This is a genomic window from Methylobacterium sp. 092160098-2, from assembly GCF_028920805.1.
In the GTDB taxonomy this organism is placed as follows: domain Bacteria; phylum Pseudomonadota; class Alphaproteobacteria; order Rhizobiales; family Beijerinckiaceae; genus Methylobacterium; species Methylobacterium fujisawaense.
Map to the genome: position 1 here is coordinate 2,119,473 of NZ_JAQPZJ010000001.1, position 57,074 is coordinate 2,176,546.

At 70.8% G+C, this 57,074-nt stretch carries 47 protein-coding genes (2 of these 47 cut by a window edge); 19 read left to right on the forward strand and 28 right to left on the reverse strand.

Going from position 1 to position 57,074, the window contains the following annotated elements; translation table 11 throughout:
• From PQI07_RS10010 to PQI07_RS10030, 5 genes are all read right to left on the reverse strand, one after another.
• Window positions 1-1,816: the 5' portion of a penicillin-binding protein 1A gene (locus PQI07_RS10010; RefSeq protein ID WP_043350075.1), read on the reverse strand. 617 nt of this gene lie to the left of the window's left edge; 1,816 of the gene's 2,433 nt are visible here — the first part of the coding sequence; the start codon lies at window positions 1,814-1,816; its stop codon lies off the left edge, out of view.
• Window positions 1,817-1,986: 170 nt separating this feature from the next.
• Complete coding sequence (locus PQI07_RS10015) at window positions 1,987-3,246, reverse strand: N-acetylmuramoyl-L-alanine amidase (protein ID WP_043759637.1); 1,260 nt, start codon at window positions 3,244-3,246, stop codon at window positions 1,987-1,989.
• Between the two features lie 124 nt (window positions 3,247-3,370).
• Entirely contained in the window at window positions 3,371-3,958 is a 588-nt protein-coding gene (locus PQI07_RS10020; RefSeq protein ID WP_274926546.1) for a hypothetical protein, read from the reverse strand.
• 197 nt (window positions 3,959-4,155) lie between these two features.
• Window positions 4,156-4,512: a phasin gene (locus PQI07_RS10025; RefSeq protein WP_043357179.1), complete on the reverse strand. Its 357-nt coding sequence runs from the start codon at window positions 4,510-4,512 to the stop codon at window positions 4,156-4,158.
• 337 nt (window positions 4,513-4,849) lie between these two features.
• Window positions 4,850-6,115 (reverse strand): glycosyltransferase, encoded by a 1,266-nt coding sequence (locus PQI07_RS10030; protein WP_274926547.1) that lies wholly within the window; start codon window positions 6,113-6,115, stop codon window positions 4,850-4,852.
• 124 nt (window positions 6,116-6,239) lie between these two features.
• Here PQI07_RS10030 and PQI07_RS10035 point away from each other — a divergent pair, with 124 nt between their 5' ends.
• Window positions 6,240-7,505 (forward strand): glycosyltransferase family 4 protein, encoded by a 1,266-nt coding sequence (locus PQI07_RS10035; protein WP_274926548.1) that lies wholly within the window; start codon window positions 6,240-6,242, stop codon window positions 7,503-7,505.
• Window positions 7,506-7,766: 261 nt separating this feature from the next.
• Window positions 7,767-7,943 carry a hypothetical protein gene (locus tag PQI07_RS10040; RefSeq protein WP_274926549.1) on the forward strand — a complete coding sequence of 59 codons (177 nt, stop codon included), beginning with the start codon at window positions 7,767-7,769 and terminating at the stop codon, window positions 7,941-7,943.
• A gap of 29 nt (window positions 7,944-7,972) precedes the next feature.
• Here PQI07_RS10040 and PQI07_RS10045 read toward each other — a convergent pair whose 3' ends face one another.
• From PQI07_RS10045 to PQI07_RS10065, 5 genes are all read right to left on the reverse strand, one after another.
• Window positions 7,973-10,468: a putative bifunctional diguanylate cyclase/phosphodiesterase gene (locus PQI07_RS10045; protein ID WP_179697446.1), complete on the reverse strand. Its 2,496-nt coding sequence runs from the start codon at window positions 10,466-10,468 to the stop codon at window positions 7,973-7,975.
• Window positions 10,469-10,562: 94 nt separating this feature from the next.
• Window positions 10,563-12,245 (reverse strand): acyl-CoA dehydrogenase family protein, encoded by a 1,683-nt coding sequence (locus PQI07_RS10050; RefSeq protein WP_274926550.1) that lies wholly within the window; start codon window positions 12,243-12,245, stop codon window positions 10,563-10,565.
• A gap of 233 nt (window positions 12,246-12,478) precedes the next feature.
• On the reverse strand, window positions 12,479-12,685 hold the full coding sequence (locus tag PQI07_RS10055; RefSeq protein ID WP_043357188.1) for a hypothetical protein: 207 nt from the start codon (window positions 12,683-12,685) through the stop codon (window positions 12,479-12,481).
• Between the two features lie 128 nt (window positions 12,686-12,813).
• Window positions 12,814-14,379, reverse strand: a complete 1,566-nt coding sequence (locus PQI07_RS10060) for an FAD-dependent oxidoreductase (protein WP_274926551.1) — start codon at window positions 14,377-14,379, stop codon at window positions 12,814-12,816.
• Window positions 14,380-14,464: 85 nt separating this feature from the next.
• Window positions 14,465-15,373, reverse strand: a complete 909-nt coding sequence (locus PQI07_RS10065) for a DMT family transporter (protein ID WP_043384785.1) — start codon at window positions 15,371-15,373, stop codon at window positions 14,465-14,467.
• A gap of 230 nt (window positions 15,374-15,603) precedes the next feature.
• Here PQI07_RS10065 and PQI07_RS10070 point away from each other — a divergent pair, with 230 nt between their 5' ends.
• Entirely contained in the window at window positions 15,604-16,476 is an 873-nt protein-coding gene (locus PQI07_RS10070; protein ID WP_043384854.1) for a YihY/virulence factor BrkB family protein, read from the forward strand.
• Window positions 16,455-17,327, forward strand: a complete 873-nt coding sequence (locus PQI07_RS10075; protein WP_075381036.1) for an alpha/beta fold hydrolase — start codon at window positions 16,455-16,457, stop codon at window positions 17,325-17,327. Before PQI07_RS10070 ends, PQI07_RS10075 begins: the two co-directional genes overlap by 22 nt.
• A gap of 60 nt (window positions 17,328-17,387) precedes the next feature.
• On the opposite strand, the gene PQI07_RS10080 is transcribed toward PQI07_RS10075, so the two are convergent.
• Window positions 17,388-19,163, reverse strand: coding sequence for a glucan ABC transporter ATP-binding protein/ permease (locus PQI07_RS10080; RefSeq protein WP_053611311.1), 1,776 nt, complete (start codon window positions 19,161-19,163; stop codon window positions 17,388-17,390).
• Between the two features lie 283 nt (window positions 19,164-19,446).
• Between PQI07_RS10080 and PQI07_RS10085 the strand changes: the two genes are divergently transcribed.
• Complete coding sequence (locus tag PQI07_RS10085; protein ID WP_043384792.1) at window positions 19,447-20,220, forward strand: motility protein A; 774 nt, start codon at window positions 19,447-19,449, stop codon at window positions 20,218-20,220.
• 42 nt (window positions 20,221-20,262) lie between these two features.
• Window positions 20,263-21,096, forward strand: a complete 834-nt coding sequence (locus tag PQI07_RS10090; protein WP_182592647.1) for an OmpA/MotB family protein — start codon at window positions 20,263-20,265, stop codon at window positions 21,094-21,096.
• A 36-nt stretch (window positions 21,097-21,132) separates the two neighbouring features.
• Here the strand turns inward: PQI07_RS10090 and PQI07_RS10095 are convergent, their stop codons facing one another.
• Window positions 21,133-21,627, reverse strand: a complete 495-nt coding sequence (locus tag PQI07_RS10095; RefSeq protein WP_043384797.1) for a CAP domain-containing protein — start codon at window positions 21,625-21,627, stop codon at window positions 21,133-21,135.
• A gap of 204 nt (window positions 21,628-21,831) precedes the next feature.
• On the opposite strand from PQI07_RS10095, the gene PQI07_RS10100 reads away from it, so the two are divergent.
• Window positions 21,832-22,854, forward strand: coding sequence for a diguanylate cyclase domain-containing protein (locus PQI07_RS10100; protein ID WP_043759623.1), 1,023 nt, complete (start codon window positions 21,832-21,834; stop codon window positions 22,852-22,854).
• On the opposite strand, the gene PQI07_RS10105 is transcribed toward PQI07_RS10100, so the two are convergent.
• Complete coding sequence (locus PQI07_RS10105) at window positions 22,855-25,569, reverse strand: DUF3772 domain-containing protein (protein WP_274926552.1); 2,715 nt, start codon at window positions 25,567-25,569, stop codon at window positions 22,855-22,857.
• A 521-nt stretch (window positions 25,570-26,090) separates the two neighbouring features.
• Between PQI07_RS10105 and PQI07_RS10110 the strand changes: the two genes are divergently transcribed.
• Window positions 26,091-26,639, forward strand: coding sequence for an HNH endonuclease (locus PQI07_RS10110; protein ID WP_043346385.1), 549 nt, complete (start codon window positions 26,091-26,093; stop codon window positions 26,637-26,639).
• Window positions 26,640-26,655: 16 nt separating this feature from the next.
• On the opposite strand, the gene PQI07_RS10115 is transcribed toward PQI07_RS10110, so the two are convergent.
• The 3 genes from PQI07_RS10115 to PQI07_RS10125 form a co-directional block, all read right to left on the reverse strand.
• Complete coding sequence (locus PQI07_RS10115) at window positions 26,656-26,892, reverse strand: hypothetical protein (RefSeq protein WP_274926553.1); 237 nt, start codon at window positions 26,890-26,892, stop codon at window positions 26,656-26,658.
• A complete protein-coding gene (locus tag PQI07_RS10120; protein ID WP_043384804.1) occupies window positions 26,892-27,791 on the reverse strand; it encodes an outer membrane protein in 900 nt (299 codons plus the stop codon). The genes PQI07_RS10115 and PQI07_RS10120 overlap by 1 nt, the downstream gene beginning before the upstream one ends.
• A 252-nt stretch (window positions 27,792-28,043) precedes the next feature.
• Window positions 28,044-29,018, reverse strand: coding sequence for an outer membrane protein (locus PQI07_RS10125; RefSeq protein ID WP_043346381.1), 975 nt, complete (start codon window positions 29,016-29,018; stop codon window positions 28,044-28,046).
• A 277-nt stretch (window positions 29,019-29,295) separates the two neighbouring features.
• On the opposite strand from PQI07_RS10125, the gene PQI07_RS10130 reads away from it, so the two are divergent.
• Window positions 29,296-29,634 carry an MmcQ/YjbR family DNA-binding protein gene (locus PQI07_RS10130; protein WP_043384808.1) on the forward strand — a complete coding sequence of 113 codons (339 nt, stop codon included), beginning with the start codon at window positions 29,296-29,298 and terminating at the stop codon, window positions 29,632-29,634.
• Window positions 29,635-29,638: 4 nt separating this feature from the next.
• Here PQI07_RS10130 and glmM read toward each other — a convergent pair whose 3' ends face one another.
• From glmM to pal, 6 genes are all read right to left on the reverse strand, one after another.
• Window positions 29,639-30,979, reverse strand: a complete 1,341-nt coding sequence (glmM, locus tag PQI07_RS10135) for a phosphoglucosamine mutase (protein ID WP_274927703.1) — start codon at window positions 30,977-30,979, stop codon at window positions 29,639-29,641.
• 133 nt (window positions 30,980-31,112) lie between these two features.
• Window positions 31,113-31,859: a sulfite exporter TauE/SafE family protein gene (locus PQI07_RS10140; protein ID WP_043346365.1), complete on the reverse strand. Its 747-nt coding sequence runs from the start codon at window positions 31,857-31,859 to the stop codon at window positions 31,113-31,115.
• Between the two features lie 223 nt (window positions 31,860-32,082).
• Window positions 32,083-34,005 (reverse strand): ATP-dependent zinc metalloprotease FtsH, encoded by a 1,923-nt coding sequence (gene ftsH, locus PQI07_RS10145; protein ID WP_043346363.1) that lies wholly within the window; start codon window positions 34,003-34,005, stop codon window positions 32,083-32,085.
• 3 nt (window positions 34,006-34,008) lie between these two features.
• On the reverse strand, window positions 34,009-35,181 hold the full coding sequence (tilS, locus tag PQI07_RS10150) for a tRNA lysidine(34) synthetase TilS (protein ID WP_446720976.1): 1,173 nt from the start codon (window positions 35,179-35,181) through the stop codon (window positions 34,009-34,011).
• Entirely contained in the window at window positions 35,169-36,155 is a 987-nt protein-coding gene (gene ybgF, locus PQI07_RS10155; RefSeq protein ID WP_043346361.1) for a tol-pal system protein YbgF, read from the reverse strand. The genes tilS and ybgF overlap by 13 nt, the downstream gene beginning before the upstream one ends.
• 112 nt (window positions 36,156-36,267) lie before the next feature.
• Entirely contained in the window at window positions 36,268-36,762 is a 495-nt protein-coding gene (gene pal, locus PQI07_RS10160; RefSeq protein WP_043346359.1) for a peptidoglycan-associated lipoprotein Pal, read from the reverse strand.
• Between the two features lie 352 nt (window positions 36,763-37,114).
• On the opposite strand from pal, the gene PQI07_RS10165 reads away from it, so the two are divergent.
• Window positions 37,115-37,519: a response regulator gene (locus PQI07_RS10165; RefSeq protein ID WP_043759618.1), complete on the forward strand. Its 405-nt coding sequence runs from the start codon at window positions 37,115-37,117 to the stop codon at window positions 37,517-37,519.
• Between the two features lie 69 nt (window positions 37,520-37,588).
• Here PQI07_RS10165 and PQI07_RS10170 read toward each other — a convergent pair whose 3' ends face one another.
• Window positions 37,589-38,623 (reverse strand): WcbI family polysaccharide biosynthesis putative acetyltransferase, encoded by a 1,035-nt coding sequence (locus PQI07_RS10170; RefSeq protein ID WP_274926554.1) that lies wholly within the window; start codon window positions 38,621-38,623, stop codon window positions 37,589-37,591.
• Window positions 38,624-38,697: 74 nt separating this feature from the next.
• Here PQI07_RS10170 and PQI07_RS10175 point away from each other — a divergent pair, with 74 nt between their 5' ends.
• The 3 genes from PQI07_RS10175 (at window position 38,698) to PQI07_RS10185 (ending at window position 41,451) form a co-directional block, all read left to right on the forward strand.
• Window positions 38,698-39,765, forward strand: a complete 1,068-nt coding sequence (locus PQI07_RS10175) for a GSCFA domain-containing protein (protein ID WP_274926555.1) — start codon at window positions 38,698-38,700, stop codon at window positions 39,763-39,765.
• A 93-nt stretch (window positions 39,766-39,858) separates the two neighbouring features.
• Window positions 39,859-40,458: a nitroreductase family protein gene (locus PQI07_RS10180; RefSeq protein WP_043346351.1), complete on the forward strand. Its 600-nt coding sequence runs from the start codon at window positions 39,859-39,861 to the stop codon at window positions 40,456-40,458.
• A gap of 156 nt (window positions 40,459-40,614) precedes the next feature.
• Complete coding sequence (locus tag PQI07_RS10185; RefSeq protein WP_274926556.1) at window positions 40,615-41,451, forward strand: SHOCT domain-containing protein; 837 nt, start codon at window positions 40,615-40,617, stop codon at window positions 41,449-41,451.
• Window positions 41,452-41,557: 106 nt separating this feature from the next.
• Here the strand turns inward: PQI07_RS10185 and PQI07_RS10190 are convergent, their stop codons facing one another.
• Window positions 41,558-42,583, reverse strand: coding sequence for a KpsF/GutQ family sugar-phosphate isomerase (locus tag PQI07_RS10190; protein ID WP_043759616.1), 1,026 nt, complete (start codon window positions 42,581-42,583; stop codon window positions 41,558-41,560).
• Between the two features lie 228 nt (window positions 42,584-42,811).
• Here PQI07_RS10190 and PQI07_RS10195 point away from each other — a divergent pair, with 228 nt between their 5' ends.
• On the forward strand, window positions 42,812-44,245 hold the full coding sequence (locus PQI07_RS10195; RefSeq protein ID WP_053611317.1) for an FAD-linked oxidase C-terminal domain-containing protein: 1,434 nt from the start codon (window positions 42,812-42,814) through the stop codon (window positions 44,243-44,245).
• 142 nt (window positions 44,246-44,387) lie between these two features.
• On the opposite strand, the gene PQI07_RS10200 is transcribed toward PQI07_RS10195, so the two are convergent.
• From PQI07_RS10200 to PQI07_RS10215, 4 genes are all read right to left on the reverse strand, one after another.
• Window positions 44,388-44,927: a Ros/MucR family transcriptional regulator gene (locus PQI07_RS10200; protein WP_043346338.1), complete on the reverse strand. Its 540-nt coding sequence runs from the start codon at window positions 44,925-44,927 to the stop codon at window positions 44,388-44,390.
• Between the two features lie 393 nt (window positions 44,928-45,320).
• Window positions 45,321-46,535: an ABC transporter permease gene (locus PQI07_RS10205; protein ID WP_043346336.1), complete on the reverse strand. Its 1,215-nt coding sequence runs from the start codon at window positions 46,533-46,535 to the stop codon at window positions 45,321-45,323.
• A 118-nt stretch (window positions 46,536-46,653) separates the two neighbouring features.
• Window positions 46,654-47,142: a DUF4112 domain-containing protein gene (locus PQI07_RS10210; protein ID WP_043346332.1), complete on the reverse strand. Its 489-nt coding sequence runs from the start codon at window positions 47,140-47,142 to the stop codon at window positions 46,654-46,656.
• A gap of 81 nt (window positions 47,143-47,223) precedes the next feature.
• The gene (locus PQI07_RS10215) at window positions 47,224-48,393 is read right to left on the reverse strand and encodes an aminotransferase (protein ID WP_236962069.1); all 1,170 of its coding nucleotides are present in this window, start codon (window positions 48,391-48,393) and stop codon (window positions 47,224-47,226) included.
• 341 nt (window positions 48,394-48,734) lie between these two features.
• Between PQI07_RS10215 and PQI07_RS10220 the strand changes: the two genes are divergently transcribed.
• The 5 genes from PQI07_RS10220 to PQI07_RS10240 all read left to right on the forward strand — a co-directional run.
• The gene (locus PQI07_RS10220) at window positions 48,735-48,911 is read left to right on the forward strand and encodes a hypothetical protein (protein WP_236952745.1); all 177 of its coding nucleotides are present in this window, start codon (window positions 48,735-48,737) and stop codon (window positions 48,909-48,911) included.
• A 298-nt stretch (window positions 48,912-49,209) separates the two neighbouring features.
• Complete coding sequence (locus PQI07_RS10225) at window positions 49,210-50,604, forward strand: MdtA/MuxA family multidrug efflux RND transporter periplasmic adaptor subunit (protein ID WP_043384823.1); 1,395 nt, start codon at window positions 49,210-49,212, stop codon at window positions 50,602-50,604.
• Between the two features lie 274 nt (window positions 50,605-50,878).
• Complete coding sequence (locus tag PQI07_RS10230; RefSeq protein WP_274926557.1) at window positions 50,879-54,004, forward strand: MdtB/MuxB family multidrug efflux RND transporter permease subunit; 3,126 nt, start codon at window positions 50,879-50,881, stop codon at window positions 54,002-54,004.
• A gap of 101 nt (window positions 54,005-54,105) precedes the next feature.
• Window positions 54,106-54,861 carry an endonuclease domain-containing protein gene (locus tag PQI07_RS10235; protein WP_078947380.1) on the forward strand — a complete coding sequence of 252 codons (756 nt, stop codon included), beginning with the start codon at window positions 54,106-54,108 and terminating at the stop codon, window positions 54,859-54,861.
• Window positions 54,858-57,074: the 5' portion of an efflux RND transporter permease subunit gene (locus PQI07_RS10240; RefSeq protein WP_043346320.1), read on the forward strand. It continues 1,251 nt past the right edge of the window; 2,217 of the gene's 3,468 nt are visible here — the first part of the coding sequence; the start codon lies at window positions 54,858-54,860; its stop codon lies off the right edge, out of view. The genes PQI07_RS10235 and PQI07_RS10240 overlap by 4 nt, the downstream gene beginning before the upstream one ends.

Here is a 57,074-nt window from a genome sequence, read left to right on the forward strand (position 1 = left end):
CGCCGATACGGTCCTGGATCCGGTCGATCAGGGTCGGCCGGATGCGCCGGCCGCCATTGGCCAGCATCGAGTAGGCGGTGACCATGCGCATCACCGTGGTCTCACCCGCGCCCAGCGACATCGGCAGAACCGGCAGCATGTCGTCGTAGACGCCGAAGCGGCGGGCGTACTCGGCGATGAGCGGCATGCCGACATCCTTGGCGAGCCGCACCGTCATCAGGTTCTTCGAGTGCTCGATGCCGTAGCGCAGGGTGTGGGGGCCGCCGGACTTGCCGTCGTAGTTCGAGGGCGTCCAGGCCTCCTGGCCGGGGCCGGCCTCGATGGTGATCGGGGTGTCCTGAATGATCGAGGCGGGCGTGTAGCCGTTGTCCAGCGCCGCCGAGTAGACGATCGGCTTGAACGAGGAGCCGGGCTGGCGCATCGCCTGGGTGGCGCGGTTGAACTCGGATTCGTCGTACGAGAAGCCGCCGACCATCGCGTGCACCCGGCCCGTATTCGGGTCCATGGCCACGATGGCGCCGGAGACCTCGGGCTTCTGGCGCAGGCGGAACTGGCCGCGGCCGCCATCCATCGCCTCGACATAGACCATGTCGCCGGGCTGGAGATTGGCGCGGCCGGCCCAGCGCATGCCCTCGGGCGTGATCACGCCGGTCTCGCGGTCCTTGACCACCTGGCCGGAGGCCTCGCGCTTGGGCTGCAGGCCGATCTGCACGCCACCGCCGCCATTGCCCAGCACCACGGCGAGGCGCCACGGTGCCACGTCGCCCAGCGCCGGAACCTCGGCCGCCGCCATGCCCCAGTCGCGCCCGGTCAGGTCGACCTTGGTGACCGGCCCGCGCCAGCCATGGGCCTGATCGTAGCGCACGAGGCCGTCGACCAGCGCCTTGCGGGCCCAGCCCTGCATCTTCGGATCGAGGGTCGTGCGCACCGAGAGGCCGCCCTCGTAGAGCTTCTTCTCGCCGTAGCGCTCGGAGATCTCGCGGCGGACCTCCTCGGTGAAGTAGTTGGCGTTGGCGGCGTTCGGGAAGGCGACGCGCGGGTTGACGCCGAGCGGCATCTTCTTGGCGGAATCCGCCTCCTCCTTGGTGATGTAGCCGTTCTCCGCCATCAGGCGGATGATCTCGTTGCGGCGGTCCAGCGCCGCCTGGGTCTTGCGGTAGGGGTGGTAGTTGTTCGGCCCCTTCGGCAGGGCGGCGAGGTAGGCCGCCTCGTTGATGGTCAGCTCGTGGACCGATTTTCCGAAGTAATCCAACGCCGCTGCCGCCACGCCGTGGAGGTTGCGGCCCGGCACGATCGTGCCGAGGAAGATCTCGTTGAGGTACAGCTCGAGGATCTTGTCCTTCGAGTAGGCCGCCTCGATCCGGAGCGCCAGCAGCGCCTCCTTGATCTTGCGGTCGTAGGTCTGCTCGGAGGAGAGCAGGAAGTTCTTGGCGACCTGCTGGGTGATGGTCGAGGCGCCCTGCCGCTTGCCCGACTTGGCGTTGGTCAGGAAGGCGCGCACGATCCCCTCGGGGTCGATGCCGCCGTGCTTGTAGAAATTCTTGTCCTCGGCCGACAGGAAGGCCGCGACGACGATCTTGGGCATCGCCTGGATCGGCAGGTACAGCCGGCGCTCGCGGGCATATTCGGCGAGCAGCGAACCGTCCGCAGCGTGGACGCGGGTCATCACCGGCGGCTCGTAATTGGCGAGCGCCGCGTGGTCGGGCAGGTCCTGACTGTACTTCCAGTAGAAGTACCCGCCCACCGCCGCGCCGACCACGAACAGCACCGCGCCAGCGCTGAACAGGATCCCGAAGAAACGAAGGATCAGACGCATCCGGTGTTCCGCTCGTCGCTGGCCCGGCCGAATGCCGGAATCGGCTCATCCGGCGCGTGCGTCCGCTCTCGATGCGGTCAGCCCCCGGATGCTCCCGTCAGGCCCCTTCGGAATGCCGGTTTCGACGGCGGTGCGACGGGGCGTTCGGACGTCCCGTATCGACACGCATTCTATGGTGAAACTGGGGCGACAGCGGCCGAGCGGCGCATGACCGTCGGACGTCCCAGGGTGGCGCGGTTGGTGAAGAACAGATCGATCGCCTTGGCCATGGAGCCGGTGACGCCCGCCCGCCACTCCGGCGATTGCAGCATCTCCAGGTCGCGCTTGCTGGAGAGATAGCCCAGCTCCACCAGCACGCTCGGCACGTCGGGGGAGCGCAGCACCACGAAGCGCGCCTCGCGGTGGGGCTTGGCGCTCATCTCGATCACGGGGGCGAGCTGGCCCATCAGCGTGCGGGCGAAGCCCGACGAGAAGCCGCGGGTCTCGCGGAGGGTCAGCTCCTGCAGGATGTCGGCGATGTCCGGCGGCGCCTCGGCGGCGTCGGCGCCCGCGGCGGCGTCGGCCCGGTTCTCGCGCTCCGCGAGCTTGGCGGATTCGGCGTCCGTGGCCTTCTCGGCATTGGTGTAGATCGTCGCGCCCCGCACCTGGGGGGCCGCCGAGATCGAATCCGCGTGGATCGACACGAACAGGTCAGCCTTGGCCTCGCGGGCGAGGCGCACCCGGTCGGCGAGGGGCACGAACACGTCCCGGTCGCGGGTCATCCGGACCCGGTAGCGCCCGGCCGCCTCCAGCTTCTCCACCAGCGCCTGGGCGAAGCCGAACACGATATCCTTCTCGAACACGCCGCCCACCGCGATGGCGCCGGGATCGGTGCCGCCGTGGCCGGCATCGACCATGATCAGCGGGCGCTGGTCGGTCGGTTCCGGCGGGGCGCTGCGGGCCTGGGCGGGGGCGGGATCCGCGGCGGCCGCCGCCTTGCGGAAGGCGTCGCGGTCGGCGCGCTGGAGCGGGATCGTGAGCAGCACCGCGCCGTCGCGGGCTCGCGTCACCGACTCGATCCTGCCGACGGTGGCGGGGGCGGTGAGGTCGATCACGATGCGGGAGCGGCCTGGGGCGAACAGGCCGTAGCGGAAGGATTGGACGAGCCCGTCGCGGCGGCTGCCGGTCCCGGATTCGAGCTGGAAGTTGACCTCGGGCAGGTCGATCACCGCCCGGTCCGGCCGCTCCATCACGAAGCCGCGGGCCTCGACGGCCCGGGACAGAGTCAGGGTCAGGCGCGTGCCGCCGGCCTGGCTCGCGAGGTCGGCCCCGATGGCGACGGCGGGCTTCTCGCCGTTCTGCGCGGCAACCGGCGCTCCCGCCAGGGCCGGCAGAAGCGCCACGGCCAGGCGAAGCCATGCGGTACGGATCAGGCGCGCGCAGTTCGGCATCGGTCCGGTGTCGTTTCCCGTGCCCTCCGTTACGGCATGGGACCGACTTGGTTAACGGACGGTTGCCGCCGCCGGTTCGATCCGGGCGCCCGTGTTGCCGGGATGCGACAAGTCCCGCGCCGCTTCAGCGGTACGCGACCACGCGGCTCGTCTGACCGATGACCGTGACCCAGCAGGTCAGGGACGCGTCGGCGGCCCGCTGGACCTCGCCGACCTGCAGGCGAATCACCTCGGCCGGCGACCGGGCGCCCGAGAGCGCCCGCAGATGCGCCAGGGCCGCCTCGCCCTCGCCGCGCACGTAGCGGGCGATGGTCGAGCCGATCTCGACGACATCGAAGCGGTCGGGGGTGAAGACGATCCGGTCTGGGACGTCGACGGCGTCCGGCACCGGCGGGAGGGCGATATCCGCCGCGGCACCGGCTTCGGAGACCGGCTGCGCGGCCGTCTCGGTCGGCCCATCGGCCGGCACCTCGGTCTGCACCTCGGTCTGCACCTCAGAGGCGGTCTCGGGCAGAACCGGGGCGGTCGCCGCGGGCGCCGCGTGGGCCGGCTCGGCCTGCGGCTCGTGGGTCTCGACGGAAACGTCGCTCGCCGGCGCGGGTGCGTCCTCGGCGATCGGCGCAGGGCGAGTCTCGGCCGGGGCCGGCGCCTTCCGGAGCGGTTGGGGTGATCCGGCGGGGCGGCCTCCCCTCGGTCGACGCGGCTTTCCCATCGCGCGATCTCCTCCTGTCGGCGTCAGGCCGTCCTGACGGAGCGGCGGCCGGAGGGTCGTGCGCAGCCGGCTCGCCCGCGGTGTCGGCCTCGGACCCGTGACGCCCGGGTGTCAGAGCCTCGGATCCGGTCGGCGCCGCGCGCCCTCCGGATCCCGTATCGCGTCCCCGATCGAGGATCGGGGACGGCGCGCCGGCCTCAGCGGGCGGCGGCGTTCTGGGCGAGGGCGCCGTAATCCTTGGCCTGGGCCTGGAGCGCGGCGAACTGGCTGCGGACGAACTCGGACTGGAGCTCGAACGCCTCGCGGAGATCCTTCGTGCGCACCAGCTTCTGGGCGAAGTCGAAGGTCGCGTTGGCGTTGGCCTGCGCGTGATCAAACCCCTTCGCGACCGCGGCGGTCAGGGTCGACTGGAAGGTCTGACCCGAGGTCTGGACCTGCTCGGCGACCTTCACGGCGTTCGTCATCATGGTGCCGACAGCGGTCCGAGCCTGATCGACGCTCTTCTCGGCGAAGTCGCGCATCTCGGTCGGGATCTCGAAGTTCGGGGTCTGCATCGATGTCTCCAGCAACATTCATGGAGCAGGACGCCGGATGCGTCCGCGTTGACGCGCTTCTATATGTTGCACCGCAACAAGAAGTCAAGTGCATGCTTCGGGGGCCATGCAGGACCCGTAAGCCCGATAAAATGCAGATCTGATGATCTCGCACAGTCATCGCATCGCGGCTGCAGCCCCGATAGCAGATTGCGTGCAAGCTGCGCCATTTATCCGATCGGCCAAGATTGCCGATCCCGGCAAGAGGCCGCTTCGCAAAAAACGATCTGCCTGTCCAGAGGGGCACGAACGGATCGTGAATGCTTGTGGTATACCAGACGGGCCAGGCCGCCTCGGATCATCGCGGCTGGGCCAGCGAATCCGGATGCTGCATCGCACCAGCCGCGGCTCCGGACAGACGGGCGTAGAGCCCCCGGAGCGCCGCCGCATGGGCGTCCAGGCCCATCGGCGCGGTGCGGAAGAGCCTGCGGGCCTCCGCTCCGAGCGACGCCGCCAGGGCGTCGTCCCGCAGCGCCGTGAAGGCCTCGGCGAGGGGCCCGACCTCCGGTGCGAGCACGAATCCGGTCCGGCCGTGCCGGACCTTCTCGGCGGCGCCGGAGCGGTCGGAGGCCACGACCGGGATGCCGGCCGCCAGCGCCTCGTAGACGGTGAGCGGGCCGGTCTCGTACCAGCGCGACGGCGCCGCCAGCGCCCGGGCGCGGGTCCGGAGCGTAGCCCAGACCGCCTCGGGCCTCTGCCATCCGATCACCTCCACGCCGTCCCGGGCACGCAGCTCCGCCTCCAGGGGGCCGGCGCCGATGAACAGGGCCGGAAGTCCGGCCCTCCGCGCGGCGTCGGCCACGAGGTCGGCGCCCTTCTCGCGGGTCAGGCGCCCCACATAGGCGATCGCGTCGCCGCGGGCGGGCGCGGCCGCGGGCCCCTCCGGAAGCCGGACGGGGTTGTCGATCCGATGATGCGTGAGGGCGTAGCCGCCGAGCAGAGCGACCAGCCGCTGCCGGCTGGCGTCGCAGACATGGACGACGTGCAGCGGATGGCGACGGCTGGCCCGACCGACGACCTGCCGCAGCGCCGCGGCACGGGCGACCCGCACGAGCTTGTGCCCCCGGCTGCGGGGATCGCAGGGCGCCGCGAGGCAGGCGGCCGACAGGGGGGCGAGCCTGCAGGGCTCGGCCCGGTCGAAGCGGTAATAGACGCCGTTCGGGCAGGCCAGGGCGTAATCGTGCAGCGTGACGACCAGCGGCACCCCGGCCTTCGACAGGACCGGAACGATCGCCGGCGACAGGGTCCGGGTCCATTGGTGCAGGTGGATACAGTCCGGCGGCGCGGCGAGGCCCGCGAGAGCCGCGGCGAGGCGGCGGGCGGCGGCGGCGTGCCAGATCCCGGCGGCGGCCGCCCGCGCGGCACCGAGCGACCAGATGTCGGGCAGGCCGAGATCGATCCGCTGGATCCCGGCATGGTCGAGGAGCGGATCGACGGCCCCCGAGATCGCCTGGATGTAGGTGACGGCGAGACCGGCCTCGGCGAGCCCGCGGGCCGATTCCAGCGCCACCTTCTCGGCCCCGCCGCTGGCGGCCGCGAACTCGGCCAGGATCACGACATGCACGGTGTCCCTCCCGGGGATCGCGTCGGTCTCGGGAGCCGGGAGGATGAAGGAGAGCGGTTTACGGGGGATCAACCGCGGCCGGATACAGATCTCTGCCCCGGATCAGAGCGGCGGAATTCCTGACGTGCACGTCGTCCTCGTCGCAGACCACGCCGCGATCAACGGCGGCCAGGCCAAGGTCGCGATCGAATCCGCCCTGGGGCTCGCCGCCCGGGGGATCCGCGTCAGCCTGTTCGCCGCGGTCGGCCCGGTGGACCCCCGGCTGGAGCCCGCCGGCATCCGGGTGGTCTGCCTGGAGCAGGACGACGTCACCACGGCGCGCAGCAAACTGGCCTTCGCCGCCCAGGCGATCTGGAACGGCGCGGCGCGCCGCGCCCTCGCGCGGGAACTCGCCGCCTGCGACCCCCGGGACACCCTCGTCCACGTCCACGCCTTCGCCAAGGCGCTGTCGCCGTCGATCGGCCCGGCGATCCGGGCCTCCGGGCTGCCGTGCCTCTACACGATGCACGAGTTCTTCCTCGTCTGCCCCACCGGCGGCTTCTACGCCTATCCGGAGCAGCGGATCTGCCATCGGACCCCGATGTCGGCCGCCTGCATCGCGGCGCATTGCGACGCACGTAGCTACCCGCGCAAGGTGGCCCGGATGGTCCGCCATGCCGGCCTCGCCCACGTGGCCCGGCTGCCGGATCTGTTCGCCCATGTCGTCACGATCAGCGATCTGCAGGAAAGCGTCGTCCGGCCGCTGATGCCCCCCGGCACCGTGTTCCACCGGGTCGACAACCCGATCGCGGTGGTGCAGGCGCCCCTGCGGGAGGGCGCGCCGGGCGACTTCCTGTTCGTCGGGCGGATCTCCACCGAGAAGGGCGCGCCGATCTTCGCGGACGCGGCCAAGCGCGCGGGGGTGCGGGCGGTCTTCGTCGGCGACGGCCCCCAGCGGGCCGATCTCGCGGCGCGCCATCCCGAGGCCGTCATGCTCGGCTGGCGCGACGCCGCCGGCGTACAGGCGCTGATGCGCCAAGCCCGGGCGCTGGTTTTCCCGAGCGTCTGGTACGAGGGCCAGCCGCTCACCGTCTACGAGGCCCTGGCCTGCGGGGCGCCGGTGATCGTCAGCGATGCCTGCGCGGGGCGGGAGGCGGTGATCGATGGCGAGACCGGGTTCTGGTTCCGCTCCGGCGATCCGGAGGCGCTCGCCGCCCATCTGCGCCGCCTGACCGACGACGGCCTCGCCGCCCGGATGGGCCGGGCCGCCCACGACCGCTACTGGACGGCGCCCCTGAGCCTCGACGCCCATCTCGACCGCCTCGAGGGCGTCTACGAGACGGTGATGCGCGGGGCCACCGCCCGCAGGAGGGGCCTGAGCCCGCTCGATCGGCCGCTCGCGACCGCCTGACCCTGCCGCCGGTTCGGCCGTCCGTGCGCGGGACGCGGAGCCAGCCCGTCGGCGTCGCGCTGCCCGTCGCGCTGCCCGTCGCGCTGCCCGTCGCGCTGCCGCGGATCCCGACGCCGCGCGGGTGACGTCGGCGAGGCCATGGGCCGGACGCTTCGACCGGAAAGCCCATGCGGCCGCCGGAAAGATCGGAAACACCCGCCGTCCCTCGCGTTGATGCCCACCAGCACCCTTGCGTGCCTCCGTCACGGACGAGCGAGCGACATGGCCGAGACCCACAAGCCGAACGAAGCCAAGCCGGGCTTCCAGCAGGGCAGCGCCAAGCCGGGCGACGCCAAGAACCCCGACAACAAGCAGGAGAAGCTGAACGAGCGCCTGGACGAGGCCCTGGAGGAGACTTTCCCGTCGAGCGATCCGGTGTCGGTGAAGATCACCAAGTAGGCCCCGGGCCTGCACCGGCCGGGCGGCCGTCAGGCCGCCCGGTCGTCCGGGACCGGCTCCCGCCCCCGGTCGATCAGGCGGCGGGCCTCGGGCCCCGGGACCGCACGGCTGAACAGGAAGCCCTGGACCTCGTCGTAGCCCTCCGCACGGAGCATCGCGAGCTGCTCGACGGTCTCCACCCCTTCGGCGGTGGTGGCGATGCCGAGGCTGGCGCCCAGGCTCGCCACCGCCCGCACGATCGCCGTGCAATGGGTGTTCTCGCCGACCTGGCTCACGAAGGAGCGGTCGAGCTTGATCTTGTCGAAGGGGAAGCTGCGCAGGTAGCCGAGGCTCGAATAGCCGGTGCCGAAATCGTCCATCGCGATCCGGATGCCCAGGGCCCGCAGCTCATGCAGGGTCGCGAGGTTGGCGGCGCTGTCGGCGAGCAGGACCGATTCGGTGATCTCCAGCTCGAGGCGCCGCGGGTCGAGGCCCGAGGTCGCGAGGGCGCCACGCACGGTCTCGACCAGGCTGCGGTTGCGGAACTGGATCGGGGAGAGGTTCACGGCGAGGCGGATCGCCTCCGGCCAGGTCGCCGCCTCCGCGAAGGCGGTCTGCATCACCCAGGCGCCGATCGGGACGATCAGGCCGGTCTCCTCGGCCAGCGGCACGAACTCGGCCGGCGAAACCGGGCCGTGGTCCGGATGGGACCAGCGCAGCAGCGCCTCGAAGGCCAGGATCCGGTCGGAACGGGCATCCATCAGCGGCTGGTAGACCAGCGAGAACTGGCCGCGGGCGAAGGCCTCGCGCAGCTCGTTCTCACGACGCCGCCGTGCCTGCACCCAGGCATCCATCTCCGGCTCGAAGCACCGGAAGGTGCCGCCGCCCTCGGCCTTCGCCCGGTACAGGGCGAGGTCGGCGTTCTTCATCAGGGTTTCGGGATCGGTGCCGTCCCGCGGCAGGCAGGCGACCCCGATGCTGGTGCCGATATGGCAATCCTGGCCGTCCAGGCGGAAGGGCCGGCCGAGTTCGGCGATCACCCGGGCGATCAGCCCGTCGGCCAGGGCCGGGAGATCCATCCCCCCTACCAGGATGGCGAACTCGTCGCCGCCGAGCCGGGCCACGAGGTCGTCCTTGCGCAGGCAGCCGGCGATCCGCTCGGCCGCCTCGCGCAGGAGCGCGTCGCCGACCGGATGGCCCAGCGTGTCGTTGACGATCTTGAACTTGTCGAGGTCGAGGCAGAGCAGCACCGCCGCCTCCCCGTCCCGGGCGTGGCGGGAGATCGCCTCGGCGAGGCGGTCCCGGAACAGCACGCGGTTCGGCAGCCCGGTGAGCGCGTCGTGGTGCGCCATGTGGGCGATGCGGGCCTCGGCCCTCCGGCGTTCCGTCATGTCGATGGCGGCTTCGAGCACGGCCTGCCGCCCCTCGAACGGCATCGCCCGCTGGAACAGGGAGACCTCGATCGCCGAGCCGTCGGCGCGCCGGTGGAGGGCGCCGGTGGGCGGCAGGCCGAGCCCCGGCGCCGCGTCGGGGGGCATGGCGAGATCGGCCGGCGCCCGGCTCAGGAACTGCTCGCGGCTGTAGCCGTAATGGGCGACGGCCGCGTCGTTGACCGCCAGGAAGCGGTCGCGCGCGTCGGCCACGACCCACATCGGGACCGGGTTGTTCTCGAACAGGAGCCGGAACGAGGCCTCCCGGGCCTTGATGTCGCCGACATCCGTCATGGTGACCGAGAGGAGATCGCCGACGCAGCCCGCCTCGACCTTGAGGTAGAGCGTGCCGCCGTCGGACCGGGGGCGGCTCAGCTCGAAGGCGGAGCGCCCGCCCCGCTCGACCATGGCGGCGAGGGTCGCGATCGTCCGCGCGGTGATCGCCCCCGGGAAGAGCTGGCCGATGCGCTGCCATTGCAGGACCGCGGCGGGCCGCTCCAGGAGGCGCTCTGCGCCGCGGTTGAGGGCGACGATCTTGAAATCGACCGGGTGGCCCGCCGCGTCACGGATCGTGCTGAGGGCCAGGATCCCCTGGTCGGTGGCGGTGAACATCGCCTGGACGAGTTCGGTCCGGACGCTCGCCCCGTCGAACCCGATCAGCACGAACGGCTCGCCCCAGCGGTTGTCGAGGGGCACACCGACGAGGCGGGTCGAGGTCACGACGCCGGCATCCAGGCGATCGCACCGGCTGTAGGCGGGCTGGCCGGATCCGAGGGCGGCCGCGACCATCTCGCCGACGGGCTCGCGCAGCTCGATCGGGAGCGCGTCGACCGGGACGGTCTCGCTGGGACAGGGTTCCGCCGACGGGCCTTCCGACCCTTGCGCGAGCCAGGCGCCGAACTCCTGGCCCGCCCAGAGGATCCGGGCGGCCTGGCCGTTCCGGGTGGTCACCAGGGCGGCCCGGTCGGCGAGGCGGCCGAGGCTCCCGAGCACGACGGCCTCGTAGGACGGGATCGGTGCCCCCGGCGTCCGGCAATCCTGCCAGCGCCGAAGGATGTTGCGGCCCGTCTGTCCGTCGTCGTCGTGCGCGGTCACCGAGCCGCCCCAGTTGTTCACCGGGGGCCAGGAAGCTGGGACTTCGTTTAAGCCGGGTTCATGAGCCGACTTATAATCCCATGATACGTACTATTCCCCAGTTTGAGCTCGATTTTCAGGCCGCCTCGAGCAACCGGCGGGCGATCACCTGGGCCTGGATCTCCGCGGCGCCCTCGAAGATCGAGAGGATGCGGGCGTCGCACAGGATCCGGCTCACCGGGTATTCCAGCGCGAAGCCGTTGCCGCCGTGGATCTGCAGGGCGTTGTCGGCCGCCGCCCAGGCGACGCGGGCGCCCAGCAGCTTCGCCATGCCGGCTTCCAGGTCGCAGCGCTTGCCGGCATCCTTCTCGCGGGCCGAGAAATAGGTGAGTTGGCGGGCGATGTTGATCTCCACCGCCATCATGGCGAGCTTGTCGGCGACCCGCGGGAAGTTGACCAGCGCCTTGCCGAACTGGACCCGCTCCTCGGCGTAGCGCAGGCCGACGTCGAGGGCCGACTGGGCGACGCCGATGGCCCGGGCCGCGGTCTGGATGCGGGCCGATTCGAAGGTCTGCATCAGCTGGGCGAAGCCCTTGCCCTCGACCTCGCCCAGCAGGTTGCCGGCGGGCACCTCGAATCCCTCGAAGGCGAGCTCGTACTCCTTCATGCCCCGGTAGCCGAGCACCTCGATCTCGCCGCCCGACAGGCCCTGGACCGGGAACGGCTCCGCGTCGGTGCCCCGGGGCTTCTCGGCGATCAGCATGGAGAGGCCCTTGTGGCCCTTCTCCTCGGGCTTGGTGCGGACGAGCACCGTCATGATGTCGGCGCGGACCGGGTGGGTGATCCAGGTCTTGTTGCCGGTGATCTTCCAGCTGTCGCCGTCCTTCACCGCCCGCGTGCGGAGCGAGGCGAGGTCGGAGCCGGTATTCGGCTCGGTGAAGACGGCCGTGGGCAGGATGTCGCCGCTGGCGATCTTGGGCAGGAAGCGCTGCTTCTGCTCCTCGGTGCCGCCGCACAGGATCAGCTCAGCGGCGATCTCCGAGCGGGTGCCGAGCGAGCCGACGCCGATATAGGCGCGCGACAGCTCCTCCGAGACCACGCACATGGCGGTCTTCGGCAGGCCCATGCCGCCGTATTCCTCCGGGATCGTCAGGCCGAAGACGCCGAGCTCGGCCATCTTGGTGACGATCTCCATCGGGATGTAGGCGTTCTTCAGGTGCCACTCGTGCGCCTGATCGACCACTTCGGCCTTGCCGAAGCGGCGCATCTCGGAGCGGATCGCCTCCATGTCCTCGTCGAGGCCCGAGGCGCCGACCGTGGCCGAGCCGCTGCCGTCGCGCATCCGCGCCACCAGGGCGGCGCGGTTCTCGGGGGTGTTCCCCTCGGCGATCAGGGTCTCGACGGCGTCGGTGCGGTACTGCGCCACCTCCTTGGCGGAGAGGCCGAGCGAGCCGGTGAGGCGGACCATCTCGCCCTGGCTCATCGGGATGCCGGAGAACAGCTGGTCGAGATACTCGCCGGCGCCGATCCGGACGAGGAGCGACTCGGTCTCGCCGAACCGGCCCTCGGCCTGGAGGCGCTCGGCGTAGCCGCCGAGCTCGGCGACCGCCTCCGCGTAGGTCGCGAGCCATGCGAGCCCGTGGGCGGCGTGCTGCTCGCCCTCGAGCTTGGCCGCGTCGATCCGCCCGTCCGTTCCGAGGATCCGCGTGCGGACCCGGCGGGTCGCCTCCGCGACGAGGGCCTTGACGCTCTCGCCGGCGGCCCTGGCGAGGGTGGCGATATCCTGCGGCTCGGTCTGGATGGCGGGGGATGCGGACATGGTTTCCTGCTCGCGTGGCGTCTTCTTGGATCGGGTCTTTTAACCTGTCGCGGGCCGGAGCCGAAGCAGATTTCGTTTGGCTCGCCTTGAACTCAAGTTGAATGCCGGAGCTCACGGGCCGATGCGCAGCCCATGAAAGTCAAGGCCGGGCCGGTGCGGCGATACGCGTCGGTCCCGACACTGATGAACCGTCCGCCGCCCTGCCGAAAGCTGTTCGCCAGACCGTGCCCGGCTCAGCGCCTCTGCTCGCAGCGCGTCTTCACGTAGGCCCCGTCCTCGCCCTTGAAGCCTGTACTGGCTGCCAGCACCGGGCCCTGAACGAGGCATTCCTGGAGCGTGTGGGCCGGCCCGGTGACCACGTCGAGGGCGGTCTCGCGGGAGCAGTCCGGGGCCTGGACGGAGGCGGCGCAGATGAGCGCGACGACGATGATCTGGTTCATGGGGCCTCCCGTATGGGCCCGACTCTCGAGACGGCGGGCGGCGTCTACCGAAAGATGGGCCGCCGGAACTGGTTCCATCGGCCCGGACGCCCGTCCTCGCGAGCGGAGCATAGCGATGACGGAGCGGGTCACACCAGCGCGGTGAGATCCGCACCCGACTCGATTGCCTCCGGGCTGGGCACGCGTCCCTCGCCCAGCAGGTGCAGGAACGCCGTGAAGGCCGGGTTGCGGCCGATGCTGCAGGCGGCCACGGCCCGGTCGTGGTGAACATAATAGGCGATGAAGTCCAGCGCCGCCGGATCGCCCTGCAGGATGATCCGATCGAAATCCGGCGCGTAGCCGCCGTAATCCAGGCGCTTGTCGCCCTGGTTGCTCCAGAAGAACGGCGCGCCCGCGAAGGCGCCGCTGGCGCCCAGCATCGCCCGGGCGACGTGGGTGCCGTGCTGCTGCGCCAGACGCCAGTGCTCGATCCGGGCGGTGACGCCGCTGCCGCGCTCCGGGAAGGCCGCGATGTCGCCGGCGATCCAGACGTTGTCGGCGAGCTTCAGATCGGCGCCGACCGGGAGGCCGCCGGTCTCGTCCGGCTCCACCCCGGCGACGATCCCGGTCTCCGGCGCGGCGCCGGCGCCGATCAGCACGAGATCGGCCGGCAGCCGCGTGCCGTCCGCGGTCTCGACGGCCTCGACGGAGCCGGTGCCGGCGATCCGCGCGACCTTGCCGGTCACGAAGGTCACGCCGTTGCCGGCGTGGTAGCGCTTCAGCGCCGCGCCCACGGCCTCGCCGAAGCGCTTGGCGAAGGGGATCTCCTCCCGCGCCAGCACCGTCACCGACAGGCCGCGCTTGGTCAGGAAGGCCGCGGCCTCCAGGCCGATGAAACCCGCGCCGATCACCACCACGCGCTTGGCCTGCTCCGCCGCGGCGCTGAGCCGCACCGCATCGTCGAGGCTGCGGAGCGTCATCACGCCGTCGAGATCGCGGCCGTCGAAGTCCGGCACCACCGCACGGCTGCCGGTGGCGATCAGCAGCGCCTCGCCGGTGAGCACCCGGCCGTCCGCCAGGGTGACGCTGAGGCACGCCGGATCGATCCGGACCGCCTCGGCCTCGATCCGCTCGACTTGGTGGGCGGCGGAGAAATCCGGCTCCAGCAGGGTCTTCTCCGCCGGGGTGGGCTTGGCCAGGAACTGCTTGGACAGCTTGGTCCGGTCGTAGGGCGGGTGCCCCTCGCGGCCGACCATCGTGATCGCGCCCGCGAAACCCTCGCGCCGGAGCGTGGTGATGCAGGCGGCCGCCGCCGCCCCGGTGCCGACGATCAGGACCTGTCCGAGGGGCGTCCGGGCGTGCCGGGCCGGAGCGGGCTCGGGGGTCAGCGTCGCCACCGCCTCGCCGCCCTCGATCCGGACGGGATAGCGGGTCAGCGCGTCCAGCGCCGGCGGCTCCTCCAGGCTGCCGTCGGCGAGGGCGAAGGCCGCCTTGTGCCAGGGGCAGTAGAGCCGGCCGCCGCAGATCTCGCCCTTGGCGAGCGGCGCCCCGAGATGCGGGCACTTGGCCTGGAAGGCGCGCACGCCGTCGGCGTCGCGCACGAACAGCACCGCGTCGTCGCCCGCCTTGCCCTCGGCCTTGCCGCCGAGCGGGATCGCGTCGAGGGCGAGGCGGATCTCGCGGGGCTTGCCCGAATCCAGGTGTTCTTGGTCCATCCTCGCCTCGCCCGGTGCCGGCCCGTGCGCACCAAACCGCGAAGCCCCGAAGGGTTTCCGCGCCTTCCGTCGCAGGCCGGGCGCCTCAGCCCCGGCTCGCCACCGCCACGCCGAGGGCGGCGAGCGCCATGCCGGCGCCCTGCAGCGGGGTCAGCACCTCGCCGAACAGCAGGTAGCCGAGCACGGCCGCGACCGGGGGCACCAGGAAGAACAGGGCGGCGACGCCCGCCACCGCCCCCCGCCGGATCAGCACCAGCAGCAGCAGGATCCCCGCGACCGAGTTGACCAGGACCGCCCAGCCCAGGCCGAGCCACAGGGCGGGGGCGGGGTCGAACGCGGTGCTGCCGAAGGCCAGCGCCAGCGGGATGGCGCAGGCCATGCCGCCGACGAACTGGAGGGTCGCGCCGGCCAGCAGATCGACCCGGCCGCCGGTGCGCTTCTGCCAGAGCGTGCCGAGGGTCAGCGCCAGCACCGCCAGGAGGCTGACGGCGAGCGCCAGCGGCGGGATCCCGGACGGGTCCGTGGCCCCGAGCTTCGGGGCGAGCACGAGGCCCGTGCCGACGAAGCCCATCATTATGCCCAGGGCCCGCCGCCCGCTGACGCGCTCGCCCAGCAGCGGCTGCGCCAGGAGTGCGGTGAGCAGCGGCTGGAGGCTGCCGACGAGGGCGGCGATGCCGGCCGGCAGCCCGTGGCTCACCGCCCAGAAGACTCCCGACAGGTAGACCCCCTGCATCAGGAAGCCCGCGATGACGGGGTCGCGCCAGCCCGCCCGGTCCCCGGGCCAGCGCACCCGGGAGGCCGTGGCGATCAGCGCCAGCACCAGGGCGACGGCCGTGAAGCGGATTGCCGTGAAGGCCAGCGGATCCACGTGCGGCACCACCGCCCGGGCGGAGATGAAACCCGTGGCCCAGATCGGGATGAACAGCGCCGGAAGGGCGCCGGCCGCGAGCGGCGACGGGCGTGAGAGCGTAGGCATGTCCGCCGGACGGAGCATGCCGGCGCGCCGGGCGCAACGGTGATCGCGCCCGCCCGCCGGAGCGCGGCGGCCACCGGGGGCCGGCGTGGCGCGGACGCGTCACCGGGCGGCGATCGGGACCGGATCCGGCCGGCGGCGTTGACGCGCGGGTGCCGGCACCGTTCATCGGCGGGCCTCTCCCCGGGGAGGATCACGAGATCGAGGATCGTTGGACACCCGTGAAACCTCTCCGCAGCGGATTGCAGATCATGGGCGTCGCCGCGCAGCGCTTCGTCTCCCATGACGGCTGGGCGATCGCGAGCCACATCGCGCTCTCGAGCCTGACCTCGCTGTTCCCGTTCCTGATCCTGCTGGCGGCGCTGGCCGGCCTGTTCGGCACGCAGTCGCTTGCCGACGAGGCCGGGGTGCTGATCTTCGACGCCTGGCCCCGGGAGATCGCCAAGCCGATCGTCGGCGAGGTCCACCGGGTGCTCACCGAGCAGCGCAGCGGCGTGCTCACGCTCGGCGCGCTGTTCGCCCTGTACTTCTCCTCCTCGGGGGTCGAGAGCCTGCGGGTCGGGCTGAACCGGGCCTACGGGCTGCGCGAGAGTCGGCCCTGGTGGCTGACCCGCCTCGAATCGATCGGCTATGTGATCTGCGGGGCGTTCGCGATGCTGGCCTTCGCGCTGCTCGTGGTGCTGGGGCCGCTGATCTGGCGCAACGTCGTCCTGGTGGCGCCGGGGCTGGAGCCCCTGAGCCTCACCGTGGCGATCGGGCGGATCGCCGTGACGGCCCTGCTGCTGACCGTCGTCCTGGTCATCGCCCACAAGTTCGTGGCGGCCGGACGGCGCTCGATCCTGTCGGTGCTGCCGGGGATCGGGGTGACGCTGGTCCTGTGGTTCTTCGCCGGCCTCGGCTTCGGCTACTACCTCGACCGGTTCTCCAACGCCTACGCGTCGACCTATGGGGGTCTGGCCACCGCGATGGTGTTCCTGGTGTTCCTCTACTGGCTCGCCGCCATGTTCCTGTTCGGCGGCGAGATCAACGGCACGGTGATCGCCGCCCGCCGCAGCCGCCTGCAGGCGAAGATGCTGGCCCGCCGGGCCGAGAGGGAGGGACGATGGACCGGATCGAGCACCTGACGATCCGCGCGAACGGCGCCGATCTGCATGTGGCGCGCTGCGGCACGGGCACGCCGCTGCTGCTGCTCCACGGCTGGCCGGAATTCTGGCTGACCTGGGAGCCCGTGATGGCGCGCCTGGCCGCCCGCCACACCCTGATCGCCCCGGATCTGCGCGGCTTCGGCGACAGCGACAAGCCCGCGGGCGCCTTCGGCCCGCCGGAGCAGGCCGCCGACATGGTGGCGCTCCTCGACGCCCTCGGGATCGACCGCGCCGGCATCGTCGGCCACGATGTCGGCGGAGCGGTGATCCAGACCCTCGCCCGGTCTCACCCGGAGCGGTGCGCCGGCCTGTTCCTGTTCGACTTCGTCTATCCGGGGATCGGCCCCCGGCTCGGGGCGCCGGACCGCCTCACCGAGATCTGGTACCAGTCCTTCAACCAGATGGACCTGGCGGTGACGCTGGTGGGCGCCAGCCGGGAGAGCTGCGCCGCCTATATCGGCCACTTCCTGCGCCATTGGTCGCATCGGACGGACGCGTTCGACCCGGTGCTGGACGCCTTCGTGGACAATTTCCTGAAGCCCGGAAACCTCGCGGGCGGCTTCGCGCATTACCGGGCCGCCCATGCCGGGCGGATCGCGATGCTCAAGGGCGAGGCCCCGGCCCTGCCGCCGATCGGCGTGCCGACCTGCGTGCGCTGGGCCGAGCACGACCCGATCTTTCCCTTCGCCTGGACCGACCGCCTGGGCGAGACCTTCTCGGATCTCGATCTCGCGCTGTTCCCGGGGGTGGGGCACTTCCCCCACCGGGAGGATCCCGACCGGGCCGCCGCGGAGATCGCGGGGTTCTTCGCGCGGATCGGGTGGGCGTGAGGGCGTCCCCTCCCCGCGAGGGGAGGCGGACGGCGTGCGCGCAGCGGCGCCCGGGCAGCCTCACGCGGCCAGCGCCAGCCCCTCGTCGTCCTCCGCCTCCGCCGCCATGAACTGGGCCCGGGCGAGCTCGGCGAAGCGCCCATTCTGCCCCACCAGCTGGTCGAAGGTGCCGGCCTCGACGATCCGGCCCTCGTGGAACACCAGGATGCGGTCGGCGTCGCGGATTGTCGCGAGGCGGTGGGCGATCACGAAGGTGGTGCGGCCCTCCATCACGGTCTCCAGCGCGCCCTGGAGCTTGCGCTCGGTGGCCGCGTCCAGCGCCGAGGTCGCCTCGTCGAGGATCAGGATCGGCGGGTTCTTCAGGAGCGCCCGGGCGATCGAGAGCCGCTGGCGCTCGCCCCCCGAGAGCGACCGGCCGCGCTCGCCGATCACCGTGTCGAGCCCGGCGGGCTGGCGCGCCATGAAGGCGCTGGCCTGGGCGCGCTCCAGGGCATCGAGCATCTCGTCATCCGTGGCGTCGGGGCAGCCGACCTGCAGGTTCTCGCGGATCGAGCGGGCGAACAGCATCGGCTCTTGGAACACCACGCCGATGTTGTGGCGGAGGGACGACAGGCCGACGTCGCGGATGTCCATCCCGTCGATGCGGATCGCGCCGGCGGCCGGGTCGAAGCTGCGGTGCAGGAGGCCGAGCGTCGTCGACTTGCCCGATCCGGTGGTGCCCACCAGCGCGATCGTCTCGCCGGGCTTCGCCGAGAACGAGACGCCGTCGAGCGCCTGACGCCGGCCATCGTACGAGAAGGCGACGTCCTCGAAGGTGACCTCGCCGGCAAAGCGCGCCACCTGCCGGGCCTGCGGCCGGTCGGCCACCGCCGGGACGGTGTCGTAGATCTCGAAGAACTCGGCGATCTTGGGCGCCTGCTGGAACAGGCCGTTGACGAAGCCCACCACGTGGTCGAGGCGCGCCACGAAGGCGGTGGCGAGGCTCATGAAGGCCACGACCTCGCCCACCGTGGTGGTGCCGGCCTGATAGAGCCAGATGCCGGTGACGAAGATCGCCGTCATGGTGATGGTCGCCGAGGCGCGGGTCGCCACGTTGGCGAGCGCCCACCAGGACAGCACCGGGATCTGCGCGGCGAGCAGGTTGGTGATGATGCCGCGCATCGCGTCCTTCTCGGCCTTGGCGCGGGTGAAGGACTGGATCACCGCGACGTTGCCGAGCGCGTCCGAGGCGTGGGCGGCCAGACCCGAATTGAATTCCTCGACCTGCCCCTGGAGCGCCTCGGTCCGGCGCATCACGAAAGTGGTGAGCGCCGTGAAGGCCAGCACCAGCACCACCAGGATCGAGCCGAGCTGCCAGTTGATCAGGAGGGTCATCGGCAGGAGCACGCCGAGCGAGACCAGGGCGACGAGGTGGTCGCGGAAGAAGCCGAGCCACAGCCACGCCATGCCGTTGGTGCCCTCCAGCATCGCCTTGAGCACCCGGCCGGAATGGTTGGCCGAGTGGAAGGCGAGCGGCAGGTCGAGGACGTGCTCGAAGTAGCTCGCCATCGACGACAGCCGGTTGCGGTGGGCGAGCCGGTCGGCGTGGAGCGCGATGAACACGCCCGCCGCGATGGTGAAGAAGCCGAACGCCACCCAGGCGGCCAGCAGCGGCAGCATGGTGCCCATGGCGTCGCCGCCGCGCTTGAGATGGGTCAGCTGGTCGATGATCCGGCCCATCAGCAGGGGCTCGGCGAAGGCCGCGATCGCCAGGACGACGTTGGTTGCGGCCAAGCCTATGGCCAGCCGACGCTCCGCCTTCAGGAAACCCAGGACCCGCCCGTACAGACGAACCATCGTACCGCTCCGCCACCCCTGGCGCGGCCCGTGTGACCCGGGTCTCACGCCGTCTCTGACGGGTTCGCACGGCCGGCTTCAGCGCCGAATCCGGGTCAAACCCCTCTTGGGAAACGGGTATGCCAGCGCCCGCCTGAACGGGCGATGACGGACTGATACAGGTTCGAAACAGTCGCCTTTACGGTCCGTTCAGCCCGATGCCCTAGGCTCGGCGCGGGCCGCCTGCGTCGCGGATGCGAGCGCGGTGCAGCTCTGTCCGGAAAGCCCGTCGGGTCATCGTCCCATGGATCTCGCAACCGGTGTCGGACTGCTGGGCGGCGTCGGCGTGGTGTTCACGCTGATCATGATCGATGGCGGCAACTTCGCCGCCTATTTCGACAAGCATGCGGTCATCGTCATCTTCGGCGGATCGGTCATGGCGACGATCATCCGCTTCCCCTTCGCCACCATCGCCCACGGCCTGCCGATGGGCCTGCGCTACGCCTTCACCATGCGCGCGGTGAGGCCGCACGACCTCATCGAGGAGATCACCACGATCGCCGAGGTGGTCCGCAAGAGCGGGCCCATGGCCCTGGAGAACGTAGAGATCTCCGACCCCTTCCTGGCGCAGGGGGCCCGCTACGTCGCCGACGGCTACGACCGCGAGTTCATCCGCGACACGATGGAGCGCGACCGCGACAACTTCCTCATGCACCTCGACGAAGGCTCGAAGATCTACCGCGCCTTCGGCGACTGCGCCCCGGCCTGGGGCATGATCGGCACGATCCTCGGCATGGTGACGATGTTCGCCAACATGTCCGATCCCTCGAAGCTCGGCCCCGCCATGGCGACCGCGCTTCTGGCCACGCTCTACGGCGCGCTCATCGCCAACCTCGTGGCCCTGCCGATCGCCGACAAGCTGCACGTGAAGCTGGAAGAGGAGGACGTCTCCCGCTCGCTCATCATCGACGGCATCCTGATGATCCGCGACCAGAGGAGCCCGACCCTCGTCCGCGAGATGCTCGTCGCCTACCTGCCGCACCACCACCGCGGGTCGTTCGAGGAGGCGGCCGCGTGACCGCCCGGACCGCCCCGGCGGAGCGCCCGCGGATGGCATGACATGGCCAGGAAGAAGCGCGGCGGCGCGCATGGCGGCCACGGCTGGTTCGTCACCTTCGCCGACCTGATGGCGCTGCTGATGAGCTTCTTCGTGATGATCGCCGCGTATTCGACGCAGGACCAGAAGAAGATGCAGATGGTGGCGGGCTCCATGCGCGACGCCTTCGGCGTGAACACGGAGTCCAAGTTCGCCGGCATCATCGAGACCGACGGCCTGCCGGCCGCCGACCACGTGAAGCACCTGCGCGATATCCCTCCCGAGCAGGCCACCGACCGGACCACGCCGCCGCGGCTCGACAAGAGCAGCGAATTCGGCCTGACCGACACCGGCGAGCCGGAGAATTTCGGCCTCGCGGCCGCCTCCCTGCGGCAGGCCCTGCAGAGCCTGCCGGACTTCGCCGAAGTGTCGAAGAACGTCGTGATCGCCCGGACCGAGCAGGGGCTCGACGTGTCGATCGTCGACCAGGACGGGCGCTCGATGTTCCCGGAAGGCTCGACCCGGCCCAACGACCGCACCCGGCGCCTGCTGGAGAAGCTCGGCCCGGCCCTGCGCCAGATGCCGAACCGGATCGCCGTCACGGGCCACACCGCCACGGACCGCCCCGGCCGGCGTCCCGCCGCGCCCCCGTGGGACTTGTCGGCGGGCCGCGCGGTCAGCGTCCGGGAGATCCTGGCCGGCGCCGGCGTTCCGGACGACCGGTTCGCCATGGTCGCCGGCAAGGCCGACACCGAGCCGATGTTCCCCGACAACCCCTACATGCCCGCCAACCGGCGCGTGACGGTGACGCTGCTCAAGGAGGCCCCGCCGGTCCCGAACGTGAAGGGATTGCCGTGAGGACGCCGCGGCGCCGGGCCCGCCGGTCAACCGCTTCTATCGGGCGGTGAGCAGCGCCCAGTAGACCTTGTACTTCGAGCCCGGGGCGTAGGCGGTGGCGATTCCCATCCGGGTCGCTTCGGGCGCCAGCATGGTGGCGTCGTGGGGCGGACTCTCGCGCCAGCCGGAGAAGGCTTCGGCCAGGGTGTGGTAGCCGGCCGAGAGGTTGGCGTTCACGTTGGCGTAGCCGAGCCGTTCCACGGCGGCCTTGACGGTCTGCGCCCGGCTCGGCCGGTCGGCCAGGGCCATCGCGGCCGCCTCGGCCTCGGCCAGGCGCTGCAATTCGGGATCGACCGTCAGGGGCGGCGCGCCGCGGTTGCGGCGGTAGGACGAGATCATGTCGCGGGCCGCCGCGACGTCGATCTGCGCGCTGTTGCTGGCGAGGGGCAGGTAGATGCTGGGCAACGCCGCGGTGCTCGGCGCCTGGGTGGCGCAGCCGCCGAGCAGGGCTGCCGCGGTCAGCGCCGCCGAGCCCGTCGCGCGCCCCAGCATCCTGCCCGTGATCCGGCCGAGCCCGCGCCCCGCATGCCGACCGTCCCGATCGCGTCTCGTCACGACTTACCCATCCCTGCGACGGTCGAGCCGCCCCGGCGGCATATAGGCGCTGCCGGGCCGTCGCGCATCGGACGATTAGGGCTTCCTCAAAGACCTGTCGTCTAAACGTGCACCGACCTCACGACCGAGCGTTCCCTGACCATGCTGGAGACGCCCCGCGATCGCGCCGTCGATGGGCCTGCCGGCCCGTCGGCCCAGGCCGAATCGGCCACCGATCCCGACGCCGCGGCGACGCTCGCGTTGCAGCAGGCGATCATCCGTGCGCAGGCCGGCCTGCTGGCGCGTCAGGAGCGTTCCCTGGCCGCCGCCGGGACTTGGCTGTGGTCGTGCCGCCTGGATGACGGCGCCCTCGATTGGTCCGGGGGAGTCCACGATCTGTTCGGCATCCCCCGGGGCGCGGCGCTGCACCGCCCGCGGATCCTGGAATTCTACGAGCCGGCCTCGCGGCGGCTGCTGGAGTCGATCCGCCGCCGGGCCATCGCCGGGCACGCGAGCTTCCGGCTCGATGCCGAGATCCGCACCGCCTGCGGCCGGCCGCGTTGGATCCGGATCCGCGCGGCGGTCGAGACCGAGGGCGGACGGCCAGCCCGGCTCTTCGGAACCAAGCAGGACGTCACCGAGGAGATCGCCCGGCTGGCCGAGCTGAGCCGGCGCGCCGACCGCGACCCTCTCACCGGACTGGCGAACCGCCACGCCTTCGAGGCGCAGTTCGACGCCGGATCGTCCGGCGCCGGACCGGATCCCCTCGGTGCCCTGATCCTCATCGACCTCGACGGGTTCAAGCCGGTCAACGACCTCCATGGCCATATCGCCGGTGACCAGTGCATCCGGCGCTCCGCCGCGCGGCTCGCCGCCATCTGCCGGGACGCGGCCCTCGTGGCGCGCATCGGCGGCGACGAATTCGCCGTGCTCCTGCGGGCGCCCGTGGATCTCCGCGCGCTGGCGGAGTGCGGCCGGCGCATCGTCGCCGCCCTGAGCCGGCCGATTCCGTATCGCGGACAGATGGTGCGGATCGGCGCCTCCGTGGGCATCGCCCTGGAGGTCAAGACCGGCATCGCGACGGGCGGCAGCCGGACCCGGCTGTTCGAGCGGGCGGATGCGGCGCTCTACGCCGCCAAGGATGCGGGCGGGAACGCCGTCCGCATCGCCGTCGGGAGCGGCTAGTCAGCCGCCTGCGCTCCGCAGGCTGCGGTCGCGCGGAACCCGGGCCGAGTCGCCCCCCTCCGGGACATCCGTCGGCTGGATGAAGCGGCTGGCGATCTCGCCCATGGCGCTCTGCATCGTGTCGAGGCCCTGCACGGTGACGATGCTGGAGCCGGGCCCGAGCGGCGGGATGAAGCCCGCCTCCGAGAGGGTCGAGAACACGGAGAAGTTCAGGTCGGTCACCACCTTCTGGCCGAGGCTCACGTCCACGATCCAGACGAGCAGCTCGAATTCCAGGAAGGGATCGCCGATCTTCTTGAACACCACCCGGGGCGCGGGCTCCTTCAGGACGTCGGAATGGCCCTGCGCGCAGGCCGCGATCATCTCGGCCGCACGGACCGGGTCCTGGTTGCGCAGGACGCTGACCGTGATGCTGACGCGACCCGTCCGGTCGCCCCGCACCCGGTTCTTCACCACCCCGGAGATCAGGTTCGAGTTCGGCACGATCACGGCCGAGCGGTCGAAGGTCTGGATCTCGGTGGAGCGGACCGAGATCCGCTTCACGATGCCCTCCTGATCGCCGATCACCACCTGGTCGCCGACCCGGATCGGGCGCTCCCACAGGAGCAGCAGCCCGGAGACGAAGTTGTTGACGATCGACTGCAGGCCGAAACCGATACCCACCGACAGGGCGCCGGCCACGATGGTGAGCTTCTCCAGGCTCAGACCCAGATACGAGAAGGCGAGCGCCAGCGCGATCAGGAAGCCGCAATAGCCCGCCACCGTGGTGATCGAGTTGCGCAGGCCCGCATCGAGGTCCGTGGCCGGCAGGTAGGTGTTCTCCAGCCAGCGCTGCACGCCGCGGGTGATGAACACGCCGACCACCAGGATGCCGATCCCGAAGGCGATGCTGGAGAGCGAGATCGTGACGTCGCCGACCTTGAAGCCGAAGAAGGCCTGCCGGACCGAGGAGACGATGTCGGTGGAATCCAGGCCCCAGGGCGCCAGCACGAGGATCGCGGCCGCGAGGAACAGGACGAGCCGGGCGGCGCCGGTCGCCAGGACAGAGATCTGGTTCAGCGAGCGCTTGCGCAGGCCCGTATTGGCCTGGAGCGTGGTGGCGAGCCGGGTCTCGTCGCTGAGCGCGCGGCCGACGAAGATGTCGACGCTCTGGACCAGCAGGTAAAGCAGGACCAGGACGCTGGCGTCCCAGATCAGCTGGTCGATCAGGAACGCCGCGAAGGCGACGTAGCCGACCAGCGCGCCGAGCCCGATCAGCGCCACCGCGGCCCAGCCGAGCAGCCGCGCCGGCCCGCCGATGCCCGTGGTGGTCTTGGTCGGCACGTAGGGGCCGAAGCAGGCTTCCTCCTCCTGCTCGGTATCGGCGAAGCGGTGGAGGCCGACGGCCAGGATCAGGGCCGTGGCGACCGCCCCAATGCCCCGCGTGGCGATGGAGATCGGCAGGGCCGCCGAGATCCCGGAATTCAGGGCCTCCACGGACTTCACCACGGTGATCACCGTGGCGATGCCGACCGCGAGCCGGGTCAGGCGCGTGGCCGCCGCATCGCTCACCGGGGCCGGCCGCCACGCCGGCTTCTCGGGGCTGAGCAGCCCGTCGCAGAGGGCCTCCACGAAGGCGATGAAGGCGAGCCCCCCGAGGATCGCGGCGGCCACCGGCAGGAGCCGGGACGGCAGCAGGTTGGTGGCGTCCAGCGCGTAGTAGACCGCGTAGGACCCGGCCACCGCCGGCACCGTGCCGAGCAGGATCACCCGCCAGGCGGCGAGCATCACGGCGCGCCGCGACGGATCGGTCCGGGCGGCGTCCCGGCGGGCGCCCTTGGGGGCGATGTTGCGCCGGCCGAAATACAGCGCCACCGAGATCCCGAAGGCGAGCCCCAGGAACAGCAGGTTGGTGAGGCTGCCGTTGCGCGAGAACAGCAGCCCGATATCCGACACGGCGCTCTGCAGGGCGCGCGTGTCCCGGGGCACGTCGCCCATCACCTTGGTCCAGAGGCCGGGGCCGACCAGGGGCTGGGAGCGCTGGAGCAGGTCGCGGGTGAAGGATTCGCGGCGGCGGTTCGAGACCCGGTCGACGATCTGATCGCCCTGCACCACCAGGGCGCGGGCGAGGCGCTGGGTCTCGTCGATGCGGGTGACGGCGGCCTCGCGCTCGCCGCGCTCGGCGGCGACATCGGCGCTCTCCTGGGTGTCCTTCGGCTTCGGACCGAGCTGGGCGAGGCGCTCGCGCGCGGCCTCCAGCGGCGCGTCGAGCCGGGTGACCAGGGTGCGGATCTCATCGGTGACCGTGACGGCGCTGTCGCGGATGGCCGTGAGGTCGGCCACCGTCAGGTCCGTATGCCCGAGCTGCTTCTCGCGGGCGTCGAGCTCGGCCTTGGCGGCGTCGAGCTTGGCCCGGACCTTCTTGAACTGCTCGGGGACCTCGGCCTTGGCGGCCGGCGGGGCCGCGGGCTTCGCGTCGGACGGCTTCGCCTCGGACGGCTTCGCGCCGGTCGCCTGCGCGTCGGGCGCCTTCGTGTCCGGCCCCTTCGTGTCCGGCGCCTTGCCGTCCGCGGGCTTGTGATCCGCGGGCTTGGCGGCGGGCGCCGGATCCTGGGCGAAGGCCGGCAGGGTCAGGGCCGCCGGGGTTGCGAACACCAGCGCGGCGAACAGAACGAGCAGGCGGGACAGGCGCGACGCGCCCTCCGGCTTCAGGATCCGCGCTGGGATATGATGCATGAGCAACCTCTCGTCGGGCGCACGGCGGCCGGCCGGGGTCCGGCATCGGCGAATCGGCGGCGATCGGGGACCGGGCGGGCCTCCTGGCGGCCGGGCGCTCTGGGCGAGCAATAGGGCGAAAGCGTGCCCCTGCCCACCCCGGCGCCGGATCCGGGGCCGGATCCGGCGCCAGCCGGCCGCTGTGGGTGCGTCCCCGCGGCCCATCCGGAAAAGCTTCACAAGGGTGTCACGCTGGGATTAGATGAACACCTGATGGACAGGGCCTTTTCGTCGCTACGCGAAAGGGCGCGGCCGGTGGCGATGCCGGCCCGGCCCGGCCGCGTTCCGGATGCTACCGCATCGACCGGCGCCCCCACGCGCCGGCCCGCCGCCCTGTTGTTCCCTCCGCCTCTCCCGTCAAGCCGTCGCTCCGCGCGCCGGCTCGTCCTGCATCGGCCGCGGGCCGGTTCGGACGGGCCGGCGGGGCGGCGGCCTGGTCCCGCGCGTTCTCCGCGCCAGAGCTAGTCCGAAGAGTCGCGCCGATGATGGATCTCCAAACCCTCGTCCTCAACGCGGATTATCGGCCGCTCTCGTACAATCCGCTCTCCCTCTGGTCGTGGAAGGACGCCTTCACGGCCCTGTTCCTCGACCGCGTCACCCTGGTGGCGAGCTACGACGTCGAGGCACGGTCGCCCTCGCGCTCCCTGCGGGTCCCGAGCGTGGTGGCGCTGAAGAACTACGTGGCGCTGGCCCGCAGCCCGGCCTTCACCCGCTACAACATCTACCTGCGCGACGGGTTCAGCTGCCAGTATTGCGGCCTGCGGCTGCCCTCGGGGGGCCTGACCTTCGACCACGTGGTGCCGCGCTCCCGGGGCGGGCTGTCGAGCTGGGAGAACGTCGTGGCGGCCTGCTCGCCCTGCAACCTGCGGAAGGCCAACCGCACGCCGGCCGAGGCGGACATGCCGCTGATGACCGAACCCCGGCGGCCGACGCGCTACGAGCTGCACCACCGGCAGCCCGAGTTCGACCACCGCCAGTACCATCACACCTGGCTCGATTACCTGTACTGGGACAGCGAGCTGGAGAACTGAGCGCGGCCCGCGGCCCTTACCAGACGAGCTCGCGGCGGGGCGGCTCGTTGTACATCGGGACGTTGGGGTTGCGCGGCAGGTAGTCCCGTATCAGCACCGGCGGCGGGACGGCGGGCACCGGCCGGACCCGCACGACGCGGCGGACCACGCGCGGTTCGGCCCGTTCTCCCGACCATGCCGGCGAGGATGCGAGAGCGAGAGCGACGCCGGTGAGGAGCAGGCGCCCGGCCCGCAAGCGGAACAAGGCGCGCATCAGAATTTCAGGGCCGCGCCGGCGCGAACGGTATTCAAGTTGACCTTGTGGCCATCGAAATCACTGAACAGCACATATTGATATTCAGCACGCAGGAGTATGTTCGGTGTAATCGCATACTCGATGCCAGCCCCTGCCGCGACACCGCCGACCACCTTGGTTTTCGACTGAGACTGGATCGACGTGTAGGGCGTGCCGTTGTAGGGCGCCGTGGAACTGAAACTCGTGTAGCCGAAGCTGTTCACATAGGTCGGTGTTCCGGCCAGATTCGCATTGTAGGCGTTCAGGTTGAACCCATAGTTCTGATAGGTCGTCGTATCGGCAATCCGCGCCCGTCCGATGGCCACGCCGCCGGTCACATAGGGGAGGAAGTTGCCCAGCGCGTATCCGACTCGCGCGCGGAGCGTGCCGTAATCTTCGACTCGGGTTGCCGTCGATCCGGAGAGATTCACCGCTTGATAGAAGCCTGCTGCGGTGGTCTGGCTGCGCGCAAGCCCATCGCTCGACACGCCCATCCGGTCGAAATAGGTGTAATCGGCCTCGACGCCGAAAACGAACTGGTCGAACTGAGCATTGTAGCCGGTGAAGGCACCGAAGCTCCCGGAGCCCACCCGCGTCGACAGCGGATTGAGCAGCGTCGAAGCGCGAAAATCGGATTCGCCGGTCGTGTCGTGCGAGTCGCGGTAGATCAGCGGCTGCAACGCGCCCCGACTGCCGAGGCCCGCCGACGTGTATCCGCCATGGACGCCCAGATACACGCCGCTCCAGTCGACCACCGGAGCCGGGACCGGATCGTAATCGGCGCCGCGCAGGTAATCGTAGTCCAGATCGGCGGCGCGGGCGGTGTTCACGCCGCAGAGACCGAGAACCGCCAGCAGCGGAAAGGTGACGGTACGCATCGGGATCGTCCTGGGACAGCAAGAGACGGCAGCGGATCGAGCCTCACCCCGGTGATACGTCGGTAACCTTAATTCTCCGTTGCTGAACACGATGACGGATTTCCAATCCGGAGATCGCAATCCCGGCGTGACGCGTCGGGTATTGGCGGCGTTCAGGCCCGGATCGACCGGAACGGGGCGTGGAAACGCGAAACGGCGCGGAGAACCTCCGCGCCGTCGTCGCCTGTCGGTGGGATCGGGACCGAGGCCCGATCAGTACTTGCGCACCAGCGGGCCGGGGATCGGCTCCGGCATCAGCGGCGGCAGCGGGGCCGCCACGAGGCCGCCGAGGTAGTAGCGCAGGCCGATCTTCACATCGTGCGCCTCGATGTCCTTCACCTTGATCGCCTGCAGGCTGCCGGTGCAGCACGGCACGAAGCCCGGTCCCGTCTCGGCCTTGCCGAGGTTCAGGTAGCGGTAGGCCAGTTCGATCTTCAGCGCGTCGGTCACGTTGTAGGCGAGACCGGCATGGAGCGCCCAGGCGAAGCTGCCGGTCGTCTTGTCCTTGTAGAACTTGCTGCCGCTGTTGGTGTTGTACACCGCGTTGCCGTTCGGGTCGTAGACCGGGGCGTACGGGATGCAGCCGCAGCCGGCATTGGTGTAATCGTAGGCGTAGGTCGGGCTCGTGAATTGCTGGTTCGTCGAGTAGCTCGAGACGTGGTTGAAGGCGTAGCCGACGCCGCCGCCGATGAACGGCGTGATGCCGTACCACGTGCCGAGGTCGAAATAGGCGTTGGCGAGCACCACCGCGGAATCGAAGTTTCCGCTCGACTTGTTCACGCCGTACGATCCGAGCCCGTTGTCGAAATCGGGACCCTTGTAATACTCGCTGCCGCGCAGGCCGGTCGAGTAGCGGTACTCGCCGGTGATGTCGCCGCGCAGGAACGGGGTGAACTGGTAGCCGACGCCGACGCCGGCAAAGCCGCCGCCGCCGATCGTGTTGCCGAAGGCGCGGTTGGCGTCCGGATAGCCGGTGTAGTCGTAGGCGTCGCTGTAGCGCGGACGGGTGTAGATGCTCGCGCCCACGTCGCCGCGCAGGTACCAGCCGCCGCCGACCTCGATCGGCGGGGGCGGGGGCGGAGGCGGCGGCGGAAGCAGCAGATCCGCGGCCGCGGCGAGGCAGGGCGCGCCGACGCTCGCCGCGAGCGTCAGGCTACGCACCAAAGCGTTCAGCTTGGAGCGGGCCATGGAGATTCCTTCACTGGACTCGTGAGCCGGACGCGCGGCGCGCGGTCCCGGGGTACGCAGCGAAGGATGGAAGCAACGTCTTAAATCCGGCTTAACGTTAAATGTTAGGCTTGCGCATCCGTTGCCGGCCTGTCGAAACCGTTATCCGGACGCGACTTGCTTGCCTCTGCCGCCGGGGATCCCCAGGTTGGTCCGGTTCATCTGTCTTGGATGGGACCCATGCGCCCCCCGACCATCGCCGCCCGGCTGCCCGGGCTCCGCACCGGCTGACATCCCCATGGGTCCCGAGGACGTACGCATCCTGGCCCCGATGCTGCCCGAGACGGTGACGGGCGCGCACAGCGGCAACCCGGATTTCCGGGTCGGCGGCCGGGTCTTCGCGACCCTCTGGGTCGAGGAGGCCCGGGTGGTGCTGCGCCTCGCGCCCGCGGATCAGGCCGCCCTGTGCGCGGCCGAGCCCGATCTGTTCACGCCCCTGGACGGCGCCTGGGGACGCCGGGGCTGGACCAATCTCGACCTCGATCTCTGCGACGAGGAGACCCTGCGGACGGCGCTGCTGGGGGCGTGGCGCGTGACCGCGCCGCCCGATCTGCGCGCCGCCTACGCCGCGGCCTGACCGGTCAGGCCGCGGCGCGGGTCACGGCGTCGACCACCTCATCGACCACCGCGTTGACGAGGCCGCGGTCGTCGCCCTCGGCCATGACGCGGATCACCGGCTCGGTGCCCGAGGGGCGGATCACCAGGCGGCCGGCATTGCCGAGCCGCTCGCGGGCATGCTCGATGGCGCTGACCACGCTGTCCTGGCGGAGCGGCTCGCCGCTCCGGTAGCGGACGTTCTTGAGGATCTGCGGCAGCGGGTCGAAGCAGTGGCAGACCTCGCTCACGGGCCGGTTCTGCCGCTGCACCACGCTCAGCAGCTGCAGGGCCGCCACGAGGCCGTCACCTGTGGTCGTGTAGTCCGACATGATGATGTGCCCGGACTGCTCGCCCCCGAGATTGTATCCGTGGGCGCGCATGTGCTCGAGGACGTAGCGGTCCCCCACCGCCGTGCGGGCCAGGGTGAGACCGAGGCCGCCGAGATAGCGCTCCAGGCCGAGATTCGACATGATCGTTGCGACCACACCCGGCTGCGTGAGGCGCTCGTCCTCCTGCCAGGAGCGCGCCACGACCGCCATGAGCTGGTCGCCGTCGACCACATGCCCCTTCTCGTCGACGATCAGCACCCGGTCGGCATCGCCGTCCAGCGCGATGCCGATATCGGCCCGGCGCTCGCGCACCTTGTCGATCAGCGCCGCGGGCGCGGTCGAGCCGACATCCCGGTTGATGTTGAAGCCGTCCGGCTCGGTGCCGATGGCGATGACCTCGGCGCCGAGCTCCCACATGGTCTCGGGGGCGACCCGGTAGGCCGCGCCGTTGGCGCAGTCGACCACCACCCGCAACCCGTCCAGGGTCACCTGCCGCGGCAGGGTCCGCTTGGCGAACTCGATGTAGCGGGCATGCACGCTCTCGATGCGCTTGGCCCGGCCGAGATCGTTGGAGCCGGACAGGCGCTTGTGCATGTCAGCGTCGATCAGCCCCTCGATCTCGTGCTCGATCGCGTCGTTGAGCTTGAACCCGTCGGGCCCGAACAGCTTGATGCCGTTGTCCTCGAACGGGTTGTGCGAGGCCGAGATCATCACGCCGAGATCGGCCCGCATGGAGCGGGTCAGCATCGCCACGGCCGGCGTCGGCACCGGTCCGAGCAGCAGCACGTCCATGCCCACCGAGGTGAAGCCGGCCACCAGCGCGGTCTCGATCATGTAGCCGGAGAGGCGGGTGTCCTTGCCGATCACCACCCGGTGCCGGTGGTCGCCGCGCTGGAACACGAGGCCCGCGGCCTGCCCGACCTTGAGGGCGAGCTCCGGCGTGATCACGCCGTTGGCCCGGCCCCGGATGCCGTCGGTTCCGAAATACTTGCGCACCATGACGTCTCCGAGACCCGAGGGCGGGCCGGGCAGAGCCTAGCAGATTTCGGTGAAATCCGGAGCCGGACGCTCCCCGACGGTGAATCGGTTGCTTCCCGACAAAGGCGTTCGAAATGGGGCGGCGCGGCGTTTACAGGAGCCGGGGCAGCGCCGACGCCAAGAGGGTGAGGCCCGAGAGCGTGAGCAGGCTCAGCACGAGCCTGCGGAACGCCACTTCGCTGATGCCGCCATAGGCCCGGGTCCCGAGGAGCGTGGGGATCAGCATGGCCAGCAGGACCACGGCCAGCATCGGCAGGACCGGCGGGGTGATGATTCCCGAGGCGAGATAGGTGATCATCGTCACCGCGAGCATCGCGAGGTTGAAGTTCTGGACGATCGTGCGCTGCACGTCGCGCTCGTAGCGGCGCAGGGTGCACCAGAGGGTCGGCAGCACGCCCGTGAAGCCGCCGAGGGCGCCCATGACACCGCCGGCAAGGCCGACCGCGGCGTCGGCGATCCGACCGCCCGCCGTGACCCGCGGGAGGTCCCGGGCGAACAGCATCACCGGGCACCAGACCATCAGCAGGAGGCCGAGCAGGGCCTTGAACCGGTCGGCGTCGAGGCTGGGCAGCAGCAGGACACCGAGTGGGATACCGGCGAGGCCGCCGAGCACGAAGGGCGCGAGGCTCTTGAGATCGACGCCACGCCGCACCGAGACGGCGGCGACGATCTGGCCGGCGAGCCCCCCGGCCACCGAGAGGATGGCGGCGAGCTTCGGATCGATCACCCAGGCCCAGAACGACAGGGCCACGAGGCCGAAGGCGAAGCCCGACAGACCCTGCACGAAGCCGGCGACGCCGGCGCCCAGGGCGACGACGAGATAGGTCGAGACCGGCATGGAAGCGTTTCTGCGACGGGGTGAGCGTTTGGCCAGTCCGGCCCAACCCCCGGGTGGGCGGCACCGAAGCTTCGGCCGTGTTGGCGCGGCCGAGTCATAAACGAGCCGTCCGGATTGTCACAGGCGGCTGCCGACGCGGTCCGTGCGCGCGTCGCATCCGGCGCCGGCACGAAAAAGGGCGCCGCGGGGCGCCCTTTCCGGTGGTCGTGCTGTTGTCCGTGCCTCAGGCCTGCGGCTGCGGCTCCAGGCCGCCGTCGCTCTCCTTCGGCCGGCCGCGGCCCGCCGAGGGGACCGAGGAGCCCCGGGCCGGGGTCGGCGGCACGTCGCCGCCGTCGCGGATCGGGGGCTGGCCCTTGAGCAGGTTGCGGATCTCCTCGCCCGAGAGGGTCTCGTATTCGAGGAGACCCTGCGCCAGGGCTTCCAGGTCGTCCTTGTGCTCGGCCAGGATGCGGCGCGCCTCCTCCAGACCGGTCTCCACGAGGCGGCGGACCTCGGCGTCGATCTTCTGGGCGGTCGATTCGGAGACCGATTGCTGCCGGCCCATCGACATGCCGAGGAAGACCTCGTCGTTGTTGTCGCCGTACGCGACGGTGCCGAGTTCCGGCGAGAAGCCCCAGCGGGTCACCATCATCTTGGCGAGGCGGGTCGCCTGCTCGATGTCCGACTGGGCGCCCGAGGTGACCTTGTCCTGACCGAAGATCATCTCCTCGGCGATGCGCCCGCCCATCATGATCGCCAGCCGCGAGGTCATCTGCTCGAAGCTCATGGAGAGCTTGTCACGCTCGGGCAGCTGCATGACCATGCCGAGGGCTCGGCCGCGGGGGATGATCGTCGCCTTGTGCACCGGGTCGGTGGCCGGGACGTTGAGGGCGACGATGGCGTGGCCGCCCTCGTGATAGGCGGTGAGCCGCTTCTCGTCCTCGGTCATCACCAGGGTGCGCCGCTCGGCGCCCATCATGACTTTGTCCTTGGCGTCCTCGAACTCGTGCATCGTGACGATGCGCTTGCCGCGGCGGGCCGCCAGCAGGGCCGATTCGTTGACGAGGTTCATCAGGTCGGCGCCCGAGAAGCCCGGGGTGCCGCGCGCGATGGTCTTCAGGTCGACGTCGGGGGCCAGCGGCACCTTGCGGACGTGGACGCGCAGGATGCGCTCGCGGCCGGTGACGTCCGGGTTCGGCACCATGATCTGGCGGTCGAACCGGCCGGGCCGCAGCAGGGCCGGGTCGAGGACGTCGGGGCGGTTGGTCGCCGCGATGATGATGACGCCCTCGTTGGCCTCGAACCCGTCCATCTCCACGAGGAGCTGGTTCAGGGTCTGCTCGCGCTCGTCGTTGCCGCCGCCGAGGCCGGCGCCGCGGTGGCGGCCGACCGCGTCGATCTCGTCGATGAAGATGATGCAGGGGGCATTCTTCTTGGCCTGCTCGAACATGTCGCGCACGCGGCTGGCGCCGACGCCCACGAACATCTCGACGAAGTCCGAGCCCGAGATGGTGAAGAACGGCACGTTGGCCTCGCCCGCGACCGCCCGGGCGATCAGGGTCTTACCGGTGCCGGGCGGGCCGACGAGCAGCACGCCGCGCGGGATCCGGCCGCCGAGCCGCTGGAATTTTTGGGGGTCGCGGAGGAATTCCACGATCTCCTGGAGGTCTTCCTTGGCCTCCTCGACGCCCGCCACATCGTCGAACGACACGCGGCCATGGGCCTCGTTCAGGAGCTTGGCCTTCGACTTGCCGAAGCCCATGGCGCGTCCGGCGCCGGACTGCATCTGGCGCGACAGGAAGATCCAGGCGCCGATGAAGACCAGGATCGGCAGCCAGCTCACGAGAAGCTGGATGAACCAGGGGGTGTTGTCCGACGGCGGACGGGCGGTGATCTGCACGCCCTTGCCCTGAAGCTTGGAAACCAGGCTCGGATCGTTGGGCGCGTAGCTCGTGAAGTTGCCGCCGCCGACATAGGTGCCGGACACGTCCTGCCCGGAGATCACCACCGACTGGATCTTGCCGGCATCGGCGTCGTTCAGGAGCTGGCTGTAGGCGATCTCGCTGCCGCCGCCCCGGTGCCCCGGGTTCTGGAACAGGGTGACCAGGGCCAGCACCAGTAGGAAGATGACGACCCACAAGGCAAAGTTGCGAAAATTCGGGTTCATCGATCAATCCTTGGCGCGTGCGACCCCCAGGACGGAGATGCCACGCGGCTGTTCCGGTCCATCCGTGCACACGTCACCAATGTAGGCGGGGGGCTCTCCCTTGCCAAGTAATTCGGGAGCCCCTGCGGCGAGGGCAGCACCTGCCCCCGTGCTTCGGCGCGGCGGAGCGGGGGCGAGGCTCACGGCTCCCCCCGAATCGGCGGAGACGAGAAACCCCGCCAGGGTGCGCCGGATCGGTTCACGGCGGCGCAGGGCCGGCAGGAGCGATTCGAGGACCAGGGCCTCGAGGCGTTCGAGGCGGCGCGGTGCCGCGCCGGCCCGGGTCAGGGCGAGATCGAGGCAGCGCAGGACCACGGCATCCGGCAGAACCGCCAGGGCGGCTCCGTCGAGGCGCAGACCCGTCCCCGTCCCCGCCCCCGGTCCGGGCCGCCCCATCCTGTCGAGGGCCTGCTCCGCCGCGCTCCGGAGCGCGGCCTCGTCGCGGGCGGCGCGCTCGGCGAGCCGGGCGAGACGCGCCGGGGTCAGGCCCTCGCGTTCCAGAACCGGCCAAGCCTCGCGCAGGCGGCCGCGGGCGAAGCGCGGATTCCCATTGGCGGGATCGCGGACATACGCGATGCCGCGCTCCTCGCACCACGCCACCAGGGTCGCCTTCGGCAGGTGCAGGAACGGGCGCCCGAGGCTGAGGCCGGCGGCCAAGGTCCGCTCCGCGCGCATGCCGGCAAGCCCCGCGAGGCCGCTGCCGGCCGCGAGCCGCATCAGCACCGTCTCGGCCTGGTCATCCTGCGTATGTCCGGTGAGCACGAGACCGGCGCCGATCGTCGCGGCCTGAGCGGCGAGCAGGGCGTAGCGGGCGGTGCGGGCCGCATCCTGCAGGCCGGTGCCGGGCTTCGCGCCCGCCCAGGTCAGGAGTGCATGGGGCAGGCCCAGATCCCGGGCGGCACGGCCGACGCCCTCGGCCTCGGCTTTCGAGCCCGGTCGCAGGCCGTGATCCACGGTGGCGACCTGCACGGCGACCGGGCCAGCGTCGCGCAGGGCAGCGGCGGCATACAGCAGGGCGCTCGAATCGGGACCGCCCGAGACGGCGAGGAGGATACCCCGCCCGCCGCGCGCGGCCGGGTCGAGCCAGGGGCGGAGGGCGCCGAGGACCGGGTCGCCCGGGTCGCTCAGGCGCCGCAGCGGGCGCGCTTCTGTTCGCGGGCGACGCCCTGACGGACGCCGCTGCCGGCATTGGGGAATTTCCGGTCGAGCTCGGCCAGGGTCGCGCAGGCCTGCTCGCGAGCGCCGAGCGCGTTGAGCGTGACGCCGAGCTTCAGCATGGCATCGGGCGCCTGGGAGGAGCGGGCGTAGTCGGTGGAGACCTTCAGGAACTGCTCGGCGGCCTCGCGGTTGCGGCCGCGGGCGAGGTAGCTCTCGCCGAGCCAGTAGGTCGCGCCGGCGACGCGGTTGTCGCGGGGATGCGACTGGATGAACTGGCGCAGGCCCATCTCGGCCTGCTCGTACTGCTTGGCCCGGTACAGCTCGACCGCGGCATCGTAATCGGCGGCCGGATCGCCCGTCCGCGTTGCCGCGACGCTCTCGGAGGGCCGCGCCGGGATCGCCCCGGTCCGGGCCGGCGGCCGCAGGTCCACGGGCTCGTCGTAGCCGGGGGCGCCGGCCTCCGCGTCCTCGTCCTCCCCGTTGATCGCGCCCTGCGGCAGGCGCTGCGGCCGGGGCGCAGCCTCGGCCGCCTCGACGGCCTCCCGGGGCGGCAGCGGCGCCGAGGGCTGGGTGCTGCCGAGCTGCATCGGGGTGCCCGGGGCGCCGGGGGCCTGGGCCGGGTCGAAGGCATCGCCGCGCTTGCCGGGGCGTCCGGCGCCCGGATTCCCGCCGTTGACGGGGCCCGACGGCGCGGGGGCGGCCGAGGGCTTGCCGCCCTTGCCCTCGTTCAGGCGGAACTCGACGTCCTCCTGGAACTTGCGCAGCTGCTCCTTGAGCTGGCGGTTCTCGTACTGGAGGGTCTCGATCTGGCCGGCCATGAGCCGGGACTGGTTCTCGATGCGGCCGAGGCGCACCACCAGCTCGGAGGCGTCCTGCGCGACGGCCGGGTGGCCGAGGAGCACGGCTCCCAGGATCGTGGTGAGCGCGAGGCGAGTGCGAAGACGGGCGGACATGGTGGGGGTGCGATCCGGTGGCGGCGCGAGGCCCTAACAGATGCGCCGCACCGCGGCAAAACTGCGGCGCGGCGGCGGCCGGGGCCGCCTCCGGGTAACGCGTCCCGACGGCTTACGCTCCGGCACCGCGGTCGAGGACGATCACCGCCCGGCGGTTCTGCGACCAGCAGGAGATGTCGTTGCACACCGCCACCGGCCGCTCCTTGCCGTACGACACCGTCCGCATGCGGTTGCCCGCGATGCCGCGGGTGGCGAGGTAGTCGTTCACCGCCTGGGCCCGGCGGGCGCCCAGGGAGAAGTTGTACTCGCGGGTGCCGCGCTCGTCGGCATGGCCCTCGATGATGAAGGTGTAGCGCGGGTAGCGCTGCAGCCACGCGGCCTGCTTGTCGAGGGTGGCGGTCGCGGTGGGCGTCAGGTCGGTGGAATCCGATTCGAAGAAGACCCGGTCGCCGATATTGACGACGAAGTCCTGCGCGCTGCCCGGGGTCGCGGCGCCGGCCCCGAAGGCGGAGGCGTCGGCGAGGTCCTTGTCGTTGCTGCAGGCGCCGAGGCCGAGGGCGGCGACGAGGGCGAGGCCGAGGGCGGCGGCGCGGAAACGCTGGGGCATGGTCTGAAAAACTCCTCGAGCGGTGCCGAAGGCCGGCTGCGGGTCTTCGAGGCGGTTCCGCATAGTCCTGGCGCCGTTGGTAGGCGGGGATGGTTAAGCGACGGTTCCGTCGCGCGGCGCGGCGGCCGTGGTGACGGTCCGCACCGGGCGATGGCGTGCGCTGACGCACCCGGGACACGCCCGGAATGCGGCGGCGGCGGGGCGGACGGAGGCGAAGGGCCATTTCGGCCGTGTCGGTTGCGGCGCGGCAACAGGCGCGGGGCTTCCGCACCGTAACGGTTCCGGCCGGGACCTTAAGGAATCCTCAACCCTAACGCTTCCTAATCGACGGGCCGAAAACCGGACCTCCGTCATGCGCCCCGCCCAGTGCGTCCTCATCGTCGAGGACAGCTACCTGCTCCTCGAGATCATCGCGAGCCTGTGCGAGACGCACGGCATCCGGGTGATCGAGGCCTCGACGGGCGAGGCGGCGCTGACCGTCCTGCGCGACCGGGGCGATGCGATCGACTGGCTGTTCACCGACATCCACCTGCCGGGGCTGATCGACGGCTGGACCGTGGCCCATGCCTTCCGGGCGATCCATCCGGACCGTCCGGTGGTCTACTCCTCGACGGACACGAACCGCCGCAGCGGCGTGCCGGGCAGCCTGTTCCTGCGCAAGCCCTTCCAGGTGCAGGAGGTCAACCGGCTGGTCCGGATGATGGTCGAGGGCCTCGGCGCGACCGACCGCGACAGCCAACTCTGCACGGCAGGCTGAGACGCCGCCTCCCGGATCACGGGCCGTCCGCATCCTTCGGTCGGACGCCCTTCGCGGCCGGAGACGGCCTCAACCGCGCCGGAACAGCGCGACGATCTCCGGCGCGGCGAGCCAAGCGTCCACCCGGGGACAGGCGAGATCCCCAGGGGACGTCGCGTCGTAGATGGCAAAACTCGCCGCGATGAAGCCCGAGAGGTCGTAGAGCACCGGGAAGTCGTCGCCCCGGGGCTTGGCCTTGAACAGGTATGAGCCGGTCAGCCCGAAATGCTCGGCGATGGGCGGGTAGAGCGGCCAGACCACGTCCTGAGCCAGCTCGTCGCCGAGGTAATCCTCGATCTCCACGGGCTCGGGCGTGAGCCCGTTCTCCTGTAGCAGCCGCCGGGCGATGTCGCCGAGGACATGGACCTTGGGATGGTTCATCAGGTGCATGAAGGCGCCGCGGCGCGCCCAGCGGGTCACCTCCCGCTCCAGCCCGAAGCCCAGGGCATCCGCCGCGCCGACGAGTTCGCGCACCGCCGGATCCCAATGGTCGAGATAGCCCAGGCGGGCGAACACCTCCTCGCGGAACAGGCCGGCGGTGCGCTGCGGCTCGAGGCCGAGCCGGTGGGCGGTGAGGACGATCGCCGAGTGGTACTGGCCCATCGGCGACGGCGCGAGCTTCAGGGCGGCGAGGTCCGAGGCCTGGCCGGCATAGACCATGTCCGGGTGGAAGGCCGAGAACACGATCGACGGGAAGAGCTTGAGCCGCGGGTCGGCCGCGCGCAGAGTGGCGACGTCGCCGCCCGGGATCAGCCCGGCCGGGAAGGCCTGCGAGAAGACGTGGTCGTGGGCGCGCAGGGTCCGGATCAAGCCGTCGACATGGCCGTGGTCGCGCTTCAGCGAGCCCATGGGCAGGTAGCGGACCGGGCTCTTCGGCGCGAGCAGGCGCATGGCCCGGGCGATGCCCCGCGCCTGGCAATTGCCCAGCACCGCGATGCTCGGCCCGTCACGGGTCGTGGCGGCGCGGGCGCGGTTCCGCCATGGTGTCGCCCAGGTGGGCGCCCAACTGGGTGTCGCGAGGGTGAACGCGCTGCGGGCGCGCCGGGGCAGGTCGTTCAGGGCCACGTCGCGTGCCGGTGTCAGCGGACGGGTCAGCGCCCCCGAGGGCCTGCCGCCGTCGTGAAGAAGAGGGTTCGAAGATGGCGTTGAATCCGTATACGGGTCTACCGGCCGAGCGATTCTGGCGCAAGGTCGTCACCAACGTGCCGCCCTTCGCGGTCAATCCGCACCCGAAGGACACGTTCGTCATCGGGCCGACCGACAAGGTCGCCACCGGCGGCTCCTGCTTCGCGCAGCGGGTGGCCGAGGCGGTGCGCGGCGCCGGCTTCAACTATTACCTGACCGAGCCGCCGCCCCCCGGCATGAGCGCCGAGGAGGCCAATGCCCGGCAGTTCGGCACGTTCTCGGCGCGCTACGGCAACCTCTACTACACGCGCCAGTTCGTGCAGCTGTTCGACCGGGCCTACGGCAAGTTCGAGCCGGAGCTGAAGGCGTGGCTGCGGGACGACGGCCGCTACGTCGACCCGTTCCGCCCCACGGTCGAGCCGGCGGGCTTCGCCAGCGAGGCCGAGGTGGTCGCGGCGCGCGACGCGCATCTCGCCGAGGTGCGCCGCCTGTTCGAGACCCTGGACGTGTTCGTGCTGACGCTCGGCCTCACGGAAGGCTGGCGCTGGCGGGCCGACGGGGCGGCGCTGCCGCTCGCCCCCGGGGTCGCGGGCGGGACCTTCGATCCGGACCTCTACGAATGCGTCAATGCCGGCGCGGGCGAGGTGCTCGGCGACCTCAACGGCTTCCTCGACCGGCTCTGGAGCGTGAACCCGAAGGCGCGGGTGATCTTCACGGTCTCGCCGGTGCCGATGATCGCCACCTACATGGACCGGCACGTGATGGAGTCGAACAGCTACTCCAAGTCGGTGCTGCGGGTGGCGGCCGGCGAGGTGGTCGGCCGCGGCGACCCGCGGGCGGTCTACTTCCCCGCCTACGACATCGTCACGAGCAACGTGAATGCCGGGCGCTACTACAACGAGGACCAGCGCACCATCAACGATGCGGGCGTCCGCCACGTGATGCGCCTGTTCCTGGCGACCTTCGCCCGCGACCGGGTCTCGCCGGCGCTGACCCACGCCCCCGTGGACCTCGCGGCGGAGTTCGAGGGCAATGCCGGCGTGATCTGCGACGAGGAGGAGATCGAGCGCAGCGTGGCCTAGGGTCGGCATCGGGTCGGCATCGGGTTTGCCTCCGGGCAGGCGTTTCGGGCAAGCTCGGCCGCCCGGGCGCCCCGCCCTTCGGAGACGAATCCCTTGAGCCTGCCCCCGCCCCGCCGCGCCGACCACGACATCGATCCGGTCTTCGTGAAGCGGCACTCGCCCCGCGCCTTCACGGGCGAGGCCGTGCCCGAAGCCGAGCTGATGCGGATGATCGAGGCGGCGCGCTGGTCGCCCTCCGCCTACAACTCGCAGCCCTGGCGCTTCCTCTACGCGCTCCGCGGCGACGCCCACTGGGAGACCTTCCTCGGCCTGCTCGTGCCCGGCAACCAGAAATGGGTATCCGGCACCGGCGCGATCCTGTTCCTGGTCTCGAACGGGCTCATGAAGGTCGGCGACGAGCTGAAGCCCTCCTACAGCCACTCCTTCGACGCCGGCACCGCCTCGCTGGCCTTCCAGCTCCAGGCGATCCACCAGGGCTGGCACGCCCACGGCATGGTCGGCTTCGACCATGTCCGTGCCCCCGAGATCCTGCGCCTGCCCGAGAACCACCGGATCGAGGCCGCCTTCGCGGTCGGCCGCAAGACGCCCGAGGCCGAACTCACCGAGGAGCAGCGGCCCCGCGAGACGCCGAACGGCCGCCGGCCGATCACCGACTTCACCATCGCGGGTCCGTTCCCGCCCGCCGCGGACTGAGACGGGCCGGAACCGGTGCCTTCGACCAGGGATTGTGTCCGCAGCGCAACGTCGTGGCCGGCCTGGGGCTCACCGCCGCAGGCCGGGCACGCCGGGTGGCGGATCGCCGGGCCTGCACCGATCCGGTCCGCCCTGCGACGAATCGGGAGCTGGCTCATGAACCCGTCCGACAGCGCCCCGCGCGACGGTTTCTTCGACGACGGACCGCTGGACCACGCCTCGGGGCTGCAGAGCGTGGCCGAGCGCCACGGGGTCAGCCTGGATGCGGTGCGCCATCTCGTGCAGGCGCTGGAGCGCGGCCACGGCACGATGGCGCAGTTCGACCATCCGGATCTCGGCGGCATGGGCCAGTGGTTCCCCGGCGGCATGGTGATGGTCGGCCGGATGTTCGACGACGCGCTGAAGGCGCGGGTCGGTGCGCTCTGCACCGAGCTGGCCGGGGCGCTCCCGGCGGGCGGCTTCTCGGATGCGGCCCCTGCGGCCCTCCGGGGCGGCGGCGAGTGGTGGCCGGCCGGTCTCGGGAACCCGGCGAGCACCGGTGCGCAGAACGGGCTGCGCTACGCCTATTTCCCGGACAGCCGGCGGCTCGCGGTCGAATCGGGGGCGGGGGTGGCTCTCTACGACACCGGTGAGCACCGCATCACCGGCGTGTCGCAGGCGGATGGAAGCCTCGGCTTCACCGGGCCGGCCGGAGCCGTCGCCCTCGACCGCCTGCGCCGGATCGAGGCGGAGGTCGCCGCGCCGCGCCAAGCGGATCCACGCCCAGGAGACACTCACCCCGCGGACACTTACCCCGCGGGCACTCACCCGGCGGATCCGCATCCGGTGGATGCGGCCGGGATCCAGGGTCCCGCCGCAGCGCCTGCGCCGGATCGGTCATCATCGGACGACGTGCTCGCCACCATCGAGCGTCTGGCCGCGCTCCATGCGCGCGGCGTGCTCACCGATGCGGAATTCTCGACCAAGAAGGCGGAGCTGCTGGCGCGGCTGTGAGCGGCGCCGGTCGTCCGACCCTCCGTCCTCATCCCGAGGGGCCGGAGCGCGGCGGAGGCCTCAGGACGGGGGCGAGGAGGATCGGACCCGCCGGCTCCGAACGGCCTCAGACGATGCCGACGCGCAGCAGATCGTGGACGTGCACGATGCCCACGGGCCGTCCGTCCGCGACCGCGAAGACCGCCGTGATCAGCCGGCGGTTCATCAGTTCCAGCGCGGTCTGGGCGAGCTTGTGGGGCTCCACGGTGATCGGGTCGCGGGTCATGATGTCCGTGACCGGCGTGTCGAGGATCGCGGGGCCCATGTGGCGGCGCAGGTCGCCGTCCGTGACGATGCCGACGAGGCGCCCGGCCGCGTCCGTGACGCCGACGCAGCCGTAGCGCCGCGCCGCGATCTCGATCAGCACCTCGGACATCAGCGCGGTCTCGTGGACCAGCGGCATGTCCTGGGGTCCGTGCATCACCTGCTGCACGGTCTTGAGGCGGGCGGCCAGGGTGCCGCCGGGATGCAGGGTGTGGAAGCGCGCCGAGGTGAAGCCGCGCCGCTCCAGGAGCGCCACCGCCAGGGCGTCGCCCAGGGCCAGCTGGATCAGGCTGGAGGAGGTCGGCGCGAGGTCGTGCGGGCAGGATTCCCGCACCCGGGGCAGTTCCAGCAGCACGTCGGCGGCCTTGCCCAGCGTGCTCTCGCCGTTGCGGGTGATGGCGACCAGGGGGATCGAGAACCGGCGGCTGAAGCCGACGAGGTCGGACAGCTCCGCGGTCTCCCCCGACCACGACAGGGCGATGATGACGTCGTCCCGGGCGATCATCCCGAGGTCGCCGTGGCTCGCCTCGGTGGGGTGGACGAAGAAGGCGTGCGTGCCGGTGGAGGCCAGCGTCGCGGCGATCTTGCGGCCGACATGGCCGCTCTTGCCGATGCCGCTGACGATGACCCGGCCCTTGCTCTGCAGGATCGTCTGCACCGCCTCCTCGAAGGCCGCGCCGAGCCGGCCCTGGAAGGCCGCGCTCGCCTCCTGCAGGGCCGCGATGCCGAGCTGGAGGCTGCGGATCCCGAGGTCACGGGTGGTGGCGAGATGCGCCGACGGCGCGTCGTAACGATCGTCGCGCAGGGCGCTGGAGGCGGGAGCGTTCATCGTTTCCGTTCTGGACCCGTCGACCGGATCCGGCACCGAGGGCCGGGCTCGCGGATCGGCGCAGCAAAGCGTGTCCGGCGACGCTAGGCAGCCGTCGTGGTTGAAATGTGACGCGGGGACGACGCAGCGCCGCACGCCGGTTGAAGGCGCGGCCGCCGCGGTCCATGCTGCCGGCACGCCATCCCGCATGCCACCCCGCGCCGCGGGCCCAAGGAGGGCACAAGCCCCATGACCATCCGCTTCCCCGACCCCGATCCCGCGATCCTCGCCCGCCGCGACGCGATCCTGGCCGGCCTCGCGCCCCTGGTCGCGCCGGAGGCGCTGGTGGTCAGCGAGGACGAGCGCCGGGCCTTCGAGACCGACGGGCTCACCGCCTACCGGCAGATGCCGCTCGCCGTGGTGCTGCCCTCCACCACCGCGGAAGTGGCCGCCGTGATGGCCTATTGCCACGCCAACAACGTGCGGGTCGTCCCCCGGGGCGCCGGCACCTCGCTCGCGGGCGGCGCCATCGCGCAGGCCGACGCGATCATCCTGGGCGTCGGCAAGATGACCAAGGTCCTCGACCTCGACTTCGCCAACCGCACCGCCCGGGTGCAGAGCGGCATCACCAACCTCGCCATCTCGGGGGCGGTCTCCCACGAGGGCTTCTTCTACGCCCCCGATCCGTCGAGCCAGCTCGCCTGCACGATCGCCGGCAACATCGCGATGAATTCCGGCGGCGCCCACTGCCTGAAATACGGCGTGACCACCAACAACCTGCTCGGCGTCACCCTGGTGCTCAACGACGGCACCGTGGTGGAGATCGGCGGCCAGCACCTCGACAGCGGCGGCTACGACCTGCTCGGCCTCGTCTGCGGCTCGGAGGGGCAGCTCGGCATCGTCACCGAGGCCACCGTGCGGATCCTGCGGGCGGCCGAAGGGGCCCGGCCGGTGCTGGTCGGCTTCTCGAAGGTGGAGGATGCGGGCGATTGCGTGGCCGCGATCATCGCGGCCGGCATCATCCCGGTGGCGATCGAGTACATGGATCGCGAGGCGATCCTGATCACCGAGGACTTCGCCCAGGCCGGCTATCCCCGCGACGCCGAGGCAATGCTGATCATCGAGGTCGAGGGCTCGGATGCCGAGTGCGACGCGATGCTGGCGCGGATCGAGACGATCGCCAAGGATTTCCGCCCGACCAGCGTGCGGGTCTCGCGCTCGGAGGCGGAATCGGCCGCGATCTGGAAGGGCCGGAAATCGGCCTTCGGGGCCACCGGCCGGATCTCCGACTACATCTGCATGGACGGCACGATCCCCACCGGCCAGCTCGGTCCGGTGCTGGAGCGGATCGGCGCGATCTGCGCCGGGAAGGGCCTGCGGGTCGCCAACGTGTTCCACGCGGGCGACGGCAACCTGCATCCGCTGATCCTGTTCGACATCAACACGCCCGGCGAATTGCAGAAGGCCGAGGCCGCGGGCGACGAGATCTTGAAGCTCTGCGTCGAGGTGGGCGGCTGCCTCACCGGCGAGCACGGCGTCGGCATCGAGAAGCGCGACCTGATGCGCTTCCAGTACGATCAGGTCGATCTCGAGCAGCAGATGCGGGTGAAGGCGGTGTTCGATCCGGACTGGATGCTGAACCCCGCCAAGGTCTTTCCGCTGGATGGGCGGCTCGCGGCCTGATCGGCGGCCGCGTGACCGTCAGGCCGGACCGCAGCCAGCCTGAATCCACAGCGCGCCAGGGCGCCCTGCAGGACCTGCGGACGGTGAGGACGCGACCGTCTCCGATCGCGCGCCTACGACCGTCCGGCTTCCGCGGCCGCGATCAGGCGGCCTCGACCTTGCGGCCGGCACGCGGCTTGGTCGCGGCGGCCGAAGCCTTGCGCCGGCTCGGGGCGGGGGCGGAGACCGCCTCGTCAGCGGGTTCCGCATCCTTGTCGGCGGACTGAGACCGGCCCGGCTGGCCGAGACCGAGGCTCTTCGCGAGAGCCGAGCGCTGGGCCGAGTAGTTCGCCGAGGTGGTCGGGTAATCGGCCGGCAGGCCGTAGCGCTCCCGATAGCTCTGCGGATCGAGCCCGTGCTTGGTCAGGTGGCGCTTCAGCGTCTTGTACGACTTGCCGTCGATGAAGCTGACCAGTCCGTCAGGCCGGATCGACTTGCGGATCTGAGCCGGCGTCGGCCGCTCGACGCTCTCGGTCGCCGGGGCGACCGGGCCGGATCCGATCGCGTTCAGGGCCTCATGGATGCTCGCGATCAGGGCCGGCAAATCGGCCGAGGGTAGCGAGTTGTTGGAAACGTAGGCCGCGACGACGTCCACGGTCCGTTCGATGTAGTCCAATTGCGATGTCGGCGCAGCTTCTGACATTCTCTCTTTCCTCGGCGCAAAAGCCTGGTTGGATCCTCACTTTTCGCGAGTTAAGACAGCGTCCAGAAAATGCAAGGCGATTCATACAATTATCTGTGATCGTGCAGAAGTCTAAACCTCGATCACGCGGCTGGGCTTACAGGGTATGGTTGCATAGATGGCACTTGAGGCGCACTTCTGAAGCGCTTTATCCCCGCCGGTCCCACGAATGCTAGCCGGATCCTGGAGCCGGGTTTTCGCTGGCGGCAGAGACCTTTACCGCCCGGACCGAGGGCGCACCTAGACGATCGCTCACGATTGCCCTGCGGTCATGCCGGGACAACGCTCGATCTTCGTACAGTTGTGGAAAGACGGGCGGGGCGCCTGCGTCATTTTCGCCCGCCGATCGCGACGTTAGACGAAAGTCTTACGCGGATCGAAGGCATCGCGCACAGCCTCGCCGGCGAAGACGAGCAGGCTCAACATCACGGCGATGACCAGGAAGCCGGTCAATCCGAGCCACGGCGCGGTCAGATTGTCCTTGCCCTGCGCGAGAAGCTCTCCGAGGGAGGGCGAGCCCGGCGGCAGGCCGAAGCCGAGGAAGTCCAGGGACGTCAGGGTGGTGATCGAGCCGTTCAGGATGAACGGCAGGAAGGTCAGGGTCGCCACCATGGCATTCGGCAGCAGATGAACCGTCATGATGCGGATGTTCGACAGGCCCAGTGCCCGCGCGGCCCGGACGTATTCAAAATTCCGGGCTCGCAGGAACTCGGCGCGCACGACGCTGACCAGCGCCACCCACGAGAACAGCAGCATGATCCCGAGCAGGACGAAGAAGCCCGGGGCGATGAAGGCCGAGATGATGATGATCAGGTAGAGGGTCGGGATGCCGCCCCAGACTTCGATGAAGCGCTGGAAGGCGAGATCGACCCAGCCGCCGAAATAACCCTGCACGGCCCCCGCGACGACGCCGATCACCGAGGAGACCGCGGCCAGGATCAGGCCGAACAGCACCGAGATTCGGAAGCCGTAGATCACCCGCGCGAGCACGTCCCGGGTGGTGTTGTCGGTGCCGAGCCAGTGCCAGGGAATGTCCGCGCAGCCCGTGCCGCCGAGCTTCTCGGCCACGGGCCGGCATTGCGCGTCGGTGAGCATCCAGGTGGGCGGGGACGGCGACGGCGTCGGCAGATCCTCGTTGATCGTGTCGTACGAGAACGGGATCGGCGGCCAGAGCGCCCAGCCGTTCGCCGCGATCTCCTTGCGGATCTCCGAGGACCGGTAATCGGTCGTCGCGAGGAAGCCGCCGAACTTCTCCTCGGGATAGTCGACCAGCACCGGGACCAGCCACTCGCCCTTGTAGGACAGCAGGATCGGGCGGTCGTTGGCGATGAATTCCGCGAACAGGCTGAGGACGAACAGGACCGCGAAAATCAGGAACGACCCGTAGCCGAGCCGGTTGCGGCGGAAATTGTCGAGGCGGCGCCGGTTGAGCGGCGACAGGCGGGTACGCCGGCCCGCAGCGGCGACCGGGACCGGTGCCCCCTCGTCCGGCCGCAGGACCAGCGGCTGGGCGCCGGGCATCGGCGCGGGCACGACCTCGCTCTCGCCGGGACGCGTGACCTCGTTCATCCGTGCTGTCTCCCGGCCCGTGCCGCGCGCCATCCCGCTGCCCCGGGGCTTGCCCAGAGACTCGCCCAGAGATCCGGGCAGCCCCAGGACCGGCCGGACGGGGAGCGGCTGAGGGGGCTCAGCCGTCGAGCCGGGTCGCGGTGCCCTCGATCTCGGTGGGACGCAGACCGCCGCTGCGCTCCATCCAGCGGCGCAGCAGACGGACATTGCGGCGGTTGGCCTTGAAGGCGGCGTCGAACAGGTCGCCCGCAAGCGGCACGGCACCGATCAGCCCGTCGAAGGCGACGTTCATCCCCATCCGGGCCAGCAGCCAGCGCGGCGCGCCCAGGCGCTTCGCCTCGTAGACGATGAAGGAGGAGATCACCATGCCGGCCACGTCGCCGATCACCGGCACGAGGCCGATCAGCGCGTCGAACCCGACCCGCCGGTTGATGCCCGGGATGACGAAGGCCGTGTCCATCAGGTGGGCCAGCGTCTCCAGCCGGGCGAGGCTCGCCTCCCGGCCGAGATCCGCCTTCAGGAAGGCGGGATTGGAGGGCGTCGCGCCCCCGGGGAACGTCTCGGCACGGGCGAAACGCCCGGCCTGGGCAGCCTGGGTGAAGTCCATGGTCGGGATCCGTCGGGAAGCCATCGTCCGCAACGATGTGGCCCCCCGGTCGGATCCCCGCAAGGACGGGGCCGCCACGGGTCACGCCGCCCTCCCGGCAAGACCGCTCATGCGGTCGAGGGCCGCATCCAGGGTGGCGTCGTCCTTGGCGAAGCACAGCCGGACGATGTTGCGGACGGCGGCGTCCGGGTAGAAGGCGCTCACGGGGATCGCCGCGACGCCGTGCCGGGTGACGAGCGCCTCGCAGAATGCCGCGTCGTCGGCGTAGCCGAGATTCGCGACGTCGAGGTTGAGGAACCACGTGGCCCGGGCCGGCAGCACGGTGAAGCCGAGGCCGCGCAGGCCGTCCGCGAGCCGGTCGCGGGACCGGGCATAGCCGGCGCGCATGGCCTCGAACCACGGGGCCGGCTTGCCCAGCCCGTAGGCCACCGCCTCCTGGAGGTTCGGGGGCGTGGTGAAGGTGAGGAACTGGTGCGCCTTGGCGAGCCCGCGCATCAGCCGGGCATCGGCCATCACGAAGCCGACCTTCCAGCCGGTGAGCGAGAAGATCTTGCCGGCCGAGCCGATCTTGACGGTTCGCTCCCGCATCCCGGGCAGCGCCATCAGCGGCCGGTGGCGCGCACCGTCGAACACCACGTGCTCCCAGACCTCGTCGCAGAGCGCGGTCACGTCGAACCGCTGGCAGTAGCGGGCGAGCAGGTCGAGATCCTCGGGGGCGAACAGCGTGGCGCTCGGGTTGAGGGGATTGTTCAGCACCACGACGCGGGTCCGCGCCCCGAAGGCCTCCGCCAGCGCGGCCTCGTCCAGGCGGAAGGCCGGGGGTTGCAGCGCCACGATCCGCGGCACGCCGCCCGCCCGCCGCACGAGGGGCAGGTAGGCGTCGTACATGGGCGCGAACAGCACGACCTCGTCGCCGGGCTCGATCAGCGCCAGGAGCGCGCCGGCCAGCGCCTCCGTGGCCCCGGAGGTGACCATCACCTCGGTCTCCGGGTCGAGGACGAGCCCCTGGTGCCGCGCGTAATGGGCGGCGACCGCCTCCCGCAGGGCCGGCAGCCCCATCATCGGGGGATACTGGTTCCAGCCGTCGCGGAGCGCCCGCGCGCCCCGCTCGCGCACGTCCTCCGGCCCGGGATCGTCGGGGAAGCCCTGGCCGAGATTGATCGCGCCGTGGACCCGCGCGAGCCGGGACATGGTCTCGAACACCGTCGTGGGGAGGGCGTCGAAAACGGGGTTGATGAAGGCGGGCGTCATGCGGCGCGGCAGGGGGCGCGGCTGTGGGCGCCGGGCATCGAGGGTGTCGGCATCGCCGGCCTGTAGCATGGGCGCCGCGCGTTGCGGAATGTGCGCGGTCGCACAGACCCGGATTCCGACGCGCACGCACCGGCTGACGAATGTTGACATTCATCACCCGTATCTTAGGTTCGGATCACGGCCGGAGCGGCGCACACGCCGACGGAGCTTCGCCCCCTCGCTCCGTCAGCGGGGTTCCGCTCCGGTCCCCAAGAAGGGCCATCGACTTGCGGGTCGGTGGCCCTTTCGGCATGTCCGGAGGCGGCCGCTCCGATCGTCGGGCGGGTCTTCCGGATGCGACGATGCGGCCTTCCTCACGCACGGTCCTCGGCTGCCTGATCCTGGCGCTGCTGATCGGCGGCGTCGGGATCGGCCTGCGCCGCGCCGTGACCGTCACCCCGGTGGATGACGCCTTCCGCGCGGTGCTGCGGGCCTATGCGGCGCCGGATGCGGCCGGCGGGACCCAGCAACACGACTGAAACGTCGCCGCCCTAGTGACGGCGCATTGGCCGGGCACCGGTAAGTGCACCGACAGGTGACCCCGTAGGTGAACCCGCAGGTGAACATGTCGCCGCGGTAAGGAGCCGTTCGGGGCCCGGACAGCTTTATGGGCGTATGCTCCCGCACACGGGATCGGAGCCGTCGGTTCCCGAGGGACAGGGCGGCTTCAGGACAGGTCTTCGGGACGCGGCGTTCCGGAGGCGGAGTGGGGGCTTCGACAGCGAGGGATAGGGTGCCGCCGGTCGCGCAGGCGACCGGCATGTGCTCTAGTCAGGCATGAACGAGAGTTCACCGATCCGGACCGACACGGCCCGGGCTTACCAGCCCGGCGAGGCGCCCGCGCGGGAGGTCCGGACGCGGCGCTTCCGGCCGATCCGCTGGCTCGTGATCCTGATGCTGCTCGCCGGCGCCGGGGCGATCGGTCATCGCTGGTACGAGGCGCGCACCGACAAGGGCGCGGAGCCCGCGACGGCGCACAAGGGCGGCGGCCGCGGCGGCCGGCACGGCGGCGCCGACATGCCGCAGGCGGTGGGCGTCGCGGCGGTCACGACCGGCGACATGCCGGTGGTGCTCCAGGGCCTCGGCACGGTGACGCCGCTGGCCACCGTGACGGTGAAGTCGCAGATCAGCGGCTATCTCACCCAGGTGAAGTTCCGCGAGGGCCAGACCGTGAAGGCCGGCGACGAACTCGCGCAGATCGATTCCCGGCCCTACGAGGCGCTGCTCGCCCAGTACCAGGGCCAGCTCGCCCGCGATCAGGCGCTCCTGCAGAACTCGAAGCTCGACCTGCAGCGCTACCAGACCCTGAACCGGCAGGACTCGATCTCGAAGCAGAACGTCGACACCCAGGGCGCCCTGGTGAAGCAGAACGAGGGCACGGTCGCGGCCGATCAGGCGCTGGTCGACCAGCAGAAGCTCAACATCGCCTACACGCACATCACGTCGCCGGTGGACGGGCGGGTCGGCCTGCGTCAGGTCGACCAGGGCAACTACATCTCGGCCGCCTCCACGGCGATCGTGGTGGTGACCCAGCTCCACCCGATCTCGGTGATCTTCACCCTGCCGGAGGACGACGTGGCGCGGGTGATGCGGCAGGTGCGGGCGGGCGCGAAGCTGACCGTGCGGGCCTACGACCGCGGCGACGCCCACGAGATCGCCGCCGGCCGGCTCGACACGGTCGACAACCAGATCGACACGACCACCGGCACGGTGAAGCTGCGCGCGCTGTTCGACAACGGCGACGAGGAGCTGTTCCCGAACCAGTTCGTGAACGCCAAGCTCACCGTCGACACGGTGCGGGGCGCGGCGCTCGTGCCGAATGCGAGCCTGCTCCAGGGCACGCCCGGCACCTACGTCTACCTGATGGACGGGGACAACAAGGTCACGGTCCGGCCGATCAAGACCGGCGAGACCGACGGGACCAACACCGTGGTGGTCTCGGGCCTGAAGCCCGGGGATCGGGTCGTCACCGACGGCACCGACCGGCTGAAGGACGGCGCCCCGGTGCGGATCACGGAGGGCGCACAGGCGGCGGCAGGGGACGGGAAGGCCGCGGAGGCCAAGCCCGACGGCAAGGGTGAGGTGAAGTCCGGCGCGCCGACCGACGCGGCGGCGGATGCCCAAGGGACAGCGGAGGGCGGTCGTCGGCACCGGCGCCGTCAGGCGCAGTGAGGACGGGTCTGGCGCGCGGGACCCGCGGCCTCCCCTCCCCCTTCCGCGGAGTCGGGGAGATTCCGGAAGGTCAGTCCCAGTCTCCTCCTCATCCTGAGGTGCGGCGAAGCCGCCTCGAAGGAGGGCTTCAGGGATCGCGCGCCCGGCTGGAGGGCTCCTTCGAGGCCTGCGCTGCGCTTCGGCACCTTAGGATGAGGGCGCGGATGGGACGTCCGTGCCCTCCGATTCAAGCCTCCCTGCAGCGCAGGCTGTCCGGCGCGGAAGGGTCGCGCCCATGAACCCGTCCCGCCTCTTCATCCTGCGCCCGGTGGCGACGACGCTGCTGATGCTGGCGATCCTGATCGTCGGCGGCGTGTCGTACCTGAACCTGCCGGTCTCGGCGCTGCCGGCCGTCGACTACCCGACGATCCAGATCCAAACCTTCTATCCCGGCGCCAGCCCCGAGGTGATGACCTCCTCGGTCACGGCGCCCCTGGAGCGGCAGTTCGGGCAGCTCGCCAACCTCAACCAGATGACCTCGCAATCCTCCGCGGGGGCCTCGGTCATCACCCTGCAGTTCAGCCTGGACCTGTCCCTCGACATCGCCGAGCAGCAGGTCCAGGCGGCGATCAACGCCGCCGGCAACCTGCTGCCCTCGGACCTGCCGGCGCCACCGATCTACGCCAAGGTCAACCCGGCCGACGCGCCGGTCCTCACCCTGGCGCTGACGTCGAAGACCCTGCCGCTCACCCAGGTGCGCGACCTCGCCGAATCGCGCCTCGCGCAGAAGATCAGCCAGGTGGCGGGGGTCGGCCTCGTGAGCATCTCGGGCGGCCAGCGCCCGGCCGTGCGGGTGCGGTTCAACGCCCGGGCGCTCGCCGCCTACGGGCTCAACATCGACGACCTGCGCACCACGATCACCAACCTCAACGTCAACACGCCCAAGGGCACGATCGACGGGCCGACGCAGTCCTACGCGATCAACGCCAACGACCAGATCCGCGACCCGAAGGCCTACAATTCGGCGATCATCGCCTACCGCAACGGCGCCCCGGTGATGCTCTCGGAGGTCGCCGACGTGGTCGAGGGGCCGGAGAACACCAAGCTCGGCGCCTGGGCCGACGCGACGCCGGCGGTGATCCTCAACATCCAGCGCCAGCCCGGCGCCAACGTCATCGCCACCGTCGACAAGATCAAGGCGCTGCTGCCGCAGCTCCAGGCGAGCCTGCCGGCCGCCGTGGCGGTGGCGCCGCTGACCGACCGCACCACCACGATCCGCGCCTCCGTGGAGGACGTGCAGTTCGAGCTGGGCCTCGCCATCGCCCTGGTGGTGCTGGTGATCTTCCTGTTCCTGCGCAGCCTGTCGGCGACCCTGATCCCGAGCCTGTCCGTGCCCCTGTCGCTGATCGGCGCCCTGTCGGTGATGGACCTCTACGGCTTCTCCCTCGACAACCTGTCGCTGATGGCGCTGACCATCGCCACCGGCTTCGTGGTCGACGACGCCATCGTGGTGATCGAGAACATCGCCCGCCACGTGGAGGCGGGCGACTCGCCCCTGGAGGCGGCGCTCAAGGGCTCCCGCGAGATCGGCTTCACCATCATCTCGCTCACGGTCTCGCTGATCGCGGTGCTGATCCCGCTGCTGTTCATGGGCGACGTGGTCGGGCGGCTGTTCCACGAATTCGCCATCACGCTGGCGGCCACCATCATCATCTCGGCGGTGGTCTCGCTGACGCTGGTGCCGATGCTGTGCGCGCGGCTCCTGAAGCACGTGCCCGAGGCCGAGACCCGCCGCCGGGAGGGCATGCTCTCCCGTCTCGGCCGGCGCGCCATCGACGCCACCATCGCGTCGTACGGGCGCTCCCTGCGGGTGGTCCTCGACCACCAGGGCCTGACGCTGCTGGTGGCGCTCGGCACGCTGGGGCTCACCGTCTACCTGTTCGTGGTGATCCCCAAGGGCTTCTTCCCCGTGCAGGACACGGGCGTGATCCAGGGCATCACCCAGGCGGACCAGTCCGTCTCCTACGCGGCCATGGCCGAGCGCCAGCAGCGCATGGCCGAGATCGTTCTCAAGGACCCGGACGTGGCCAGCCTGTCCTCGTTCATCGGGGTCGACGGCCAGAACGTCACGCTCAATTCCGGCCGGATGCTGATCAACCTGAAGCCCCGGGATGAGCGCACGGCCTCGGCCAGCGCGATCATCCGGCGGATCTCGGCGGCGGTCGCGAACGAGCCGGGCATGCGGCTGTACATGCAGCCGGTCCAGGACCTGACCATCGACACGGCAGTCTCGGCGACCCAGTACCAGGTCATCCTCGAGAGCCCGAACATCGACGATTTCGAGACCTGGGTGCCGCGCTTCACCGCGGCGCTGGCGAAGTCGCCCGTGGTGGCGGACGTGGCGAGCGACCACCAGGGCCAGGGGCTCGCCGCCTACGTGACCATCGACCGGCCCACCGCCGGCCGCTACGGCATCACCCCGGCCACGATCGACAACGCCCTCTACGACGCCTTCGGCCAGCGCATCATCTCGACGATCTTCACCCAGTCCAACCAGTACCGGGTGATCCTGGAGGCCGATCCGAAGCTGCACACGACCCTGCGCAGCCTCGACGCGATCTACCTGCCCTCCTCCACGGCGACCAACGGGCAGGTGCCGCTCTCCGCGGTGGCGCGGATCAGCGAGCGGCGGGCGCCACTCCTGATCTCGCATCTCGGCCAGTTCCCGGCCACCACCGTGTCGTTCAACCTCGCCCCGGGCGCCGCCCTCGGTCAGGCGGTCGAGGCGATCGACACGGTCAAGGCCGAGATCGGCCTGCCGCCCTCGTTCCGGGTGGTGCCGCAGGGCTCGGTCTTCGCCTTCCAGTCGGCGCTCGGCAACGAGCTGTTCCTCGTGCTGGCGGCGATCGTCACCGTCTACATCGTGCTCGGCGTGCTCTACGAGAGCTTCATCCACCCGATCACCATCCTGTCGACCCTGCCGTCGGCGGGGATCGGGGCCCTGCTCGGCCTGATGCTGTTCGGCCTGTCGCTCGACATCATCGCGGTGATCGGCATCGTCCTGCTGATCGGCATCGTGAAGAAGAACGCCATCATGATGATCGACTTCGCGCTCCAGGCGGAGCGCGAGGACGGGCTCGAGCCCCGGGAGGCGATCTTCCAGGCCTGCCTGCTGCGCTTCCGGCCGATCCTGATGACGACGCTGGCGGCTCTGTTCGCCGCGGTGCCGCTGATCCTGGGCACCGGCGTGGGCTCGGAGCTGCGCCAGCCGCTCGGCATCTGCATCGCGGGCGGCCTGATCGTCAGCCAGGTGCTGACGCTGTTCACGACGCCGGTGATCTACCTGGCGTTCGACCGGTTGGAGCGGCGGATTTCCGGGCGGCGGGGGCCCGGGTTGGAGCGTGGTGAGGTCCTGCCATGACGAAGCGGGACGTTTCCAAGGCATCCCCTCCCCCCTCTGCGGGGGAGGGTGGCCCCTGCGTCAGCAGGGGTCGGGAGAGGGGCAGCGCGACAGTTCAGGATATGGAACCCGTCGCGACCTTTCCGGATGCGTCGCTCCCCTCTCCCGACGTCCTTCGGGGGCCACCCTCCCCCGCAGAGGGGGGCGGGAGGGCGTGTGACAGGTCCGACTCAGGGTCACCTCGGAACGACCTGCGTTACGGCAGGCCCGATCCACGCCTGCGCGCCTTTGCCCGAGAGCAGCGGCAATCCTACACGCGGGCTGAGGATGCCTTCTGGCAGCAGGTGCGCGGCAGGCGCTTTCACGGCCTGAAATTCCGCCGTCAGGTTCCGATCCCGCCTTACATCGCCGACTTCCTCTGCGCCTCTGCACGGCTGATCGTCGAGCTGGACGGCGAGCCGCATGAGACGGAGGGACGCCGTCTCCGCGATGCGAAGCGCGATGCTTGGCTGAAGCGCCAGGGCTTCACGGTTCTGCGCTTCCCGAACGAGGTTGTGCTCAGCAATCTGTACGCTGTGCTGGAAGCGGTCGGTGCAGCTATCGCGGCGCGGTCAGGACGTAGCTCTTCCCTCCCCCCTCTGCGGGGGAGGGTGGCCCCCGAAGGGGGTCGGGAGAGGGGAGCGACGGTGCAGAATGCGGCCGCGCCCGTCATGAAGGCCTCGCCTTATCCAGAACCCGGGTCCCCTCTCCCGACCCCTGCTGACGCAGGGGCCACCCTCCCCCGCAGAGGGGGGAGGGAGAGATGCGGCATCGGTCGCTTCTCTTCCGGTGAGGATGCGCCAGCCAGCCACCCACCCCACGGGAGCCCCATCCCGTGAACATCTCCGAGCCGTTCATCCGACGGCCGGTGGCGACCACGCTGCTCACGATCGGCGTGCTGCTGGCGGGCGTGTTCGCCTTCCTGAAGCTGCCGGTGGCGCCGCTGCCGCAGATCGACTTCCCGGTCATCCTCGTCCAGGCGCAGATGGCCGGCGCCTCGCCCGAGACCATGGCCACCACCGTGGCGGCGCCGCTCGAACGGCGGCTCGGCGCCATCGCCGACGTCAACGAGATGACGTCGACGAACGCCCTCGGCTCCACCCGGATCGTGCTGCTGTTCGGCCTGAACCGCGACATCGACGGTGCGGCCCGCGACGTCCAGGCCGCCATCAACGCGGCCCGCGCCGACCTGCCGGCCTCGCTCCGGCAGAACCCGACCTACCGGAAGTTCAACCCCGCCGACACGCCGATCATCATCCTCGGCATGACCTCGGAGACGCTCACCCGCGGGCAGGTCTACGATTCCGCCGCCACCGTGGTGCAGCAGAAGCTGTCGCAGCTGCCCGGTGTCGGCAATGTCGATATCGGCGGCTCGTCCCTGCCGGCGGTGCGGGTCGAGCTCGATCCCACGGCCCTGTTCAACTACGGCATCGGCCTCGAAGGCATCCGGGCGGCTTTGGCCTCGGCCAACGCCAACTCGCCCAAGGGCGAGATCGATGCGGGCGACCGCCGCTACCAGCTCTACGCCAACGACCAGGGCCGCAAGGCCGCCGATTACCGCGACATCATCGTGGCCTATCGCAACGGCGCCGCGGTGAAGCTCACCGACGTGGGGGAGGTGCTCGACGGGGTCGAGGACAAGCGCAACCTCGGCATCGTCAACGGCAAGCCCGGCGTGCTGCTGTTCGTCTACAAGCAGCCCGGCGCCAACGTGGTCGAGACCATCAACGCCGTGAAGGAGGCCCTGCCGCAGATCACCGCGGCGCTGCCGGGCGGCATCGACATCAAGCTCACCGGTGACCGCAGCGCCACGATCCGCGCCTCGCTCTCGGCCACCGAGGAGACGCTGCTGGTGGCGGTCGGCCTCGTCATCCTGGTGGTCTTCGCCTTCCTGCGCTCCTGGCGGGCGACCCTGGTCCCGGCGGTCGCCGTGCCGATCTCGATCATCGGCACCTTCTCGGCGATGTACCTGCTCGGCTACTCGCTCAACATCCTGTCGCTGACCGCGCTGATCATCGGCACCGGCTTCGTGGTCGACGACGCCATCGTGGTCTTGGAGAACGTCCAGCGGCACATCGAGGAGGGCAAGCCCCGGCTCCAGGCGGCGCTGATCGGCGCCCGGGAGGTCGGCTTCACGGTGATCTCGATGAGCCTGTCGCTCATCGCGGTGTTCCTGCCGATCCTGCTGATGGGCGGCCTCGTCGGGCGCATCTTCCAGGAATTCTCCGTCACCCTGTCGCTGTCGATCCTGATCTCTTTGGTCCTCTCGCTCACCACGACGCCGATGATGTGCGCCCGGCTACTCCGGGCCGAGGGGCACGGCCCCAACGGCGAACCCCCGGCGGGCCGCCGGCCGAACTGGCTGATCCGGATGCTGGAGGGCGGCTTCTCGCGTCTGCTCGGCGCCTACGAACGGACCCTCGCGGTGGCGCTCGCCCATCCGCGGCTCGTGCTGCTGAGCCTGCTCGCCACAGTCGGCCTCAACGTCTACCTCTACATCATCGTCCCGAAGGGCTTCTTCCCCGAGCAGGATACCGGGCAGATGATGGGCGGCATCCAGGCCGACCAGCGCATCTCGTTCCAGTCCATGGAGAAGAAGCTCAAGCAGGCGACCGCGATCGTTGGCGCGGATCCGGCGGTGGAAAGCGTCGTCGGCTTCACGGGGGGCCGCGGCACCAACTCGGCCAACGTCTTCGTCGGCCTGAAGCCGCTCAACGAGCGGGCGCCGATCTCCGCGGTCATGGCGCGGCTGCGGCCGAAGCTCGCGCAAGTTGCGGGGGCGCGCCTCTACGTCTTCCCGCGCCAGGACCTGCAGATGGGCGGGCGCCAGAGCTTCGCCCAGTACCAGTACACCCTTCAGGGCGACACCGCCGCGGAGCTGTTCGCCGCCGCCCCGAAGCTGGTGGCGGCCCTGCAGAAGGATCCGACCTTCGCGGACGTGACCTCGGACCAGCAGGAGGGCGGGCTGGAGAGCCGGGTCGTGATCGACCGGGCGACCGCGTTCCGCTACGGCATCACGCCGATCAAGATCGACAACACCCTCTACGACGCC

What these genes read in the sequence shown, in the direction of transcription:
- PQI07_RS10015 (WP_043759637.1), bottom strand. Translation starts at nt 3,246, where the DNA reads ATGCCGAACTGCGCGCGCCTGATCCGTACCGCATGGCTTCGCCTGGCC.
- PQI07_RS10020 (WP_274926546.1), bottom strand. Translation starts at nt 3,958, where the DNA reads ATGGGAAAGCCGCGTCGACCGAGGGGAGGCCGCCCCGCCGGATCACCC.
- PQI07_RS10025 (WP_043357179.1), bottom strand. Translation starts at nt 4,512, where the DNA reads ATGCAGACCCCGAACTTCGAGATCCCGACCGAGATGCGCGACTTCGCC.
- PQI07_RS10040 (WP_274926549.1), top strand. Translation starts at nt 7,767, where the DNA reads ATGGCCGAGACCCACAAGCCGAACGAAGCCAAGCCGGGCTTCCAGCAG.
- PQI07_RS10050 (WP_274926550.1), bottom strand. Translation starts at nt 12,245, where the DNA reads ATGTCCGCATCCCCCGCCATCCAGACCGAGCCGCAGGATATCGCCACC.
- PQI07_RS10055 (WP_043357188.1), bottom strand. Translation starts at nt 12,685, where the DNA reads ATGAACCAGATCATCGTCGTCGCGCTCATCTGCGCCGCCTCCGTCCAG.
- PQI07_RS10060 (WP_274926551.1), bottom strand. Translation starts at nt 14,379, where the DNA reads ATGGACCAAGAACACCTGGATTCGGGCAAGCCCCGCGAGATCCGCCTC.
- PQI07_RS10065 (WP_043384785.1), bottom strand. Translation starts at nt 15,373, where the DNA reads ATGCTCCGTCCGGCGGACATGCCTACGCTCTCACGCCCGTCGCCGCTC.
- PQI07_RS10070 (WP_043384854.1), top strand. Translation starts at nt 15,604, where the DNA reads ATGGGCGTCGCCGCGCAGCGCTTCGTCTCCCATGACGGCTGGGCGATC.
- PQI07_RS10075 (WP_075381036.1), top strand. Translation starts at nt 16,455, where the DNA reads ATGGACCGGATCGAGCACCTGACGATCCGCGCGAACGGCGCCGATCTG.
- PQI07_RS10080 (WP_053611311.1), bottom strand. Translation starts at nt 19,163, where the DNA reads ATGGTTCGTCTGTACGGGCGGGTCCTGGGTTTCCTGAAGGCGGAGCGT.
- PQI07_RS10085 (WP_043384792.1), top strand. Translation starts at nt 19,447, where the DNA reads ATGGATCTCGCAACCGGTGTCGGACTGCTGGGCGGCGTCGGCGTGGTG.
- PQI07_RS10090 (WP_182592647.1), top strand. Translation starts at nt 20,263, where the DNA reads ATGGCCAGGAAGAAGCGCGGCGGCGCGCATGGCGGCCACGGCTGGTTC.
- PQI07_RS10095 (WP_043384797.1), bottom strand. Translation starts at nt 21,627, where the DNA reads ATGCTGGGGCGCGCGACGGGCTCGGCGGCGCTGACCGCGGCAGCCCTG.
- PQI07_RS10100 (WP_043759623.1), top strand. Translation starts at nt 21,832, where the DNA reads ATGCTGGAGACGCCCCGCGATCGCGCCGTCGATGGGCCTGCCGGCCCG.
- PQI07_RS10105 (WP_274926552.1), bottom strand. Translation starts at nt 25,569, where the DNA reads ATGCATCATATCCCAGCGCGGATCCTGAAGCCGGAGGGCGCGTCGCGC.
- PQI07_RS10110 (WP_043346385.1), top strand. Translation starts at nt 26,091, where the DNA reads ATGATGGATCTCCAAACCCTCGTCCTCAACGCGGATTATCGGCCGCTC.
- PQI07_RS10115 (WP_274926553.1), bottom strand. Translation starts at nt 26,892, where the DNA reads ATGCGCGCCTTGTTCCGCTTGCGGGCCGGGCGCCTGCTCCTCACCGGC.
- PQI07_RS10120 (WP_043384804.1), bottom strand. Translation starts at nt 27,791, where the DNA reads ATGCGTACCGTCACCTTTCCGCTGCTGGCGGTTCTCGGTCTCTGCGGC.
- PQI07_RS10125 (WP_043346381.1), bottom strand. Translation starts at nt 29,018, where the DNA reads ATGGCCCGCTCCAAGCTGAACGCTTTGGTGCGTAGCCTGACGCTCGCG.
- PQI07_RS10130 (WP_043384808.1), top strand. Translation starts at nt 29,296, where the DNA reads ATGGGTCCCGAGGACGTACGCATCCTGGCCCCGATGCTGCCCGAGACG.
- PQI07_RS10140 (WP_043346365.1), bottom strand. Translation starts at nt 31,859, where the DNA reads ATGCCGGTCTCGACCTATCTCGTCGTCGCCCTGGGCGCCGGCGTCGCC.
- ftsH (WP_043346363.1), bottom strand. Translation starts at nt 34,005, where the DNA reads ATGAACCCGAATTTTCGCAACTTTGCCTTGTGGGTCGTCATCTTCCTA.
- ybgF (WP_043346361.1), bottom strand. Translation starts at nt 36,155, where the DNA reads ATGTCCGCCCGTCTTCGCACTCGCCTCGCGCTCACCACGATCCTGGGA.
- pal (WP_043346359.1), bottom strand. Translation starts at nt 36,762, where the DNA reads ATGCCCCAGCGTTTCCGCGCCGCCGCCCTCGGCCTCGCCCTCGTCGCC.
- PQI07_RS10165 (WP_043759618.1), top strand. Translation starts at nt 37,115, where the DNA reads ATGCGCCCCGCCCAGTGCGTCCTCATCGTCGAGGACAGCTACCTGCTC.
- PQI07_RS10175 (WP_274926555.1), top strand. Translation starts at nt 38,698, where the DNA reads ATGGCGTTGAATCCGTATACGGGTCTACCGGCCGAGCGATTCTGGCGC.
- PQI07_RS10185 (WP_274926556.1), top strand. Translation starts at nt 40,615, where the DNA reads ATGAACCCGTCCGACAGCGCCCCGCGCGACGGTTTCTTCGACGACGGA.
- PQI07_RS10190 (WP_043759616.1), bottom strand. Translation starts at nt 42,583, where the DNA reads ATGAACGCTCCCGCCTCCAGCGCCCTGCGCGACGATCGTTACGACGCG.
- PQI07_RS10195 (WP_053611317.1), top strand. Translation starts at nt 42,812, where the DNA reads ATGACCATCCGCTTCCCCGACCCCGATCCCGCGATCCTCGCCCGCCGC.
- PQI07_RS10200 (WP_043346338.1), bottom strand. Translation starts at nt 44,927, where the DNA reads ATGTCAGAAGCTGCGCCGACATCGCAATTGGACTACATCGAACGGACC.
- PQI07_RS10205 (WP_043346336.1), bottom strand. Translation starts at nt 46,535, where the DNA reads ATGAACGAGGTCACGCGTCCCGGCGAGAGCGAGGTCGTGCCCGCGCCG.
- PQI07_RS10210 (WP_043346332.1), bottom strand. Translation starts at nt 47,142, where the DNA reads ATGGACTTCACCCAGGCTGCCCAGGCCGGGCGTTTCGCCCGTGCCGAG.
- PQI07_RS10215 (WP_236962069.1), bottom strand. Translation starts at nt 48,393, where the DNA reads ATGACGCCCGCCTTCATCAACCCCGTTTTCGACGCCCTCCCCACGACG.
- PQI07_RS10220 (WP_236952745.1), top strand. Translation starts at nt 48,735, where the DNA reads ATGCGGCCTTCCTCACGCACGGTCCTCGGCTGCCTGATCCTGGCGCTG.
- PQI07_RS10225 (WP_043384823.1), top strand. Translation starts at nt 49,210, where the DNA reads ATGAACGAGAGTTCACCGATCCGGACCGACACGGCCCGGGCTTACCAG.
- PQI07_RS10230 (WP_274926557.1), top strand. Translation starts at nt 50,879, where the DNA reads ATGAACCCGTCCCGCCTCTTCATCCTGCGCCCGGTGGCGACGACGCTG.
- PQI07_RS10235 (WP_078947380.1), top strand. Translation starts at nt 54,106, where the DNA reads ATGGAACCCGTCGCGACCTTTCCGGATGCGTCGCTCCCCTCTCCCGAC.